The organism is Shinella sp. M27, from assembly GCF_049199905.1.
Lineage (GTDB): Bacteria > Pseudomonadota > Alphaproteobacteria > Rhizobiales > Rhizobiaceae > Shinella.
Map to the genome: position 1 here is coordinate 72,076 of NZ_JBLZPK010000024.1, position 57,671 is coordinate 129,746.

Sequence of the window (57,671 nt, forward strand, 5' to 3'; positions counted from 1 at the left end):
AAAAGCTCGCGACGCTTCCAGAAATGGGCGCGACCGAGACCGCAGCCGCAATCGATGCCGCCTATAAGGCGCAGGCTGTCTGGGCTGCCCGCCCGGCCAAGGACCGCAGCGTTCTCCTGCGCAAGTGGTTCGACCTGATCATCGCCAATGCCGATGAACTCGCCGCCATCCTGACCGCCGAAATGGGCAAGCCGCTGGCGGAAGCCAAGGGGGAAATCCTCTACGCCGCCTCCTATGTCGAGTGGTATGCGGAAGAAGCCAAGCGCATCAACGGCGAGACGATCCCTGCCCCGTCCGTCGACAAGCGCATGCTGGTCATCAAGCAGCCGGTCGGTGTCGTCGGCACGATCACGCCGTGGAATTTCCCGGCCGCGATGATCGCCCGCAAGATCGCGCCGGCGCTCGCCGTCGGCTGCACGGTCGTTTCCAAGCCCGCCGAGCAGACGCCGCTTTCGGCGATCGCGCTTGCCGTGCTTGCGGAAAAGGCCGGCATCCCCTCGGGTGTCTTCAACGTCATCCTCGGCACGGATGGCCCGGCGATCGGCAAGGAGCTTTGCTTCAACCCGAAGGTCCGGAAAATCTCGTTCACGGGCTCGACGGAAGTCGGCCGCATTCTGATGCGCCAGTGTTCCGACCAGATCAAGAAGGTCAGCCTGGAGCTTGGCGGCAACGCACCCTTCATCGTCTTCGACGACGCCAATCTCGACGCGGCCGTCGAAGGCGCCATGGCCTCGAAGTACCGCAATGCAGGCCAGACCTGCGTCTGCGCCAACCGCATCTATGTCCAGTCGAACGTTTATGACGCCTTTGCCGAAAAGCTGGCCAAGAAGGTCGCCGAACTGAATGTCGGCAACGGCTTCGACAAGGGCGTGACGATCGGTCCGCTGATCGAAGAAGCCGCCATCGACAAGGTCGAGGCCCATATCGCCGACGCCGTTTCCAAGGGCGCAACCGTCGTTGCCGGCGGCAAGCGCATTACGGGCAACGGCACCTTCTTCGAGCCGACGGTCCTCAAGGGCGTCGTGCGCGGCATGACAGTCGCAAAGGAGGAAACTTTCGGCCCGGTCGCACCGCTCTTCCGCTTCGACACGGTCGAGGATGTCATCGAGCAGGCGAACGACACCGAATTCGGCCTCGCCGCCTACTTCTTCGCCACGGATCTCAAGAAGGTCTGGAAGGTCGCGGAAGCCCTGGAATACGGCATGGTCGGCGTCAACACCGGCCTCATCTCCTCCGAAGCCGCCCCCTTCGGCGGCATCAAGCAGTCCGGCCTCGGCCGCGAAGGCTCCGCCCACGGCGCGGACGACTATCTGGAGCTGAAATACGTCTGCATGGGCGACGTCGCCTGACAACCGAACGACCAGATCGCCCCGCCTTGCGCGGGGCGATCCTTTTCAGCATATGGCCCTGTCACCAGAGTGAAGCGCTAAAAGCCCTTCACCGCATCCGGATGCGCGGCCTTGAACGCCGGAAGGGCGTTGCAGGTTTCCGCGATGCGCCGTACCTGCTTGAGGCTGGAGATGTCAACGCCCCAGCGGTTGGCGTTATAAACCTGCGGGACGAGGCAGAAATCGGCCATGGTCGGTGTGTCGCCGTGGCAGAAGATGCCGGTGGCGGGGTCGTCCAGCAGGACTTCGACGGCGGCGAGGCCTTCGCCGATGAATTTCTTCATCCAGGCGCTGCGGACCTCGTCCCCACCCCCGGTGATATCAAGGACATGGCCGATGACGCCGGTATTGCAGACGGCGTGGATTTCCATGGCGATGGCATAGGAGAGTGTGCGCACGCGCTGCCGTGCGAGCGGATCCATGGGGAGGAAACGCGCCTCAGGGCGCGTTTCCGTGAGATACTCGATGATCGAGAGCGATTGCGTCAACATGTGCCCATCGATCAGCAGCGCCGGAACGAGCCCCTGCGGATTGCGGGCGCGGTGCTCTTCAGAGCGCTGGGCGCCGGCGAGCAGGTCGACGGACTGCCTGACATAGGTTAGCCCCAGGCTCGCGAGCGCGATGCGCACGCGGTAGCTGGCGGACGAGCGCCAGTAATCGAAAAGCACGATGTCGTCGCTCACCCGATCAGTCCTTTTCGTATTTCTTGACCGTCTGCTCGATCGCTCCGAAGATCGAATGGCCCGTCTTGTCCTTCATCTCGATGCGCACGGTGTCGCCGAATTTCATGAAGGGCGTCTTGGGCGCGCCCGTCGTAATCGTCTCGATGGTGCGGATCTCGGCGATGCAGGAATAGCCGGCGCCGCCTTCGGAGACGGGTTTGCCGGGGCCGCCGTCGAGCTTATTGGAGACTGTACCGGAGCCGATGATCGTACCGGCGACGAGCGGCCGGGTCTTTGCCGCATGGGCGACAAGCTGGCCGAAATCGAAGGTCATGTCGACGCCGGCATCGGCTTTGCCTAAGGCCTTGCCGTTGAGCGAGACGAGGAGCGGCAGGTGGAGTTTGCCGTCCTTCCAGGCGTCGCCCAGTTCATCGGGCGAAACGGCGACCGGCGAGAAGGCCGATGACGGCTTTGACTGGAAGAAGCCAAAGCCTTTGGCGAGTTCTGCGGGGATGAGGCCACGCAGCGAGACGTCGTTGACCAGCATGACGAGCTTGATGGCGTCGCGTGCTTCCTCGACGCTCGCCCCCATCGGCACATCGCCGACAATGACAGCGATCTCCGCTTCCATGTCGATGCCCCAGGCTTCATCCGCCGCGAGGATCGGGTCACGCGGTCCCAAAAAACTGTCGGAGCCGCCCTGATACATCAGGGGATCGGTCCAGAAGCTTTCGGGCATGTCGGCATTGCGGGCCTTGCGCACCAGTTCGACATGGTTGACATAGGCCGAGCCGTCCGCCCAGGCATAGGCGCGCGGCAAGGGAGAGGCGGCGTCATGTTCATGGAAGCGTGCGGTCGGCTGCGCGCCGGTTTCGAGCCCTTCCGCCACGCGCTCAAGGCGTGGTGCGACATGGTCCCAGTCATCAAGGGCATTCTGCAGGGTGCGGGCGATATGCCCGACCTCCGAGCAGCGCGTCAGGTCACGCGAAACGACGACCAGCCGGCCGTCACGGGTGGAATTCTTCAGCGTCGCAAGTTTCATGCACGTCTCTCCCGATCTTGTTTGCAGCCGCCAGATGGTGTCATCTTCCGGTTGCCTGTCTCCACCCTCGTGCGCCGCTCCCACGGCGCATCGCATTCTTCAAGGAATTCCGCGTGAACCGCTCGGTCCAAACCTCCCTGCTGATCGTCGCCGTCTTCGTCGCGACGACGGCCACCATCCTTTATACGATGGGTCAGCCGCTCATCTGCAAGTGCGGATATGTCAAACTCTGGCATGGCGTCGTTATTTCTTCGGAAAACTCGCAGCATCTCAGCGATTGGTACACGCCGAGCCACATCATTCACGGCATCCTGTTCTTCGGCCTCTTCACGCTGATCCTGCGCAAGGCCAGCGTCAATGTCCGCCTTGTGCTGTCCCTGATCCTCGAATGCGCCTGGGAAATCCTCGAAAACACCGACATGATCATCAATCGTTACCGGGAATCGACGATCTCGCTCGATTATTTCGGCGACAGCGTGATCAATTCCAGCGCCGACATCCTCGCCATGGTCGTCGGCTTCTTCCTGGCGTCGCGCCTGCCGGTCTGGGCAAGTGTGGCGATCGTCATCGTCTTCGAGGCCACGACCACCTATCTCATCCGCGACGGCCTGACGCTCAATATCCTGATGCTTGTCTGGCCGCTGGAAGCGGTGAAGACCTGGCAGGGCGGCTGAGATCATTTGATGCCCGGCGTGCCGTCGAACTTGCGCTCCAGCCCATCCCAGCATTCGAGATAGTTGTCCTGCAGCGTCTCCAGCTCCGCGGCGAACCTGGTGAGCTGCTGCGGATAGCGGGTCTCGAACATGAAGGCCATGGTGTGGTCGAGCTTCACCGGCTTCAGCTCGGTGTTCGAGGCCTTTTCGAAGCCCGTCGCGTCAGGTCCGTGCGGCAGCATCATGTTGTGCAGGCTCATGCCGCCGGGCACGAAGCCTTCCTCCTTGGCGTCGTACTGGCCGTGGATCAACCCCATGAATTCGCTCATGATATTGCGGTGGTACCACGGCGGGCGGAACGTATGTTCGGCCACCATCCAGCGCGGCGGGAAAATGACGAAATCGATATTGGCCGTGCCTGCCTCCTCGGTCGGCGCCGTCAGGACGGTGAAGATCGACGGATCCGGATGGTCGAACAGGATCGCACCGACGGGGGAATAGGTGCGAAGATCGTATTTGAACGGCGTGTAGTTGCCATGCCAGGCGACGACGTCGAGCGGCGAATGGCCGATCTCGGTGACAAAGAATTTGCCGCACCATTTGACATGCACCCGGCACGGCGTTTCCTTGTCCTCGTAGGCGGCGACCGGCGTCTTGAAATCCCGCGGGTTGGCAAGGCAATTGGCGCCGATGGGGCCGCGATCCGGCAGGGTGAATTTCGCGCCGTAGTTCTCGCAGATATAGCCGCGCCAGGTATCGCCCTCGCCGAGGCGGGAGACCTTGAACATCATGCCGCGCGGAATGAGGACGATTTCCAGCGGCTCGACATCCATGATGCCCATTTCGGTAAAAATCCTGACGGCACCGAGCTGCGGCACGACCAGCAGCTCGCCATCGGCATTGAAGAAATAGTCGTCCACCATATCGGCGTTGAACGTATAGGCATGGGCGGCCATGCCGACCTGGGTCAACACGTCGCCCGCCGTCGTCATGGTGCGGATGCCTTCAAGGAAATTCTGGGTCTCCGACGGTGTCGGCAGCGGGTTCCAGCGCAGCTGGCCCAGTGGCAGGGAATGATCGTCGAGACAGGGCGCGCTCTTCCAGTGCGGATAGCTGGTGTTGGAGAAGCGGCGGGTGTGTCGCACGCTGGGGCGGATACGGTAGAGCCAGGAGCGCTCGTTGGTGCCGCGCGGCGCAGTGAAGGGCGAGCCGGAGAGCTGTTCGGCATAGAGGCCGTAATTGCATTTCTGCGGGCTGTTCTGCCCCTGCGGCAGGGCGCCCGGCAGGGATTCCGTCTCGAAGTCGTTGCCGAAGCCCGGCATGTATTTCAGTCTGTTGGTGCTCTCGGACATGGCTTGCCCTCCTCTTCAAGCAGGCTTAGATGGTTACAGATGTAACTGTCCATTTTGTAACCATCAAGGCGCCGTCAATGGACTTCAATCTCGAAACCTTTTTGCCCTATCGCCTCAACCAGGCGGCCGAGCGGGTGAGCCAGCGTTTCGCCGCACAATACCGCGCGCGCTACCGCATGACGCGGCCGGAATGGCGGGCACTGGCAGCCCTCGGCACCTATGGCCGCATGACGGCCACCGAGATCGGCGGCAATTCCAGCATGCATAAGACGAAGGTGTCGCGCGCCGTTCGGGCGCTGGAGGAAAAGCGCTGGCTGAAACGCAGCGAGGATGCCGACGACCGGCGCATGGAGCATCTGGAACTGACAATGGCCGGGAGGCGTATCTATGGCGAGATGATTACGCTTGCCCGCGATTACGAACGCGAGCTTTCGCAGCTTCTGGGCGCGACCGGCCTGAAGCAGCTGGAGGCCGTTCTGGCCGCAATCGAGGCGAAACTGCCACCCGTTGCCGGGCGCAAAGGACCGCAGGATTGAGCATGCATCACGGTTTTGAATCGATCCGGCCGGATTGATTCAAAACTCTCGTTGGACGCCGATTCCGCGCTTCGCCAGAATCGTCGGCATGTCGAACACACCTCCTTCCCTCCCCCCGATCCGGCATTTCCGCCGTATCGATGCCTCCAGCAACATGGCGCGCTTCTATATGCTCTCGCTCGAGCCGACGCTCTTCGGCGACGTGGCGGTGTTTCGGCATTGGGGCAGGATCGGTACGCTTGGCCGGCAGGCGGCGACATTCCATGCCAGCATGGCGGAGGCGGAGAGCATGCTGGAACGGCAGATCAAGCGCCGCCGCCGGCGAGGCTATCGCGAATCATGAGATGAAATCGGTGGGCATGCAGGTTCTTCCCGCATTTTGCCGAACGAATCGCTGGACGCCGATGGGCGGGAAATGGTCAATACGCTGGGCGGCAAATTATTGAAGCGCCAAAGCTTTCTTGTGTCCCGCATTCGGCTCGTTGGCCTTGCCCTCTCTTCCGAATCGGTTCTAGATGCGGTTTAAATCGCCAAATAGGCTTTGAAACGCATTTTGAGATTAGCGACATGAATATGGCTGCAACGTTCGGGCAGGCAATTTCCGAGGTCGATCAACTGATCATCGGTCAGGCGCACGAGCTGTCGGACAAGCTGAAGCAGCATCGGCTGGAGATGTTTCCGCCCGTTGCGCAGAAGACCCTGCGCCAGTTTCAGCTGAGCGAGGCCGCGCATTTCCTTGGCGTCACCAGCGGCTATCTGCGCAATCTTTCGCTGGAATCCAAAGGCCCCCTTCCCCAGGTGACCCCGTCCGGTCGCCGGTCTTATTCCGCCGACCAGCTTCAGGAGATGCGCCAATATCTGGAGCAGAACAGCCGCGGCCAGCGTTATGTCCCGCGCCGGCGCGGCAGCGAGCATCTGCAGGTCATCGCGGTCGTGAACTTCAAGGGCGGCTCCGGCAAGACGACGACGACGGCGCATCTGGCGCAGCATCTGGCGCTGACCGGCCATCGGGTTCTCGCCGTTGATCTCGATCCGCAGGCGAGCCTTTCGGCGATCCACGGTTTTCAGCCGGAATTCGATGTCAACGAGAACGAGACGCTGTATGCGGCCATCCGCTACGACGACCAGCGCCGGCCGTTAAAGGAAATCATCCGCAAGACGAATTTCCCCGGTCTCGATATCGTGCCGGGCAATCTCGAGCTCATGGAGTTCGAGCACGACACGCCGCGCGTCCTGGCGCAGGGCAATCGTGGTGACTACGGCCGCATCTTCTTTGCCCGCCTCGACGAGGCGCTGTCTTCCGTCGCCGACGACTATGATGTTGTCGTCATCGACTGCCCGCCGCAGCTCGGCTTCCTGACGATGAGCGCGATCTGCGGCGCGACGGCGGTCCTGATCACGGTGCATCCGCAGATGCTCGACGTCATGTCCATGTGCCAGTTCCTGCAGATGCTCGGCGAAGTGCTGAACACGCTGAAGAGCGCCGGCGGCAATATGAACCTCGACTGGCTGCGCTACCTTGTTACCCGCTATGACCCCGCCGATGGGCCGCAGACCCAGATGGTCGCCTTCATGCGTTCGATGTTCAAGCAGCATGTGCTGACCAGTCCGATGGTGCGTAGCGTCGCGATCGCCGATGCGGCGCTGACCAACCAGACGCTTTACGAGGTCGATCGCAGCCAGTTCACGCGCGCGACCTATGATCGCGCGTTCGAATCCATGGAAGCGGTCAACACGGAACTCGTCGAACTTATCCATAAGGCATGGGGGCGTTGATATGGCGCGCAAGAACGTTCTTTCCAATCTGATGGCCCCTGCCAATGACAAGTTGACGCCCGTAAACCCGGCGGCAGAGGAGCAGCGCCAGCACGTCACCTACAAGGGCATTGGTGCGCTTGGCGCCGTGACGCGCAGCATCGATGCGCTGGCAGCGAAAGCCGATGCGGCCAAGGAGATCGAGGCGAAGCTGAACGCTGGTGAGGTCGTCATCGAGCTTGAACCGGATCAGATCGAGGATTCCTTCGTTTCGGATCGTCTGGCCCATTCCGACCAGCAGTTTCAGGAACTGGTGGATGCCATGCGCGTGCGCGGCCAGGATTCGCCGATCCTCGTGCGTCCGCATCCGACCAAGGACGGGATCTACCAGATCGCCTTCGGCCACCGCCGTGCCAAAGCGGCGCGCCTGCTCGGCCGGCCTGTCCGGGCGGTCGTCAAGGCGCTGACCGACCGCGATCACGTTATCGCCCAGGGTCAAGAGAACAGTGCGCGCGCCGACCTGTCGTTCCTGGAGCGCGCGACCTTCGCAGGCGAATTGGAAAGCCGTGGTTTTGACCGTGAGACCATTATGTCGGCGTTGAGTATCGACAAGACGACAGTTTCAAAAATGTTGTCGGTTGTGAACAGGATTCCGAAGGCCGTGCGGACGGGCATCGGCCCGGCGCTCGCCATCGGCCGCGACCGCTGGCATGAGCTTGCGACCCGCTTTGACGAGCCGTCCAATGAGGACAGGGCCGTCGAGTTTCTCGGCCGCGAGCGGATCAAGATTCGCTCTCCGGAGGAACGCTTCAATCTGCTCAGCGGACATCTCGCGAAATCGGATGCTCCGGCGCATGCCGCCAAGCCTGTCCCTGCCGCGTGGGAGCGCAAGGACGGTTCCGTGCGCGCCAACATCAAGGCCCAGGGGCGGCAATACACGATTTCCCTGAAAGCCGCAGAAGCTGCAGCCTTCGGGGCCTATATCACGCAGAACCTGGATCGTCTCTACGAGGCGTATAGGGCTGAAAAGAAACAGAAATCGGGAGATTGATCCGCAAAAGAAAAAGGCCCCCTCAACGTTACCGTCGCGGAAGCCCTTCTCATCGTTTAGCAGCCTGAGAGTCGCACTTCCCCGAATCACAGTCAAGCGTTTTTGGCATCGGTTTTCGATGAAGGGGTCTCTTTTGCCTTTTTGAGGGTGAAGAGACATGGAAACGGACGGCATAGCGACGCCCTTCGGGCAGCGGGCGATGACGCTTGGCATGTTGGCAAGCCAGGCGATCGTCAAAACGATCCCGCCGGAAGCAAGTATTGACAAGTGGAAACTCTACCGCTGGCTCTGCGAAGCGCGGCCGAAGCTGCGTATTAGCGATCGTGCGCTGTCGGTGCTGAATGCGCTGATGAGCTTCTATCCGAAGACGGAGCTTGCGGCCGGCGACAGCATGGTCGTCTTCCCCTCCAACATGCAGCTCTCGCTGCGCACGCACGGCATGGCGGAAACCACGCTGCGCCGGCATCTCGCCGCGCTCGTCGATGCGGGGCTTCTGATGCGGCGGGATAGTCCTAACGGGAAACGGTACGTTCGCCGCGATAGGGAAGGGGAGATCGGCGAGGCGTTCGGCTTTTCCCTTGCCCCCCTCCTCGCGAGGGCAGGGGAGATCGAGCAGCTTGCCGCGGCCGTAACGGCCGAACGGCTGCTTTTGCAGCGGCTTCGAGAGCGCATCACGCTGGTTCGCCGCGATATCGTCAAGCTGATCGAAACGGCCCTGGAGGACGATCTGGCTGGTGACTGGATGCGGTTCGAAGCGGAATATCGCGTGCAAATCCTGGGTTTGCCGCGCATTGCAACGCCTGAAATCCTCGCCCCCATCCTTTCCGCACTCGAAGCTTTGCGCTCGGAGATACTCAAGTGCATGGAATATCAGGTTATTCTACATAATTCGGCTGGCTATCCCGACCAAACTGAGCGGCACAAACAGAATTCAAAACCCGACTCTAAATCTGATCTTGAACCTCGCTTCGAAACGAAGCAGGGCGGCCACGCCGAATTCCAGCCGGACACGCTGGCAGCGGCTGATAGGACTGTGGCAGCTAAACCCAGAAATCCTGCCACAGCGGACAATCCACTCAACCATGACAGAGTTAATTCGCCGCAGCGTCCATTGGGTGCCGGCCCGGAACCTCACAAACCCTATCCCCTCCCCCTCGTCCTGCAAGCTTGCCCCGAAATTGTTCCGTTTGGGCCGGGCGGCACGATTTCGGGGTGGCGTGATCTGATGACGGCGGCGGTGGTGGTGCGCTCGATGCTGGCGATCAGCCCATCGGCCTATGAAAACGCCTGCGCGGTACTCGGACCGGAAAACGCGGCGACGGTCATTGCCTGCATTCTGGAGCGGTCCGGACATATCAACTCGGCCGGCGGTTACCTGCGCGACCTTACCCGGCGCGCGGAACGCGGCGAATTCACACTCGGCCCGATGCTTATGGCGCTGGCCCGTGCGAATGGCGAGCCGGCCAAACGGGCGGGATGACGACAAATCGGGACAGTGAATTCGGCTTTGGAAACCGGACGTTAACCATGCGATCCGTAATCATGGGGGGCAAGACAAGGAAGCCCGAATCAATGCCCCCTTATGCCTCCGCGCAGATGCGCCGTCGTTCTGTTGCCACTGAAACAGGACCGGTTGTGCCCTTCCCCGCCGAACGCCGCACGGCGCAAATCCGTCGCTGCGCCGGCGAACTCGATGGTTTGCAAGGCGAGGATGCGCGACTCTATTGGCGGAAGGTCTGCCGCGAACTGGCGGAGGAAATGCAGAAGCTTGGATCGAGCGAGGATAATGCCCGCGCCGCGGTTTTTGCCTTTCAGGATGAGGTACAGCAGGAGCTTTTCCGCATGCACCATGCGGAAGAGGCCTGATATCGGGGATCAAATGAGACCGGTTGCGCTGCTCACGAGGCCGAGCGAAAAGACGACGAGGAATATCGCGGCAATCCGGTAGACCAGGCGCGGCGACAAAACCGGGGCCTGGCCGACAAAGCTGCCGAGCAACAGGAAGCAGGTTCCGGCGCCGGCAACAAGCAGGCTGAAAAGTCCGAGAGCCGGCGCGATGTCCATGAGCGGTCCATGCGGCATGATGACGAGCCCGATGATCGGGGCCTTCGGATTGAGCATGGTGGTCAGAAACACCTGAGCAACTGTCACCGCTTTCGCATGCCCCTCCCCTGCCGGTTTCGACGAGACGAGCCAAAGCCGGATGGCGAGGAAGAGAACCCAGCAAGCTGCAACGACACGCAGGGCTACCGATAATGTCGGGCGGCCATCAAGAAGTGCTGCCGCAACCGTCGCCAAAGGTATGACGACGGTGAGATAACCGCACAGCTCGCCCAACAGCAATGGAAGGCTCTTGCGAAAACCGCGCGACGCTGCCCCGACCGTCAGCAGAGTGTTGGTCGGACCCGGGGTCAGGAGCAAAGCGAGGATGGCGAAGAGAAAGAAGCTGTCCGGCATATCGGTCCCATGGAAGGTTCGCTCATTCCGCCCCTTCTCTACGTCTCCTCCTTGAGCGCAACCTTGATCTCCGTCAAGAGACTGTAAGCTATAGGCCGCCGCTCTTCCCCTCGACCTTTTGTCCCGCTAAGAACAGAGACCTATTTCCGCAGGGAGGAAAAAATGACGGACATGATTGCAGACGACATCCGCCGGCTTGAAGAGCAGGAGCGGCTTCTGCGTTTTGCCAAGTTCAGCCCGGACGATGCCTGGGCACTTGGAAACCGGGTCCGCGAAACAGCACTTGCCATTGGCGCCGGCGTCGCGATCGACATTTCGCTTCGCGACCGGGTTCTCTTCCATTGCGCCCTGCCCGGTACGTCTACGGACAATGTTGAATGGATCCGGCGCAAGCGCAACACGGTGCTGCGGCTTTGGCACTCCTCCTATCTCGTCGGACGGCGCTTGGCGCTTTCCGGCCGCGAGCAAGTGGAAGCGCACAATCTCCCGCACGCGGATTTTTCGGTGCACGGCGGCAGTTTTCCGCTTTTTGTCGCCGAGCTTGGATGCGTCGGCGCGGTCACGGTTTCTGGTGTGCCGCAACGGACCGATCACGCCATCGTGGTCGATGGCATCGCCACCTTCCTCGGCGTGGAACTTGGACATAGCCGGCTGCCGGATTGATCCCCTCCCCTCCCCCTAGGAAAGAAGCAATGGGCTGCGTAGGATAGGCGGCCCGGTTTTTCGGGTGATGGAGGAGAGGAGCCCCCATTTCGTGAAGGTGCGTTACGCCCTGGCGTTTGCGATCTTGCCGATCGTTATCGTCCTTGCGGTCCTGCAAGGCGGAACGTTGATGACGCGCAGCTATATGGATGAGGCATCGTCGCAAGCCAGTTCGGCTTTGCGTCTTGCGGTGGCGGCACTTGCCGGCCATCTCAGCCGATACGAACCTCTCCCCGCGCTGATCGCCGATCACGACGATATCGAGGCGCTCCTGCAGAAACCGGATGATCCCTCTCTTCGCCGTGCGGCCAGCAGCTATCTCAAGGAAATCAACGGGCTTCTGGAATCCTCCGACATTTATGTCATGACGCCTGATGGCAATACGATTGCCGCCAGCAACTACGAAATGCCCGCGACTTTCGTCGGGCAGAATTTTCACTATCGCCCCTATTTCCAGGATGCGATCAAGGGACAGCGAGCGCGGTTCTATGCGCTTGGAACGACCTCGCTGAAACGCGGCTACTACTTTTCCTCGCCCGTGGAGGTCGCCGGCAAAATCCTGGGGGTCATCGTTTTCAAGGTGGATATCGATTCCATCGAGACGTCGTGGCGCGGCGGAGAATACAAGATCTTCGTTGCGGATCCCGAGGGTATCATTTTCATGTCGGGGAGCCCGGAATGGCTCTATACCGGAATTCTACCACTGGATGCGGCGCGACTTGCGCGCACGCAGGCCTCGCGGCGTTATGCCGATGCCGAGTTGCGCCCCCTCCCCCAGAACGAGACGGTTTACCACGGTCAACATCTGATGAGCATCATGTCGAGTGGAGCAAGCCGTGAATATCTTCGCCTTTCCCAATACATGCCGGAGGCGGATTGGACGGTCAATGTTCTGTTTGATACGGCATCGGTGCGCGCGCAGGCCCGCACGACGCTGATCGCGATCTTGCTCTTCATCTGTCTTACCGGTTTGGGCGGCGCCGTTCTCTGGCAGCGCCGAAGTCGGGTGGTGGAGCGCTTGCGTTTGCAGGAGGAAACCCAAAACGAACTGGAGCGGCGCGTCGAAGAACGCACCGCCGATCTTGCCCGCGTGAATGAGCAGATCGAGCTGGAGGTTTCTGAGCGCCGATTAACCGAACAGGAATTGCGCAAGACGCAGGCCGATCTCATTCAGGCCGGGAAATTGGCCGGCCTCGGCCAGATGTCGGCAGCGCTATCGCATGAATTCAACCAGCCGCTCGCCGCCGCAAAAACCTATGCCGATAGCGCTGCCTTGCTGATGGAGCGCGGCCGTATGCCCGAAGCGCAGGACAATGTCCGTCGCATTTCAAGCCTTATCGATCGCATGGCTTCTATAAGTCGTCACTTACGCAACTTCGCGCGCAAGCCGAATGAAAAACTCGGCCCGGTTCTCCTTTCGAGTGTGATCGCCGACACGCTTGAAATCGTCGCGCCGCGGCTCAGGGCGGCGGACGCGGAGCTGGTGCCTCAGCTTGAGGAAGACGGTCTGGCTGTTCAGGCCGGGCCGGTGCGCTTGCAGCAGGTCTTGGTCAATATCATCGGCAATGCGGCGGATGCGGTCGAAGGCCTGGACAACAGGAAAATTCTGCTTTCGGCTGGCCGAGCGGGCGGGCGCATTGTCATTACGCTACGCGATCATGGACCGGGTGTACCCGCAGCGATCGCCGAGCGCATCTTCGATCCTTTCTTCACCACCAAGGGCGTCGGCAAGGGACTTGGCCTGGGCCTCTCCATTTCTTACAATATTATCAAAGACTTCGGTGGAGACCTATCGGTGACGAACCATGTCGATGGTGGGGCGGTGTTCCAGCTGGTGCTCGACCCGGCGAACGCTGCGCGTGAGGCGGCGGAATGACGGAACCGCGTGTTCTTCTGATCGATGACGAGGAGGAGATGCGCCGCTCCTCCGCGCAAGCCCTGGAACTCGTCGATCTCACGGTCGAGACATTTTCGAGCGCCGAACCGGTGCTGGAGCTTGTCGGCTATGCATTCGACGGTGTCGTGGTCAGCGACATACGCATGCCGGGCATGGATGGCATGACGCTGCTCCAGCGGATTCGCGAAGTCGATCCCGAAGTGCCGGTGATCCTGGTGACGGGGCATGCGGATGTGCAGCTCGCGGTCAGCGCCATGCGCGCCGGTGTCTACGATTTCATCGAAAAGCCGTTTGCGGCGCAGCATCTGGCGGCCGTCATTCGCCGCGCGATGGACCGGCGCAGCCTTGTGCTGGAGAACCGCCGCCTGCGTGCCGTCGCCGGAAAGCGCGATGACATCGAAGCGCGGCTACCCGGACGGACCCAGGTTATGGTGGACCTGCGCTACAGACTGCGAGCCATCGGCGCAACGGATGCGGATACACTCATCATCGGCGAGACGGGCGTCGGCAAGGAGGTCGTGGCCCGAGCCTTGCATGATGTCAGCAGCCGGGCAAACCGACCGTTCATCGCGATCAATTGCGCCGCCCTCCCCGAGAATCTCATCGAAAGCGAGCTGTTCGGCCACGAGCCTGGCGCCTTTCCCGGTGCGCTTCGGCCGCGCTACGGCAAGTTCGAACACGGCCGTGGAGGCACGATCCTGCTTGATGAGATAGGCTCTATGCCCTTTGATTTACAAGCGAAATTCCTTCGTGTCCTGCAGGAACGCGTCATCACGCGGCTCGGTTCTAACGAGCAGATCCCGCTCGATGTGCGCTTCATTGCGACAAGCAAAGTCGATCTCGAAGCCGAGGTTGCGACCGGCCGTTTCCGCGCGGATCTCTTCTATAGGCTGAATGTCGCGACGCTCCGTGTGCCTTCGCTTGCGCAACGTCAAGCCGATATCCCCCTTCTCTTCCTCCAATTGGTACGTGAGGCCGCGGCGCGATATAGCCGCAATGACATCGACGTGCCGCCGGAATTGATAACGGATATTGCCACGCGTAGCTGGCTCGGCAATGTCCGCGAGCTTCGCAACGCCGCCGACCGACTGGTACTTGGCCTGTCCCCCAACCCGGAAGACGGCACGCCTGAAATCGGGCCGCAACGTCTTGCGGATCGGGTGGCGTCCTATGAGCGCGGACTGATTGCCAGCGCACTTGCTGCCCATGGCGGTAGTCTGAAGCCGGTTTACGAGCAACTCGGGGTTTCCCGTAAAACGCTTTACGAGAAGATGCAGAAATACGGGCTCGACAAATATGCCCATTTCGATACCTCTTAAGACCACGCCTGATCCTGAATGGGTGGATTTCCACCCATCGAGTGGACTCTTTGTCCCCTAAGGTACCCACTCAAATCGGGTTTACTGCCGTAAACAGCGGGTCATTAGGTCAATCGGCTTGTCCCGTCGACGTCATCATTCACTCTGGCGACAACCAGAAACGGTGCGGGAGGAGCTGCACCGGCTGGTCGTTTCATCTCGGGAGGATTTGATGAAGACCTTGAAATCCCTGTTTGGCGTTTCCGCCGCTGTTGTCGCCACCCTGCTCGCAACGTCGGCTCTCGGCCAGACCTATCCGGAACGCACGATCACCATGGTCGTTCCCTTCTCTGCCGGCGGTCCCACCGATACGGTCACGCGTCTTGTCGCGGAGGCCATGTCGAAGGATCTTGGCCAGCAGATCGTGGTGGAGAATGTCGGTGGCGCGGGCGGTACGCTCGGTGCTGGCCGTGTTGCGAGCGCTGATCCCGACGGCTACACCCTACTGCTGCACCATATCGGCATGGCAACCAGTGCCACACTGTATCGCAAGCTCGCCTATGACACCCTCAACGCTTTCGAATATGTTGGCCTTGTCACCGAGGTGCCGATGACGATCGTCGCCCGCAAAGATCTGGAGCCTGGCGATCTCAAGGGCCTGATCGACTATATGAAGGCGAACAAGGACACCGTAACAGTGGCCAATGCCGGCATCGGTGCGGCGTCGCATCTCTGCGGCATGATGCTGATGAGCGCGCTCCAGACGCAGTTTACCACCGTCCCCTACAAGGGCACCGGCCCTGCCATGACCGACCTTTTGGGCGGCCAGGTCGATGTTATGTGCGACCAGACGACCAACACGACGAAGCAGATCCAGGGCGGGACGATCAAGGCCTATGCCGTGACGTCCCCCGCCCGGCTGGGCAACCTGCCCGATATACCCACGGCCGAAGAAGGTGGGCTCCCCGGTTTCCAGGTCGGCATCTGGCATGGCATCTATGCACCGAAGGGCACCTCGACCGAGGTGACGGAGCGGCTCTCGAAGTCGCTGCAGTTGGCGCTGAAGGACCCCAACGTTATCGCCCGCTTCGCCGAATTGGGCACTGCCCCCTCCTCTGACGCCGACGCGACACCGGCTGGGTTGAAGGCAAAGCTCGAGAGCGAAATCGCCCGGTGGAAGCCGGTGATCGAGGCCGCTGGCCAGTACGCCGACTGATCAAACCCACTGAATGATGGAAAGTGACGGCAGTCAACGCTGTCACTTTCCATCCGTTGTGCGCGCTTCCGGGAACGCCGGGAGAAGGGGATTCCATGAAAAACCTGCAGTTCGACACCACCAATGCGATATGCGGCCTGACCTTTATCGCTCTCGGATGCTTCTTTATTTATCAATGCCTTAACCTGGAACTCGGCACGGCATTCCGCATGGGGCCGGGCTATTTCCCGCTTTTCCTGGCAGCTATCCTCACGCTTTTGGGTGCAATCGTTCTCGTGCAGGCAACCCGTGTTCAAGGCGAGCCGATCGGGCCGATTGCATTGCGCGGCATGCTGTTCATTCTGCCGGCACCCGTCTTTTTCGGGCTGACGGTGCGCGGTCTCGGCTTTGTACCGTCGCTGTTCTTCGCAGCGCTCATCGCGGCCTTCGCCTCCAGCCGGATGAAGCCCGGCATGGCGGTGGTTTTGGCGGCGGCCATCACGCTCTTTTCCGTCGCGGTGTTCAGCTATGCCCTCGGTCTGCCGTTCGAGCGGTTTGGCCCTTGGACCCGGCTCTAGGAGGGCACACCATGGATCTTATCAGCAATCTCGCACTTGGCTTTTCCACGGCCGCGTCGCCCGCGAACCTCGCCTTCTGCCTCATCGGCGTGCTTCTCGGCACGTTGATCGGCGTGCTGCCCGGCATCGGCGCCACGGCGACGATCGCGATGCTCCTGCCGATCACCTTCCAGCTAGAGCCGGTATCCTCACTGATCATGCTCGCCGGCATTTACTACGGTGCGCAATATGGCGGCTCCACCACCGCCATCCTGATCAACATGCCCGGCGAATCCTCGTCTGCGGTGACGGCGATCGATGGATACCAGATGGCGCGCAAAGGCAGGGCAGGTGCGGCCCTCTCCATCGCGGCGCTCGGCTCGTTCTTTGCAGGCACGGTCTCCACCTTTCTCGTGGCGATCTTCGCGATCCCCTTGACGGCCATCGCGCTGAAATTCGGCGCGGCGGAGTATTTCTCGCTGATGGTTGTCGGCCTGGTTTCCTCCATTGCGCTGGCCCATGGCTCCATCGTCAAGGCGTTGGCCATGGTGGCGCTCGGCCTGCTTCTCGGCCTCGTGGGGACGGATATCTATACAGGCACGCCGCGGTTTACTTTGGGCATCCGCGAATATGCCGACGGTCTCAACTTCGTTGCCGTCGCGGTGGGCGTTTTCGGCATTGCGGAAATCCTGCGCAATCTGGAAGGCGAGAAGACCCGAACCCTGGTGATGGCGAAGGTTTCCGGCCTGTGGCCGACGAAGGACGACTTTAAACGTATGGCAGCGCCCGTGCTACGCGGCACGGTCATCGGCTCAGCCTTGGGCATCCTGCCGGGGGGAGGGGCCATCCTCGCCGCCTTTGCCTCCTATACGGTGGAAAAACGGGTGTCCGATCATCCGGAGGAGTTCGGCCATGGAGCCATCGCCGGCGTGGCTGGGCCGGAATCGGCCAACAATGCGGGAGCGCAGACCTCATTCATCCCGTTGTTGACGTTGGGCATTCCGGCCAATCCCGTCATGGCGCTGATGGTCGGGGCGATGATCATCCAGGGGATCGTGCCCGGGCCGAATGTCGCCACCGAGCAGCCGACGCTTTTCTGGGGCATCATCGCCTCCATGTGGATCGGCAATCTGATGCTTGTGGTGCTGAACCTGCCGCTGATCGGCCTCTGGGTGAAGCTCTTGACGGTGCCCTACTACGTGCTCTTCCCGATCATCATGGCGTTCTGCTCGATCGGCGTCTACAGCGTGAACTCGAATGTTTATGACCTCTATGCCGTCGCCTTGTTCGGCCTTGGTGGTTACCTGCTGGTCAAGCTGCGTTGCGAACCCGCGCCGCTGCTGCTCGGCTTCGTGCTCGGGCCGCTGCTGGAGGAGAACCTGCGGCGCGCCATGATCCTGTCGCGGGGCGATCCCTCGACCTTCGTGACACGACCCATCAGTGCAATCCTGCTGGCGATTGCGCTTGCGGTTCTTGTCGTCGTCTTCCTGCCGTCGGTCAAAAAGAAGCGTGAAGAGGTGTTCCAGGAGGAGGACTGAGCTCGGGCATCCGGATAGAAGTGAGAAGGGCGGCCATGGGTCGCCCTTCTTATTTTCGGTGATATTGCGCCGCACGCAATTTCAGGATAAAACTTGACAAAAAAATGAAGGAATAAGCATTCGGGATGACATTCCAGCCGCGCATGCAAAACAGGATCGAGGGCTTTTCGGTGGTCGGCGGCCTCAACCGGCGGCACTGGAATGGCATCGTCGCCGACGTCTGGGATGTCGAATGCGCGCCGCGCGCCGGCGGCTATTATGTCGGTCAGGACCCGCGCCTGTTCGTCCTGCTCGACAAGCGCGGTCCCGGCCCTTCCCGCACCCGCCTGGCACCGGGAGGCATTGAGACCGTTGGCGATTGGGCAAGTCGCCCGATTTCCTATATCCCCGCCAATTTCGAGCTCTGGGCGGATCTCGCCGACCACCGTTTCATGCGCCATCTCGACCTGCATTTCGACGTCGAGACCATCAGCCGGCGGCTCGCCGAGGATCTCGATTCCGAGCGCCTGCTGACGCCGCAGCTGTTCTTTGCCGACGCGAAAGTGCTGTCCCTGGCGCAATTGATCGCCGCGGAGATCACCAACCCGCAGCCTTTGCATGATCTCTATGGCGACGGTCTGTCCCTTGCGCTGATCATCGACGTCATGAAGTTTGCCAAGGCACCCGGCCGTAAACGCAGCAAACTTGCCGGCTGGCAACTGCGTCGCGCGACGGACTTCATTGAAGAAAACTGCTTGCGCAATATCCGGCTCGAAGAAATTGCCAGCCTGATTGGTCTCTCGCAGTCCCATTTCAGTCACGCCTTCAAGGCGTCGACCGGCGTCGCGCCGCATCAATGGCAGGTGAATGCGCGCCTCCGGCACGCCAAACAGTTGATTCTGAAGGGTGAACAGTCCCTGACGGAAATCGCTGCCGACGCCGGATTCGCTGATCAGGCGCATTTCACCCGTGTCTTCCGCAAGAATTTCGGAACGACGCCCGCTCATTGGCAGAAAGCGAATGTCGGCTGAAGCGGCCTGTGGGCGAATCTTCGCTGCCGGGAAAATTGCCCAAAAACGTTCAATTTTCGCGGAATGGGACAATCCCAATCGTTAAAACTGAGTTAATCACTCATCTTATCGTGGCCGGCCCGGAGAGGGGACGGCGTGAGTGGGGTGTCTGTAATGATCAAGAAAATCAACAATCCGCATGCTTTGAAAATGGCTCTGGCCTGCGGAACGGCTGCTATCGCCTTGCTGGCGTCGTCGCCCTCTTACGCGCAGGATGCGGCAGGCGTGACCCGTCTTGAAGAGGTTCGCGTCGAGCAGGGGGAGGCGGTGGGCGACACCAAGGGTACCGATCCGGTCAAGGGCATCGTCGCGAAATCGACCCGGAGCGGCACGAAATCGACGACAGCGCTCAACGAAGTTCCCCAATCTGTGACCGTTGTCGGCCGCGAACAGATCGACGACCAGAGCCCACAGAAGATCGATGAGGCTCTGCGCTACGTGGCAGGTGTCACCACGTCGACCTACGGCACGGACGCCGACACGGACTGGTTCTTCATTCGTGGCTTCCAGGCCGAGCAGACGGGAGTGTTCCTCGATGGTCTCTCGCTTTTCCAGACGGGCTTCGGCACCTTCCTCGTCGATCCGTTCTTCCTCGAGCGCATCGAGGTGATCAAAGGTCCGAGCTCCGTGCTTTATGGCAGCGGGAACCCGGGCGGCTTTGTCAACATGATCAGCAAGCGCCCGACCGATGAGCCGCTTCGTTATGTTGAAACCGGCATCAACAGTTTTGGTAACGGTTATCTCGGCCTCGACTTCAGCGACAAGCTCGGCAGCAGCGACATCTTGAGCTATCGGGTTACCGGAAAACTTTCCGGCGGCGGCTGGGAAACCGACCACGCGAAGGATTTCCGCGGCACGATCGCCCCTAGCCTGACCTGGAGCCCCGACGATTCCACCAGCCTGACGATCCTGAGCTCCTACCAGAACATCGACCTGACGCACACCAGCACAGGCTTCCTGCCCTATGTCGGGACAGTCGCCGACTCGCCGAACTTCGGACGGATCCCGCGGGATTTCTTCTATGGCGATGAGGACTTCGACACCTATGAACGCCAGCAGGCGATGATCGGCTACGAGTTCGAGCACACGTTCGACAACAGCTGGACGGTTCGCCAGAACGTTCGCTACGCGAATGTCTCACTGAAGGAGGATGCGCTTTACGCCAATGGCGCATCGTTCGCCGATCCGACCAAGATCGCCCGCTACCGTTTTGCACACGATACCGATGTCGGGCTGCTGACGGTCGACAACCAGCTTGAGGGCAAATTTGCAACCGGTGGACTCGAGCACACGCTGCTCGTCGGTCTGGACTACCGGCATTACGATATCGACCAGGTTCAGGCGACAGGGGGCTTTGTTCCCGGCGATCTGGACATTGATCCGCAAGATCCGGTTTACGGCAATGTCGATCTGCCGGACCTTTTCGATCCTTATGCGGATAACGAATTCAAGCGTGATCAGCTCGGCATTTATGCACAGGACCAGATCAAGTTCGGCGGCGGTTGGGTTGCAACGCTGAACGGGCGCTACGATTTCGTCTCCACGAAAATCGACGATCGGACAGCGGCGGCTCTCGGCTCTACCGACACCGACAACAGCAAGTTCACATGGCGGGCGGCGCTCGCCTATGAATTTGACAACGGTCTCACGCCTTACGTCAGCTATTCGACGTCCTTCAATCCGGCGACGTCGGTCGATCCGGTGAATGGCCTGCCGGATCCGGATGTGGGCAAACAATGGGAAGCGGGCGTAAAGTACCAGCCCGACTTCATGGATGCCCTTATTACTGCAGCCTATTTCGACATAACGCGGGAGAATGTCGTCAAGTCCGAATTCGTCGGCGGTATGAGCCGCTACTATGCGATCGGCGAAGTGGAAGCGCGTGGCTTTGAAGCCTCCGCGCAGGCGAATGTAACCGAGGGTCTCAAGGCCATTGCCGCCTTTACCTATATCGACATGGACGTCGTCAAGGACCTTCGGCCGGAACTGGTGGGTAACACGCCCGTTCAGGTTCCGGACCTGACCGCATCCTTCTGGCTCGACTATGCCTTCCAGAGCGATGCGCTCAGCGGCCTGAGCGTTGCGGCCGGTGTGCGCCATGTCGGCAAGTCCTGGGCAAACGATGCCAATACGTTGAAGGTGCCTGCCGCCACGCTCGTGGATGCGGCGATCCGCTATGAAAAGGACAATTGGTCTGTTGCGCTCAATGCCTCCAACCTGTTCGACAAGCGGTATGTCGCATCGTGCCAGAGTGAATCGAGTTGCGGCTACGGCGCAGGCCGCACGTTCATGCTCAAGGCAAGCACGTCGTTCTGATCGTGCGCACAGCCTGAACAACACGAAACCCGGCGAATCAATCGCCGGGTTTTTTAGTTTACTGCAGGCAACTTAGCGGGCGAGGTTGACGGTGACGCCCGCCGTCTTCAGCGCCGCCGCGACATCGCGGGGCGGGGCCTTGTCGGTGTAGAGGTCGGTAAGGGCGGAGAAGTCGCAGACGCGCACCAGACCCTGCCGGCCGAACTTCGTGTGGTCGGTCACGACGACGGCGCGGCGACCCTGCGCCACCACGGCGCGGGCGAATTCGGCCTCTTCCAGATCGTAGTCCATGATGCCGATCGTGGCATCGATCGCGCCCGTCGAGATGACGGCATGGCCGACGGTGAAATGGCTGATGAACTCGATAGCCGAAATACCGAAGGCCGCACCGTTGTCGCTGCGCAGCTCGCCGCCTGCCATATAGACGCGGTTGTCGTTGACGGTCGAAAGCGTGCGGGCGATATCCGAGGAATTGGTCACCACCGTCAGCCGCCTGTGGCCGAGCAGTTCGCGGGCGAGATAGCTTGTCGTCGTTCCCGTATCCAGCATGATCGAATCGCCATCGCGGATCGTCGCGGCGACCGCGATGGCGATCGCCTTCTTCGCATCGCTGTTTTCGCGCATACGCTTTTCGAACGGTGCCTCGCCGAGCAGGGAGGGCAAGGCGACCGCACCGTGCATTTTCACGACAGCGCCGTTGGTCGTCAGCGGCTTGATATCCCGCCGCACGGTTTCCAGGGACACGTCGAGCTTTTTGGCGAGGTCGGCGATCGTCACCGTGCCGTCCTGCTGGAGAAGGCGGAGGATATCGTTGTGGCGCTTGGAGTGGTTCATGTCTTCTGGCCCGCGGAGACGTTTATCCTTTCATAATCGCACCGGAGCGATCTGGCAAGAAAGCGGCAAAAGCAGTCACAAAAACAGAAAAAGCCACATTTCAGGATTGACACCCGGTTTCATCCTGCATGAGATTGCCAACCGAAGCGACCAATAAGGCCAAAGGGAACGGCGCTTCGGGACGGTTTGCGGCAGAAGTCCGTGACACCATTGGGGGGAGGGCGTTGATGGACGGTCACATCGAGCTCAGCCGCGCCGTGGAAGATCGCATTCGTGCGATGCCATGCTGGCAGGGCCGGATCACGATTGCGCCGCTGAAGGGCGGCATCAGCAACGAGAGCTATGTCGTCAGCGACGGCGCGGGGCGCCATGTCGTGCGTTTCGGCAAGGATTATCCCTTCCATCATGTCTTCCGCGATCGCGAGCTGATGACGGCACGGGCGGCCCATGCAGCAGGCTTCGGGCCGGAGGTGCGCTATGCGGAGCCCGGCATCATGGTCTCGGCCTATCTCGGCGCGAAAACCTTCGGGGCAGGGGATGTGGCGGGCGAGCGCCGGCGCGTCGCCGATCTCCTCCGCCGCTTTCACACACAGATGCCGGCCGAAATCAGCGGCGCGGCCTTCCTGTTCTGGCCCTTCCACGTGGTGCGCGACTATGCGCGCACGCTGAAGGCCGGAAATGGCCGCATGGTGCCGCATCTGCCCGCCTATATCGCACTGGCCGATGAGTTGGAGGTGGCGCAAGCGGCCTTGCCCATCGTCTTCGGTCACAACGATCTTTTGCCGGCTAATATTCTCGATGACGGCCAAAAACTCTGGCTGATCGACTTCGAATATGCCGGCTTCTCCACCGCCATGTTCGATCTCGCCGGCACTACCTCCAATGCCGGGCTTTCGCCCGACGAGGCGGAGGATTTCCTCGACGCCTATTTCGGCGGCGCGCCGGACCCGGCGATCCGCCGCTCGCACGCCGCCATGCAATGCGCCTCGCTGCTGCGCGAGGCGATGTGGAGCATGGTCTCCGAGCTGCACCTCACCGCGCCCGGCGCCGACTATGTCGGCTACACCGCTGATAATCTCGACCGCCTCGACAAGGCGCTCTACCACTACAGAACCTTATACGGGAAACCTAAGACATGACCCTGCCATCCCATGCCGAGATCGTTGTCATCGGCGGCGGCATCATCGGCTGCTCGACGGCCTATCACCTGGCGCGCGACCACAAGGCAGATGTTGTCCTCCTCGAGCAGAGCACGTTGACCTCGGGCTCAACCTGGCATGCCGCCGGCCTCGTCGGCCAGCTGCGCTCCTCGGCCTCGATCACTCGCGTGCTAAAATACTCCGTCGATCTCTACAAGGGCCTGGAGGCCGAGACCGGCCTTGCCACCGGCTGGAAGATGAGCGGTTGCCTGCGCCTTGCCACCAACCAGGACCGTTGGACCGAATTCCGCCGCCTCGCCACGACAGCCAAGAGCTTCGGCATGGACATGCACCTGCTGACGCCGCAGGAGGTGAAAGCGATGTGGCCGCTGATGGAGGTGGGTGATCTCGTCGGTGCCAGCTGGCTGCCGACGGACGGGCAGGCAAGCCCCTCCGACATCACCCAGTCGCTCGCCAAGGGCGCCCGCATGCATGGCGCCAGGATCGTCGAGAACGTGCGCGTCACGGGCTTCGACATGGAGGACGGGCGCATCAGGTGCGTGCGCACGACGCTCGGCGATATCGCTTGCGAAAAGGTCGTCAACTGCGCCGGCCAATGGGCGCGGCAGGTGGGGGCGATGGCGGGCATCAACGTGCCGCTGCAGCCGGTCAAGCACCAGTATATCATCACGGAAAAGGTGCCGGGCCTCTCGACGGATGCGCCGACGATCCGCGACCCGGATCGCCGGACCTATTTCAAGGAGGAGGTCGGCGGCCTCGTCATGGGCGGCTACGAGCCGAACCCGCAGTCCTGGACGACCGGCGACGTGCCGGACGAATGGGCCTTCCGCCTGTTCGACGACGATTTCGACCATTTCGAGCAGCACATGGTCGAGGCGATCGCCCGCGTGCCGGCACTGGAGAAGGTCGGCGTGAAGCAGATGATCAACGGTCCCGAGAGTTTTACGCCCGACGGCAATTTCATTCTCGGCGTTGCGCCGGAATGCAAGAACATGTTCGTGGGCGCGGGCTTCAATGCCTTCGGCATCGCCTCCGGCGGCGGGGCAGGGTGGGTGCTGGCACAGTGGGTCGTCGATGGCGAAGCGCCGCTCGATCTCTGGGTGGTGGACATCAGGCGTTTCGCCGGCATGCACCGGGATCGCCAATGGGTGCTCGACCGCACGCTGGAGGCCTATGGCAAGCACTACACGATCGGCTTCCCGCACGAGGAATATGAAAGCGGCCGCCCGCGCGTCGTCTCGCCGCTCTATGAGCGCCTGAAGGCGTATGGTGCGGTGTTCGGCTCGAAGCTCGGCTGGGAGCGGCCGAACTGGTTCGCGCCTGAGGGTGTGGAGCCCAAGGATATCTATTCCATGGGCCGGCAGAACTGGTTTGCCGCCGTCGGCGACGAGCACCGCCATGTGCGCGAGGCCGTCGGCATCTTCGACCAGTCCTCCTTCGCCAAATACGAGATGACGGGACCGGATGCGCTGAAGGCGCTCGACTGGATCTGCGCCAACGATGTCGGCAAGCCGGCGGGGCGGCTCACCTATACCCAGCTTCTCAACAGCCGCGGCGGCATCGAGGCGGACCTGACGGTGGCGCGTCTTGCGGAGGAAAAATTCTACATCGTCACGGGCACCGGTTTTCGCACCCACGATCTCGGCTGGATCGAGGACCATATCCCCGAAGGTCTCGACGTGACCCTGCGCGATGTCACGGAGGATTTCGGCACACTCTCGCTGATGGGGCCTAAGGCACGCGACGTGCTCGCCGCCGTCACCGATGCGGATGTCTCCAACGCCGCCTTCCCCTTCGGCCATGTGCGGGAAATAACGATTGCCGGCCACACCGTCCGGGCGCTGCGCGTCACCTATGTCGGCGAACTCGGCTGGGAGCTGCATGTGCCGATCACGGCCATCGGAACGGTCTTCGATGCGCTGATGGCAGTGGGCGCACCGCACGATATCCGCCCTGTGGGCTACCGCGCATTGGAATCGTTGCGCCTCGAAAAGGGGTATCGCGCCTGGGGTTCGGATATCACGCCGAACGACACGCCCTTCGATGCAGGCCTCGGCTGGGCGGTGAAGCTGCGCAAGAACACCGACTTCCTCGGCCGCCGTGCCCTTGAAGCCGCCCAGGGTGAACCGCGCAAGAAGGCTTTCGCGGGTTTCACGGTGGATGATCCCGACATCGTGCTGGTCGGTCGCGAGACGATCCTGCGCAACGGCGAGCCCGTCGGCTACCTCACCAGCGGTGGCTACGGCTACACGCTGGGCCGGAATGTCGGCTACGGCTATGTGCGCCGCGCGGATGGCGTCGACGACGCATTTCTAGGCGATGGCGACTACGAGCTCGTCGTCGCCATGGAACGCACGCCCGCGAAGATCCATCTCGAACCGCTCTACGACCCCGCGGCCACGCGGGTGAAGGCCTGACATGCGAGGGAGGGCGGAAGTGCCCTCCTTTGCTTCCAACAAGGCAGCAGGGCTTCTCTCGGGCGCACAGGGGCTTGCTGGACGTGATTCCAGGCTTCGACCGAAAGGGGGCTCGCTGAAGCGAGATTTGCGTCTGGCGGCCTATGGGCGGCATTTTCCAACGCGTCATATCTTCGGAGCGTTCTTGCCTTCTATCGTCGCCCGTGAAAGATATTTCAGCTGGCGACCTTGATTTCATCCCTACAATCTGAAATATATTTCATTGTGTGAATTATATTGACACGCAATGCATCCTGCGTTTAGGTGCTCATACCGGACTTCGAGGAGGAAGCCCGGTCTTCACTGAGATCAGCGGCGTCGAAACCGACGCCCACGGGCTTTTTGGGTGGGGCTTTGCGCCCCGAGGAGGACACTTGCGCACTTTTTTCACGACGACCGCCATGGCGGTCCTTGCGACCACGCTTTTTGCCGGCGCTGCCGCTGCTGAAACGGAAAATCCGTTCCGCTGCAAGCCGGGCGAGAAATACGTCATGAACGTCATGGTATCGGGCGTCGAATACTGGTTCCCGGTCTATGAAATGTTCAAGCAGGCCGGCCAGCAGCTGGGCTGCGAGACCGAATATACCGGCACGCCGGAATATGACGTCAACAAGCAGATCGCCACCTTCGACCAGGCGCTGGCGCAGAACCCAGCCGGCATTCTCGTGCATCCGATGAACTCCGATCCGTTCATCGAGCCGATCAACCGCGCCATCGACCAGGGCACGGCCGTCGTGACGTTTGCCGCCGACTCGCCGCTCTCCAAGCGCGTCTCGTTCATCACCTCGGACAATACCCGCGAAGGCTCCTATGCCGCCGATGCAATCGCGGAGAAGATGGGCGGCAAGGGCGAATATGCGGTCCTCGAAAACCCCGGCCAGGACAATCACGACAAGCGCATCGCTGCCTTCATCGCCCGCATGGAAGAGAAGTGGCCGGACATGAAGCTCGTCGGCCGCGCGGCCTCCAATCAGGATCCGACCAAGGCCTATCAGGGTCTGTCGAGCCTCATCCAGGCCAATCCGAATCTCGGCGCGGTCTTCATGCCGGAAGCCAACTCGGCGATCGGCGCGGCACAGGCCAACAAGGAAGCCGGCGGCAAGGTCCTCGTCATGTGCGCCGACGTCAACGCCAATATCCTCGACATGATCAAGGCCGGCGAAGTCTTCGGCTCGATCAACCCGAATCAGGGCATGCAGGGCTATATGGGCTTCATGCTGCTGTGGCTCGCCAAGCACCCGGAACTCATCGACCCGATGAACGACGCCAAGCGCTCGGGCTTCAACCCCATGAGCATTCCGGTCGTCGACAACGGCCTGTCGATCGTCACGGCCGAAAACGCCGACGATTTCTACTGGGACAAGTACCTGAAGCGCCGCGGCACCAAGGGTATCGAGGAGTAATCTCCCAAGCGAATACCATCCGCGCCTCGCGGCGCGGATGGTCTCGAAAGGAGAGGGAGGAAGACGATGGCGGAGCCGGTGCTCACCATTCATGGCGTGACAAAGCATTTCGGGGCGGTGAAGGCGTTGACGGATGTCGGCTTCACGCTCGAACGCGGCGAGGTCCATGCGCTCTGCGGCGAAAACGGCGCCGGTAAGTCAACGCTGATGAACATCATCGCCGGCGTGCTGCAGCCGACCGAGGGTGAAATCCGCGTCGATGGCCAGCCGGTGCGCATCAGCTCCCCCGCCGTCGCCCAGTCGCTTGGCATCGGCCTGGTGCATCAGGAAATCGCGCTCTGCCCGGATGCGACGGTCGCCGAAAACATGTTCATGGCGGCCACCAACCGCCGCCGCTCGCCCTTCATGAATTACCGCGCGCTGGAGCGCGATGCGCAGGCCGTGATGAACCGTCTCGCCGCCATCGATGTTCGCCGCAAGGTCGCGGACCTGCCGATTTCCAGCCAGCAGCTCGTCGAGATCGCCAAGGCGCTGACGCTCGACTGCCGCGTGCTGATCCTCGACGAACCGACCGCGGCGCTGACCGAAACCGAGGCGCAGCAGCTCTTTTCCATTATCCGCGACCTCAAGGCGAACGGCATCTCGATCATCTATATCAGCCATCGCATGGCCGAGATTTTTTCGCTCTGCGACCGCGTGACCGTGTTCCGCGATGGCCGTTACGTCTGCACAGACCGTATTGCCGACGTCACGCCCGACGACGTGGTGCGCCGCATGGTGGGCCGCGAGATCACGCAGCTTTATCCAGACAAGCTCGGTGCCGATGAAGCCTCCGGCGAGACCATTCTGGAAGTCGACGGCATCGGCGACGGCACGCGCTTCCACGATGTCAGTTTCGGCCTGCGCAAGGGGGAAATCCTCGGCATCGGTGGCCTGATCGGCTCGGGCCGCACGGAGATCGCCGAAGGCATCTGCGGCCTTCGCCCACGCACCACGGGTGCGGTGCGGCTGCATGGCGAGACGCAAAAAATCCATTCCTATTCAGACGCCGTGAAAGCGGGCGTCGTCTATCTCTCGGAAGACCGCAAGGGCTCCGGCGTGTTTCTCGACATGTCCATCGCCCAGAACATTTCCGTGCTAGACCTGAAGCCGCTGACCAATGCCGCCGGCCTCTTGAACGGCCGCGCCGAGGCGACGCTGGCGGAGGATTTTGCCAAACGGCTCGCCGTGCGCATGAGCGGTGTCGAAGCGCCGGTCAAATCGCTGTCGGGTGGCAACCAGCAGAAGGTGGCGATCGCCAAGCAGTTGGCCGTCAACCCGAAGGTCATCCTGATGGATGAACCGACGCGCGGCATCGATGTCGGTGCCAAGACCGAAATTCACCGCCTGCTGCGCGATCTCGCGCGCTCGGGCATCGGCATCGTCGTCATATCCTCGGAAATGCCGGAACTGCTCGGCCTTTGCGATCGTGTGCTGGTCGTCCGGGAGGGACGCATTGCAGGCGAATTGGGGGCCGATGCAATGTCGGAAGAAGCCGTGATCCGTCTGGCCTCCGGGCTCGGCGCGGCAAGGGCGGCCGATCATGCCGCGTGAGAAGAAACTGGGAGAGCGGGAAATGGCAATCGACACGATGGCGGGTACGGCGCCGAAAACATCGTCCTTCAAGCGTATCGGCTCGATGCGCGAGGCCGGGCTGATCGCGATCATTCTGGCGCTCGGCATCATCATGAGTTTCGCCTCGCCGCACTTCCTGACGCTCGGCAATTTCCGCGCCATGCTGATGAGCTTCTCCGTCGAAGGCATCGTCGTCGTCGGCATGACGATCCTGCTCATCGTCGGCGGCATCGATCTTGCCGTCGGCTCCGTCGTCTGCTTCGCGATGGTGCTGTCGGGATCGCTCTTCCTCGCCGGGCTCGATCCCTGGACGGCCTCGCTGATCGGCATCCTCGCCTCGAGCGCCATCGGCGGCATCATGGGCTTCTTCGTCACAGTCGTCGGTCTCAACCATTTCATCACGTCGCTGGCGGCCATGGTGATCGTGCGCGGCCTCTGCCTCATCATCACCAAGGGCACGCCGCTCTCGCTCTTCACGTTGCCGGCGGCTTTCAAGCAAGTCGGGCAAGGCACCTTCTACGGCATTCCCTATGTCATCCTGATCTTCGTCGCGGTCGTCGTCCTGTTCGATTTCCTGCTGCGCCGGGCAACCGCCTTCCGCAAGGTCTTCTACACCGGCAGCAACGAGAAGGCGGCGCTCTATTCGGGCATCAAGACCAACCAGGTGAAATTCTGGGTGACGGTGCTGTGCTCCACGCTCGCCGGTGTCGCAGGCGTCATTTACATGTCCCGCTTCGGGGCTGCCACGCCGACCTTCGGCGCCGGCATGGAGCTGAACATCATCGCAGCCGCGGTCATCGGCGGGGCCTCGCTCAGCGGCGGCTCGGGCACGGTCCTCGGCGCCATCCTCGGCATGGCGCTGCTCTCGCTCGTCACCTCGTCGCTCATCCTGCTCAATGTGTCGGTCTATTGGCAGGATATGATCAAGGGCTGCATTCTGCTCGCCGCCGTCTCCATCGATCATTTCATGCACAAGCGGAAGGCCAGCTGACATGCCGATCGCCAAACTGAAACCTAAGACATCAGCGCCGCGCGAAGAGATCGTCATCGCTCGCCAGATGCACCAGGCGCTTGTCCTGCACTTCCTGGAAGGCCTGACACAGGCGCAGATCGCCGACCAGCTCGGCCTGTCGCACGCCACCGTCAACCGCCTCATCAAGCGCGGTCGCCAGCTCGGTCTGGTCGAGATCAAGATCAAGTCGCCGATGGAGCCGCTGGTCGATCTGGAGGAGCGGCTGCTCGCGCTCGGCGGCATCAGCCGCGCCGTGGTGGTGCCGACCGTCTCGGACAATCCGCAGACCGCGCTTCTGGCGGTGGGGGAGGCGGCCGCACGCTTGCTTCTCGAAGAGATCGCCGATGGCGACACGATCTGCATCACTGGCGGCAAGGGTGTCAGCGCCGTCGTCGCCGGTTTGCAGGCCGCGCGCCGCTACGATGTCGAGGTCATTCCCGCGACCGGCTGCGTGCAGGGAAAACACTATACCGACGTCAACCACGTCTCGACGCTGATGGCCGACCGGCTGGGCGGCCGCTCCTGGCAGATCCACGCGCCGCTCTTTGCCGACGATGCCGCGCAGCGCGCGATGCTGATCAACATGCGCTCCGTCGCCGATGTTTTTCAGCGGGCCCGCGAGGCCAAGGTCGCGGTGGTGGGCATCGGCTCGATCCTCAGCCAGGATTCGACCTATTATGACCTGCATCCCTCCTCCAGCGAGGACCGCAACGCCATCGAACAGTCCGGCGCGAGCGCCGAACTGCTCGCCCATCTGCTCGATGGCGAGGGCCGGGTCTGCGACTACTCCCTCAACCGCGCGCTCGTCTCGCTGACGCTGACGGAATTCGAATCCATCCCGATGAAGATCGGCGTGGCCAGCGGTCTCAACAAGGCCGGCTCGATCCTCAGCGTGCTGCGCGGCAACCATCTCGACACGCTCGTCACCGACGAGGCGACGGGCGCGCGCATTCTCGAACTGGCATCCGAAGAAGGATTTTCTACATGAGCGGCGAACAATTGACCCGTCCGATCGGACGTTCCGGCGTCAAAGCCTCCGCCGTCGGCCTCGGCACCTGGGCCATTGGCGGCTGGATGTGGGGCGGCACGGACGAGGCGCAATCCATCGCCGCCATCCAGGCCTCGCTCGAGGCCGGCGTGACGCTGATCGACACCGCGCCCGCCTATGGCCTCGGCCGCTCGGAGGAGATCGTCGGCAAGGCCCTTGCAGGGCGGCGCGACAAGGCTGTCATTGCCACGAAATGCGGCCTTGTCTGGCATACGCAGAAGGGCAACCATTTCTTCGATCAGGAAGGCAAGCCTGTCCACCGCTATCTCGGCCGGGACGGGATCATCCACGAGGTCGAGGAAAGCCTGCGCCGGCTCGGCACTGACTATATCGATCTCTACATCACCCACTGGCAGGACCCGACGACGCCCATCGAGGAGACTGTCGCGGCGCTGGAGGAGCTGAAACAGGCCGGAAAGATCCGGGCGATCGGCGCCAGCAACGTCAACAGGTCGGAACTCGAGAGATACATCCAGACCGGATCGCTCGACGCGATCCAGGAGCGGTTCAGCATGATCGATCGCGAGATCGAGGCGGACCTGCTGCCGCTCACCCTTCAAAACGGCGTGGCGACGCTCAGCTATTCCTCGCTGGCGCTCGGCCTGCTCTCCGGCACAATCGGCCCGGACCGCATTTTCGCCGGCGACGACCAGCGCAAGGACAATCCGCGCTTTTCCGTCGCCAACCGGCAGAAGGCGAAGGATTTCTCCGACGCGATCCGCCCCGTGGCGGAACGGCATGGCGCCAGCATTGCGCAGGTGGTGATCGCCTGGACGCTGGCGCAGCCGGGCGTGACTTTCGCGCTCTGCGGCGCTCGAAACCCGGCGCAAGCGCTCGACAATGCACGGGCCGGAACGCTTCGGCTCGACAAGGACGATCTTGCGGCCATCGACGCCGGTATCGCGGCAAAATTGGCCAGTATGGACGGATAACGGACTGTCATCATGAACCGGACAGAGACATTGCACGGGCTCCGCCAGAGCCCGAAGGTGGACGTGTGCGTCCTCGGCGGCGGCATCAACGGGCTCAGCGTTTTCCGCGAGCTGGCGCTGCAGGGCGTCAACGTGCTGCTCGTCGAGAAGGCGGATTATTGCTCCGGCGCGAGTGCGGCGCTCTCGCGCATGGTTCATGGCGGGCTGCGCTATCTGGAAAACGGCGAGTTCAGCCTGGTCAAGGAATCGCTCGTCGAGCGCGACCGGCTGCTGCGCAACGCACCACACTATGTCGCGCCGCTGCCGACCACGGTGCCGATCTTCGACACCTTCTCCGGCCTCGCCAATGGCGTGGTGCGTTTCCTTGGCCTCACCCGTCGCCCGAGCCGGCGCGGCGCCATTGCCATCAAGGCGGGCCTCGGCATCTACGATTTCCTGACGCGCAAGCGCGCGCTGATGCCGAAACACGAGTTCCGCAGCCGCAGAGCAACGCTCTCGAAATGGCCGGCGCTCAATCCGTCGATTCGCAATTCCGCGACCTATTACGACGCCTGGGTCAGCCATCCCGAGCGCATCGGCATCGAGTTGTTGCGCGACGGCCTGTCTGCCGGCCCGAATGCTGGGGCGCTGAACTACGCGACCGTGGAGGCCAGCGGCAGCGGCTATCTTTTGCGCGATGGCCTCTCCGGCGAAGTGCTGCCAGTCCAGCCGCGGCTGATCATCAATGCCACCGGCGGCTGGATCGACATTGCCAACGGCACGCTGTTTGCGGACGAGGGACGGCCGGCGCCGCTGATGGGCGGCACCAAGGGCTCGCACCTCATCATCGACAATCCCGCGCTGCGAGACACGCTCGACGGCCACATGATCTATTACGAGAACGAGGACGGACGCATCTGCATCCTGTTCCCCTATCTCGGCAAGGTACTGGTCGGCTCGACGGACATCCGCGTCGACGATCCCGGCACGGTGCGCTGCGAGGCGGACGAGCGTGACTACATCCTGCAATCGCTCGCCTTCGTGCTGCCGGGCGCAAAGATCCGGCCGGAGGAGGTCGTCTTCCAGTTCGCCGGCGTGCGCCCGCTGCCGGCGAGCAAGGACAGCTTTACCGGCCGCATCCCGCGCGATCATTTCTGCACGATGCTGGACGGCCAGAATGGCGGGCCGCCGGTGCTGTGCATGATCGGCGGCAAGTGGACGACCTTCCGCTCCTTCGGCGAACTCGCCGCCGACATGGCGCTGGACCAGCTGGACATGAAGCGCCGTGTCGATACGGCGGAACGGGCGATCGGCGGCGGGCGCGTCTTCCCGAAAGACCCGGTGAGCTGGATTCGTGAGCTTGCCGCATCGACGGGCCTTTCCGCCGCACGTGTCACGGTGTTGTTCGAGCGCTATGGCACAGAGGCTGCGGACATCGCCCGTTTCATCGCGGCGAAACCAGACCACCCGCTGCCGCACGCGCTCTACAGCGCACGGGAGTTGCAATATCTCATCCGCGCCGAGGCGGCCGAGCATCTGGACGATGTGCTGCTGCGCCGCACGACGCTGGCGATCTCGGGCGATCTGTCACTTGCCATGGCCGAGGCCGTGCTTGACTTGCTGGCCGCCGAAAAAGGCTGGTCTGCGCAAAGGACAGCCGAAGAGCGCAGCCGTTTTCTCGATCTCATGGGTGAACGCCACGGCGTCACCGAACAAACCCTTTCCGCACGGAATGAACACAGGAGTGAAGTATGCGAGACAACCGCAAAGTCCGGATGAACCGGCTGTTCGGCAACGGACGCTGCCTTGACGTGGCGATCGATCATGGCGTCTGCAACGAGCCGTCCTTCCTCGACGGGCTGGAGAATGTTCCGGCTGTGGTGAAGGCGCTGGTCGAGGCCGGGCCGGATGCCATCCAGATGAACTACGGCCAGGCTGACCTGTTGCAGGACCTTCCCGGCAAGGACAAACCGGCGCTGGTCATGCGCATCGACATGGGCAATCCCTATAACCGTATCCGTCACCGCGCCATGTGGGCCGTGCTGCAGAACGAGGCCGAGCCGCTGATCGGCGCGCTCCAGATGGATGCGGCCTGCGTGGTCGTGAACCTCTTCATGCTGCCGGACGAGCCGGACCTCTTCCGCCAATGCGTGCAGAACATCGCGCGCGTGCGCGCCGATTGCGAGAAATACGGCATGCCTCTGATGATCGAGCCTCTCGTCATGCAGCCCGTCACCGAGCGCGGCGGCTACATGGTCGATGGCGACGCGGACAAGATCGTCACGCTGACGCGGCTTGCCCGCGAGATGGGCGCCGATATCGTCAAGGCCGACCCGACCACCAATGCCGAGGATTTCCATCGTGTCGTCGAGGCGGCGCGCTGCCCGGTTCTGGTGCGCGGCGGCGGTAAGGAAGACCTTTCCGCGGTCTTTGCGAAATCTGCCGCCTTGATGCAGCAGGGCGCAATGGGCATGGTCTATGGGCGCAACATCTACCAGCACGCCAATCCGAGCGCCGTGGTGCGCGGGCTGATGGCGATCATCCACAGGGACGCGAGCGGCGAGGAGGCCTACGCGCTCTATCGGCAGGGATGAGATGCCTGACGATTGCGGGACATCCACGAGGCGATGTCCCGCAATCGCGCGAGTGAACTGAACCTGGGAGGGGTTCTGCATGCAAAAATATCTTCTGGGGCTCGATGCGGGCAACACGGTCATCAAGGCTGTCATCTTCGACCTTGCGGGCCGCGAGATCGCCCACGCGGGGGAGGAGGGGCACAGCCGCATGCCGTGCCCCGGCCATGTCGAGCGTGACCTCGGTGAACTCTGGGCGAACGCCCGGCGCGTCATCCGCACCTGCCTCGACAAGGCGGGCATCGCCGCTGGTGATATCGCCGCGATCGGCTGCGCCGGCCATGGCAACGGGCTCTATGCGCTCGACCGGGATGGCGCGCCGCTGATCGGCATCCAGTCGATCGATACACGCGCCACCGGTCTGGTCGAGGAATGGCTGGCCGAAGGGGTCGGCGATCGCACCTATCCGATCGCCCGCCAACGCCCCTGGCCGGCCCAGACGCCGACGCTGCTCGCCTGGCTGAAACGCTTCAGGCCCGATGTCTTCAAGCGCATCGGCACGGTGTTCTATTCCAAGGATTTCGTGGTGAACCGCCTGACGGGCCAGCGTGTCAGCGAGGTTTCGGACATGTCCGGTGCCGGGCTGCTCGACCTGGCGGCCCGGCGTTATGACAGGACGCTAATGGAGGCCTATGGTCTCGGCGATTGCATGGACCTCCTGCCGCCGCTCATCGAAAGTGCCGACATTGCCGGGCATGTGACGGAGGCCGTTGCGGCAGAAACCGGGCTTGCCGCCGGCACGCCCGTCATCGGCGGCCTGTTCGATGTCGTCGCCTCGGCGCTCGGCTCGGGCGTTTCACGCACGGGCAGCGCCTCGATCATTGCCGGCACGTGGAGCATCAACCAGGTGATCATCGACGGCCCTGACCTGAAAGGCCCGGTCTTCATGTCCTCCACCTTTGATCGCAGCCGCTACATGGCGATGGAAAACAGCGCCACCTCGGCCGCCAATCTCGAATGGCTGGTGCGGGAGTTCTTCGAGGGCGACCACCATGCCGACGTCTCGCCCTTCGATGCCTGCTGTGCGCTTGCGGCAGCCGTGGAGCCTGCGGCGGACGATCCGCTCTACCATCCCTATCTCTACGGCGCCCAGCAGGATGGCCATGCAAGGGCGGGCTTCTACGGCATGGCCGGCTGGCACACCAAGGGCCACCTGATCCGCGCCCTGCTGGAGGGTGTCGCCTTCGGCCATCGCCAGCATGTCGAGACGATCCGCAAGGCGGGCGCGACCTTCGAGGAGGCGGTGCTGTCGGGCGGTGGTTCGCGCAGCAAGCTCTGGCCGCAGATCTTTGCGGATGTACTCGGCGTGCCGGTCTCGGTTGCGGCGTCGCGGGAGACGGGTGCGCTGGGTGCGGCGATTGCGGCCGGCACGGGCGTCGGCCTCTTCGCCGATTTCACTGAAGGGGCCGAGGCCATGGTGCGGACGGAGCGGCACTACAGGCCGAATGCCGGCCTTGCCGCACACTATGCACGGCGCTACGCGCTCTACACGGACATTGCCGAAGCGATGACGCCGCTGTGGCGGCGGCTGGCGGCTTCGGAAAACATGGCAACGGGAGTTGCGGCGTGAACCATCCTGTCAATGAAACGCCTGCTGACGAGGGCACTTACGATTTTATCGTTGTGGGTGCCGGTTCGGCGGGTTGCGTGCTGGCCAACCGCCTTTCGGCTGATCCGAAGAACCGCGTGCTTCTGCTGGAGGCGGGCGGGTCGGACCGCTATCACTGGGTTCATGTGCCGATCGGCTATCTCTTCTGCATGGGCAATCCGCGCACCGACTGGATGATGAAGACGGCATCGGAGGCTGGCCTCAACGGCCGGGCGCTCAACTATCCGCGCGGCAAGGTTTTGGGCGGCTGCTCGTCGATCAACGGCATGATCTATATGCGCGGCCAGGCGGCCGATTATGACGGCTGGCGGCAGGCGGGCAATGCCGGCTGGGGCTGGGACGACGTGCTGCCCTATTTCGTGAAATCGGAAGACAATTATCGCGGCCGGTCGGAAATGCATGGCGCCGGCGGCGAATGGCGCGTCGAGCGCCAGCGCCTCTCCTGGCCGATCCTCGATGCCTTTCGCGATGCGGCGGAAGAACTCGGCATCCGAAAGACCGACGATTTCAACGACGGCGACAACGAGGGCTCCGGCTATTTCGAGGTCAACCAGCGCGGCGGCGTGCGGTGGAACACGACAAAGGCGTTTCTCCGCCCGGCGATGAAGCGCCCGAACCTGCGCGTCCTGACTGGTGCCGAGACGGAACGGCTGGAATTCGACGGCAAGACGGTGACGGGCGTGCGTTTCCGCCTCAACGGCCGGCTCTGTATTGCCCGCGCTTCGCGTGAGGTTGCGCTGTCGGCCGGGGCGATCAACTCGCCGAAAATTCTGGAACTCTCGGGTGTCGGGCGGTCGGACCTGCTGTCCGATCTCGGCATTTCCGTGCAGCACGAGTTGAAGGGCGTCGGCGAGAATCTGCAGGACCACTTGCAGATCCGCACGGTGTTCAAGATCGAGGGCGCGCGCACGCTGAATCAGCTCTATCACAACCTCTTCAGCCGCGCCGGCATGGGGCTGCAATATGCGTTTCGCCGCTCCGGCCCGCTCTCCATGGCGCCGAGCCAGCTCGGCATCTTCGCCAAGAGCGACCCGGCCGTCGCCACGGCCGATCTCGAATACCATGTCCAGCCGCTCAGCACCGACCGGCTCGGCGAGCCGCTGCACCGCTATCCGGCGGTGACGGTTTCGGTCTGCAATCTGAGGCCCGAAAGCCGCGGCACGGTGCATGTGACGGCGCCCAATGTGGCGCTGCCGCCCGAAATCCGGCCCAACTATCTCTCGACGCCGGGCGACAGGCTGCTGGCGGCCAAATCCATCCGCCATGCCCGCAGCCTCATGCAGGCCAGGGCGATCGCGCAATTCCGCCCGCAGGAAATGCTGCCCGGCCGCGAGTACCAGAGCGAGGAGGAGCTGATCCGCCGCGCCGGCGATATCGCCACGACGATCTTCCACCCCGTCGGCACCTGCAAGATGGGCAGCGACCCGATGGCGGTGGTGGATGCGAAGCTGCGTGTGCACGGGCTCGACCGGCTGCGGGTCGTCGATGCCTCGATCATGCCGACCATCGTTTCCGGCAACACCAATTCGCCCGTGATCATGATCGCGGAGAAGGCGGCCGAAGCGATGCTGGCGCGGGCTTAGTCCCTGATCCGGTCGAGGAAGCGCAAGACGGCGGCGTTGAACAATGTCGGCCGTTGCAGCGGTGCGAAATGGCTGACGCCGGGCAGGGTGGTCAGTGTGGCCTGCGGGATGGTTGCCGAGAGATAGGCGGCGTGTTCTGGCCGGATGAACTCGTCGTGTTCGCCGAGCACGATGGCGACGGGAACCGTGATCCCGGCAAGGTCCGCTGCGGTGTAGTTCGGCTCGGTCTGCATCATCCGGGAAACGTCCGCGACAAAGCTGTCGAAGGCATCGGGCGTCGCGGACACGGCCTGATAGTCCAGCCGGTGCCGGTGGAAACAGCGGTCGAGCAAGGGTGTCGGCTGGAAATCGAGCGTGCCGCTCGGGTCCATGTTGCAGGCAAAGAAAAAGACGCCGCTGACGCGCTCCGGATGCCGGTCGGCGAGGATCAGCGCCGTGCAGGCGCCGTCGCTCCAGCCGACGAGGCTGGCCTTGTCGATTTTAAGATGATCCATTACCGCCAGCACGTCGCCGGCCATGCGGACATAGCTAAACGGCTCCGCATCGCGGGTGCTGCGCCCGTGGCCGCGGCTGTCGATGACGACCACCGTCCTGCCCGCCGCGACAAGTGCGGGCACCTGGTTACCCCAGTTCCCGGCATGGCCGAGGCCGCCGTGCAGCAGAATGACAGCCGGCCCGGCGCCGAAGGCGGCATGCCAGATCCGCGCGCCGTCGTTTTCGACATGGCCTTCCACCCGAGGCACCGGCAGCAGCGGCGCACCGTCCCGTTCGAAAGAGATGAGGTCGTCGTCGGTCTTCGGCATCGGTTTCTCCTCCCGCTTTCGCCAAGGACGCACGGTCCGGCCGTCTTGCGACATCGTCCGATGAAAAATCTGCGGTGAGCCAGTCGCGAAATCCTGCCCGGAGCAGCGCGGCATTTGCATAGCTGCATTGCACAATAAATGTTTTCCAAGCGGTCAAAAAGTGGGCATAGTGCACGCAGTTGATGCACATGGCGGTTTTCCTCCCAGTGCCGCCGCGTCAGCTGTTCCCCTCTGGAGGTTTTTAACCTTCACACTTCAATGGGCCGCGATTTCGCTGGCCCATTTTTTTTGCCTGCATTTGGGATTGTCCGAAAATGACGCGTCCTGAATGGAGCGATAAACTGCAATCTAATGGTTGCATTAGCATTTTCATTACGCTCTTATGCTCCAATCCCTGCTGCCGACGTGATGGTGCGATGTCCGGATTTCCGGGCGATATCACGGGCAAGGATGCGCATATGAGACGGGTGGGCAAGACGAGGGCGAACGGGACAAGGCAAAGGCAGACGACCTGCGCCACGGCAGCCGGCGATCCGCAGAACCGGGGTTGTGTATGACACAAGCCCCCAGAACCACGCTGCGCCTCATCGCCGTCGCCTGGCCTTTCGTCCTCATCGTCCTTCTCCAGACGGCGCTTGCCACATTCAGCCTACAGGTCACGTCGTCGCTGCGGGCCTTCGTCAGCGGCGAAAGTCTCTGGTCGAAAGGCCAGCATGACGCGCTCTACTATCTCAACCGCTATGCCGAATCCGGCAACCGCTCCTTCGTCGCGCGCTATCACCAGGCGATGGCGATACCGATGGGCGACCGCGCGGCGCGGCTGGCGCTCGAGGCGGATCAGCCCGATGTCGGTGCAGCCTTCGAGGGCTTCCTGGCCGGCGGCAACCATCCCGACGACATTCCGAACATCATCTGGCTGTTCCGCTATTTCCGCTGGCTGCCGGTCATGGAAGCCTGCATTCGCGACTGGCGCACCGCCGAAGGCGTGTTGATGCAGCTGCTGCCGATCGGCGAGGGGATCGATACGTCCCGCCACATCAACGAGGCCGACCGGCGCGATATCATCCGCCAGCTCGACGAGATCAATGCGCTGGTGACGCCCCTGACGAAGCGCTTCTCCGACCGGCTGGGGGAGGGCACGCGGCAGGTACAGACCGTGCTTTTCGTCAGCAACGCCGTCATGGCGCTCGTCTTCATTCTTTTGACCGTATGGCGGCTCAACAGTTTTCTTGCGCATCGCCGCGATATCGAGGAGCAGCTCTCTCACAATGCCAACCATGACGACCTCACAGGCCTGCCGAACCGGCGGCTCTTCGAGGAGCGGCTTGCACGCGCGCTGGAGGAACCCGGCAGCCGTCATGCGCTGATGTTCATCGATCTCGACCAGTTCAAGGCCGTCAACGACAACGGGGGACATGCGGCCGGCGACGCGCTGCTGCGCCGCATCTCACACGATCTCGACAAGGCGATCCGCGGCACGGACCTGCTGGCCCGTCTGGGTGGCGACGAGTTCGGCATCGTTCTGCCGAACTGCGCGCCGGAAGATGCGCTGCGCATTGGTCTCAGGCTGCGCGAGATTGCCGAGGCGATCGATTTTGTCTGGAACGGTCATCGCTATTCGATCAGCGCCAGCATCGGCGTCGTCCATCTCGGCGGCCGCAGTTATACGCTGCAGGAGGCGCTGAGGGCGGCCGATATCGCCTGCTACATGGCCAAGGAAAAGGGCCGCAACCGCGTGCATGTCTTCGAGACGACGGACGCGGCGCAGACCCAGTTCACCGCCAATCTCAACTGGGTGCAGCGCCTGCACCGCGCGCTGGAGGAAGACAGTTTCCGGCTGTTCTCCCAGGAAATCGCGACGATCGACGGCAGCGGCGCGCCGGCCGAACATTGCGAAATCCTGCTGCGGCTGGAAGAGGAGGGCAAGCTTCTTGCCCCCGGCGCCTTCATTCCGGCGGCCGAGCGTTTCGGCCTGATGCCGGCCCTCGACCGCTGGGTGGTGCGCCACGCGCTCGATATCATCGGTCGGCGGATGGGGGCCGCGTCCGGCACCTATTCGATCAATCTCAGCGGCCTGACGCTGAAGGACGACACGTTCCTGCCTTTCCTGCGCGAGATGTTGCGCCGCAGCCGCGTGCCGGCCAATGTGCTCTGCTTCGAGATCACCGAGACCAGCGCCATCGAGAATCTGGACGAGGCCATCGCCTTCATGAACGCCATGCGTGCCATGGGCTGCCGCTTCGCGCTCGACGATTTCGGCGTCGGCATGTCGTCGCTCACCTACCTGAAGCGCCTGCCGGTGGATTATGTGAAGATCGACGGCAGCTTCGTGCGCGATATGCTGACGGACAAGGCAGACTGGATGACGGTCGAGATGATCAACCAGATCTCGCACCTCGCCGGCCGCAAAACGATCGCCGAGTTCGTGGAGAATGCCGATATTCTTACCGCGCTGCGCACCATCGGCGTCGACTACGCCCAAGGCTATTTCCTCGGCCGGCCGGAGCCCTTTCTGCCGGACGCTTCGGGCACGGTTATCCCCTTGCGTCGCGCCGACGTCGCCTAGATCGTTTTGGCGTTTCTTCGAAGCGCAGAAACGATCCAGCTTCTTGTTTTACGCAATTCCGGACGCAAAACCGCTTCGCACTTTTGCTGGAATTGCTCTAAGCCTGCTCGGCGCGCTCAAGCGCCTTCAGCATCGTGCGTTCGGCGAGGTTGAGATAGGTCTCCATCTGGGCGGCCGCCTCCGCCGGCTTGCCTTGCTCCAGAAGGGTGACGATCGCGTCGTTCATGTCGACGAAGGGCGAATGCAGGTGCTCGGGATCGTTGAGGAGCCCGAAGCACAGGCGCAGTTCCGCCGAGATGCGCTCGTAGAATTCGGTGAGCCGCGCGCTGTCCGAAAGGTCGATGATGGCGGCGTGGAAGATCATGTTGGCACTACCGACGCCGACCCAGTCGCCCGCATCGCGCTTTTTCTGCCCGTTAGCGACGGCTTCGCGCATCACGCGGATTGCCGGATGCTGCTGCCAGGCCTGGCGCAGCGCGCCGCATTCAAGCATGCGCCGCACCCGGTAGATGTCGATGACCGAGGCCATGGAGGGCACGGTGACGAAGACGCCGCGGTTGGCCTCGTGGCGCAAGAGCCCGTCCTTGGTGAGCAGGCGGAAGGCTTCGCGCAGCGAATTGCGCGAGACGTCGAAGCGTTCGCTGAAGGCGGCTTCCGACAGACGCTGGCCGGGCGAAAGCTCGCCTGAAATCAGGAGCGTGCGAATGTGCCGCGCCAACCGGTCCGCCAGCGGCAGGCCTTCTCCGTCTTCCGTCATGCTCTTCTCCCCGCCCGGGCAGATGATGCCCGGTGACCCTCTTTCCCCTCTGCCCTTAGCATGAATGCGGGGGCGGTGGCGCCGAAAATTGTGGCGAATCCCGTGCTATGTGATTGGTAAAGCGGCGATAATAAGGAACGATATAGAAATATTGTTGAACAATATTGACATTTTTGTGTAGCAGTCCATCATTTGGGCATGAAACATCCGCGAGGGGCGGGTGCGTGAGAGCGGAGAAATCTCATGGAACGGAATGCAGCAGCACCTGCGGGCCAGAGCGTGGTCGCGCAGGGCCTCGAAACCGTCAAATCCTATCGCTCGGCGCTTGTCGCCGCGATCTTCCTGATGGCGACCAGCGCCATCGGTCCCGGTTTCATCACCCAGACGGCGACATTCACGACGAAACTCGGTGCCGCCTTCGCTTTCGGTATCCTCGCTTCCATCATCATCGATTTCGTGGTGCAGCTCAACATCTGGCGCATCGTGACGCTGACGCGCATGCGCGCCTCCGATGTCGCCAACGCGGCGATCCCCGGTTCGGGCTACCTGCTCGCCATTCTCGTCATCGTCGGTGGCCTGTTCTTCAATATCGGCAATATCGGCGGTACCGGTCTCGGCCTCAATGCCGTCTTCGGGCTGGATCCGAAGATCGGCGGGGCGATCAGCGCCGTCTTTTCGATCGGCATCTTTCTGTCCAAGCGCGCGGGTCTTGCCGTCGACCGCTTCATCATCTTCGCCGGTATCCTGATGATCGTTCTGACGCTCTATGTCGCCTTCGTCTCCGGCCCGCCGGTCGGTGACGCGCTGTTCCAGACTTTCCTGCCCGATACGATCGATTTCGCCACGATCACCACCATCGTCGGCGGCACGGTCGGCGGCTATATCACCTATTCCGGCGCGCACCGCCTGCTTGACCGCGGCATGGTCGGCCAGGAGCACCTGCCGGCCGTTACCCGCGCCGCGCTGACCGGCATCGCCGTCACCGGCCTGATGCGCTATGTGCTCTTCCTCGCCATTCTGGGCGTCGTTGCCAGCGGCGTGGTCATCGATACGGCAAGTCAGGCGGCAAACCCCGCCGCACAGGCCTTCCAGGCAGCCTCCGGCGATTTCGGCCTGCGCCTCTTCGGCATCATCTTCTGGGCCGCCGCCATCACCAGCGTCATCGGTGCGGCCTATACGTCCGTCTCCTTCATCACGGTCTTCAAGCAGGATATCAGCGAGCGAGCCCGCAATCTCGCGACCGTGGTCTTCATTGCCATCTCGCTCATCTCCTACCTGCTGATGACCACGCCGCCCGCTGCCATGCTGGTCTTCGTCGGCGGCCTCAACGGTCTCATCCTGCCGATCGGCCTCAGCATCTTCCTCTTCGCCGCATGGAAGCGCGAGGACCTGATGGGCGGCTATCGTTATCCGCGCTGGCTGCTGGTGCTCGGCGCCCTGGTCTGCGCGCTCACATGGTATATGGGCTACAAGTCGGCCGGCACGATCTTCGGACTGCTGGGTCTCTAAAAGAAGAGGGAGGAAACAATGACAGCGATCGACCTCAACAGCGATCTCGGCGAAAGCTATGGCGCCTGGCGCATGGGTGACGACGCGGCGATGCTTGCCGTCGTCTCCTCCGCCAACATTGCCTGCGGTTTCCATGCCGGTGATCCGGCCGGCATTTTCCGCACGGTGAAGGCGGCGGCTGCAAACGGCGTCGTCATCGGCGCCCATGTTTCCTATCCCGACCGCGTCGGCTTCGGCCGCCGCGATCTCGACGCCACGCCCGAGGAGCTGATCGCCGACGTCATCTACCAGATCGGCGCGATCAAGGGCGTCGCGGCCGCCGCCGGTACGGTGGTGCGCTACGTCAAGCCGCACGGCGCGCTCTACAACCGCATCGCCTATGATGCGAAACAGGGGCAGGCGGTCATCGATGGCATCAAGGCGGTGGATTCCTCGCTGATCCTGATGGGCCTTGCCAATGCGCCCATCCTCGATCTCGCCCGCAAGTCCGGTCTTGCCGTGGTCGCGGAGGCCTTTGCCGACCGCGCCTACACGCCGAAGGGCGAACTCGTTTCCCGTCGTGAAGCCGGCTCCGTGCTGCATGACGAGAAGACGATCGCCGACCGCATGGTGCAGCTCGCCCGCGAGGGCACGCTCGAAGCCATCGACGGCAGCACGATCCGCATCGAGGCGCAATCGATCTGCGTGCATGGCGACAGCCCCGGTGCCGTTGCCATCGCCCAGGAAATCCGCCGCCGCTTCGAGGCGGAAGGCATCGCCATCCGCTCCTTCGCCGACAAGGCGTGAGGTGCGGCCATGACGCTTCCGACCGACTATCTCGACCACGTTGATGCTTCAGCCGCTCACCGGGCGAGGACTACTTATAGAAGTGGGTTCGTCGCGCCCACCTCGGGCATCGCGCCGGGCTTCACCCAGGCCAACATGATCGTGCTGCCGCGCGACTGGGCCTTCGATTTCCTGCTCTATGCGCAGCGCAATCCGAAACCCTGCCCGGTGCTCGACGTCTCCGATCCGGGCTCGCCGACGACGCTTCTGGCGCCCGGTGCGGACCTGCGCACCGACCTGCCGCTCTACCGCATCTGGCGCGACGGCAAGCTTGCCGAGGAAACGCCTGACGCCACCGCCGCCTGGGCGGAGCGTGACGACCTCGTCGCCTTCCTGATCGGCTGCTCCTTCACCTTCGAGACACCGATGGTCGAGGCGGGCATCGAGATCCGCCACATGACGGACAAGAGCAATGTGCCGATGTACCTGACCAGCACGGCCTGCCGTCCGGCGGGCCGGTTGAAGGGCAACATGGTGGTCTCCATGCGGCCGATCCCGGCCTCGCGCGTTGCCGATGCCGCCACGATTTCCGGCCGCTTTCCCGCAGTGCATGGCGCGCCTGTGCATGTCGGTTCGCCCGAAGACATCGGCATCGCCGATCTCGCGAAGCCCGATTTCGGCGATGCGGTGCGCATCGAGCCCGGCGAAGTGCCGGTGTTCTGGGCCTGCGGCGTCACCCCGCAGGCGGCCGTGATGGCTTCGGGCGTGCCCTTCGCCATCACCCATGCGCCGGGCTACATGTTCATCACCGATATTCCCGATTCCGCCTATCACGCGTGAGGGTTCGATGCGTTTTCTACCCGTCAGCCTGACCACCATCCTCGTCGAGCTTGTCGATCTCGACGAGACGCTTGCCCTTTTCGCCTCCTTGCAGGCTGATCCGATCGACGGCATCGAAGAAATGGTGCCGGCCGCCCGCACGCTGATGATCCGCTTCCGCCCGGAAAAAGTCTCATCTTCGGATATCGCGGCAGGCATCGCCACCCGCGATCTTTCGGCGAAGATCGCGCCCTCTGAGCATCTAGTGGAAATCCCCGTGCGCTATGACGGCGAGGACCTTGGCGACGTCGCTGATCTGACCGGCCTCAGCGTCGAAGAGGTCATCCGCCGCCACACCGAAAGCGAATTCACCGTCGCCTTCTGCGGCTTCGCGCCGGGCTTCGGCTATCTCGTCGGCGGCGATGCCGCGCTGCATGTGCCGCGCCGCAAAAGCCCGCGCACTCGCATTCCGGCCGGTTCCGTGGCGCTGGCCGGCGCCTTCAGCGGCGTCTATCCGCAGGCGAGCCCCGGCGGTTGGCAGATTATCGGCACCACGCCCGTCAAGATGTGGGATATCGACCGCGATCCCGGCGCGCTGTTCCAGCCCGGCTACCGCGTGCGCTTTTTCGACATGGCGAAGGCGGGCAAGCCCGTCAGCATCCCCGAGCCGGCCGCCCGCGCGAAGTGCGCTGTCGCAGCCGACGATCCACAGTTCAAGGTGCTCGCCGCGCCGATGCCTGCGGTCTTTCAGGATCTCGGCCGCTTCGGCCAGACCGGGCAGGGCGTCTCCGCCTCCGGTGCGCTTGATCGTGGCGCCTTCAATGCGGCAAACCGCATCGTCGGCAATCCGGCCAACACGCCGGCCCTTGAACTGACCCTCGGCGGCTTCTCCTTCGAGAGCAACGGGCGCGCAGTGATCGGACTTGCCGGTGCACCCTGTCCGGTGACGGTGCGCGATACTTCCGGCCGCAATCGGGATTTTCAGACCTGGCACCCGATTGCGCTGGAAGCCGGCGACGTCGTCACCATCGGCCATCCGAAGACCGGCATGCGGTCCTATCTCGCCGTGCGCGGCGGTTTCGACATTGCCCCGGTTCTTGGCAGCGCGGCGACCGATACGCTTGCCGTCGTCGGCCCGGAGCCGGTCACATCGGGAACGGTGCTGGCGCTGAAGGGTCGCAACGAGGGGCTTGCCAGCGTCTCCACCGATGAAATCCCGGCCTTCGACGCGCCGTCCGCAAGCGACGTGGTGACGCTCGACGTGGTGCTTGGCCCGCGCACGGATTGGTTCACGCAGAAGGGGCTGGAAACGCTGACGAGCCAGCTCTGGCAGGTCACGCCGCAATCGAGCCGCGTCGGCATCCGCCTTGCCGGAGAGGTACCGCTGGAGCGCAGGGATAGCGCCGAATTGCCGAGCGAAGGCACGGCGACGGGTGCGATCCAGGTGCCGCACAGCGGCCAGCCGGTGCTCTTCCTCGCCGACCATCCGTTGACCGGCGGTTATCCCGTCATCGGCGCGGTCGCCGAATATCATCTCGATCTGGCCGGCCAGATCCCCATCAACGCAAAGATCCGTTTCCGCCCGATCGGCCCCTTCGCCGATATCGCCGCAAGCCGCTAGGAGAGCGCCATGAAGAAAGTGCTGATTGCCAATCGTGGTGAAATCGCCGTGCGCATCCTGCGCGCCTGCCGGGATTACGGGCTGCAATCCGTCGCCGTCTATGTCGATCCGGATGCCGATGCGCTCTTCGTGCGCCTGGCTGACGAAGCCTACGGACTTGACGGCGTGCGCCCAGCGGAAACCTATCTCGATATCGACAAGCTGATCGCTGTCGCCAAACGCTCCGGTGCGGATGCCGTGCATCCCGGCTACGGCTTTCTGTCGGAAAACGCCCGGTTCGCCAAGGCGGTGCAGGAGGCCGGCCTGACCTGGATCGGCCCCGATCCCGACGTCATCGTGGCGCTTGGCGACAAGGTCGAGGCGCGGCGCATCGCGCAGAGCGTCGGGGCACCGTTGGTGGCCGGCAGCGACGGTCCGGTGTCTTCGGCGGCGGAAGTGATCGCCTTTGCGGAACAACATGGCCTGCCGGTTGCCATCAAGGCCGCGCATGGCGGCGGCGGACGCGGCATCAAGGTCGCCTGGAAAATGGAGGAGGTCGCCGATCTCTACGAGTCCGCCGTGCGCGAGGCGACCGTTGCCTTCGGCCGCGGCGAATGTTTCCTTGAGCGTTTCCTCGATCGTCCGCGCCATATCGAGGCGCAGGTCATCGCCGACAAGCACGGTAATGTGCTGGTTCTCGGCACCCGCGATTGCTCGGCGCAGCGCCGCAACCAGAAGCTCATCGAGGAGGCGCCGGCACCCTTCCTCTCGCCCGAACAGCGCGAGCGGATCCACGCCGCCGCCAAGGCGATCTGTTCGGCGGCCGGCTATTCCGGTGCCGGCACGGTGGAGTTCCTGCTCGGCGTCGACGGCACGATCTCCTTCCTCGAGGTCAACACGCGCCTGCAGGTGGAGCATCCCGTCACCGAGGAGACGACGGGCATCGACCTCGTCATCGAGCAGTTCCGCGTCGCCGAGGGCCAGCGTCTGACGCTCCTCGAAACGCCCGCGCCGCGCGGCCACTCCATCGAGTTCCGCATCAATGCCGAAGACCCCGGCCGCGGCTTCCTGCCGACGCCGGGTGCGATCACCGCCTTCGAGCCGCCCTCCGGCCCCGGTGTGCGCCTGGACAGCGGCGTCGTCACCGGCTCCACCATTCCCGGCGTCTTCGATTCGCTGATGGCCAAGCTCGTCGTGACCGGCGCCACCCGCGAGGAGGCGCTGCGCCGTGCCCGCCGGGCGCTGAAGGAATTCCGTATCGAGGGTGTCGCGACCGTCCTGCCGTTCCACCGCGCTGCCATCGACACCGAGGATTTCATCGGGACCGATGGCTTCAAGGTGCACACCCGCTGGATCGAGACCGACTTCGCCGCCATGCCGGAGGCTATGGCTCGGCCGGAGCCCGCTTCCGACCCGACGCTGATCCGCACCCATCTCGAAATCGACGGCAAGCGCGTGTCGCTGGCGTTGCCGAGTCTGCTTCTTGCCGGTCTCGGCGCAGTTGGGCATGGCGGCGTCACCGTCGGCAGCGGCAAGCCGGCCGCCGAGGATGGCATCGTGGCTCCGGTCTCGGGCACGTTGCAGGCCTTCAAGATCGCCGATGGCGCGATGGTTGCCGAGGGTGAGCTGGTCGCCGTCATGGAGGCGATGAAGATGGAGACGCAGATGCTCGCCCCCAAGGCCGGCCGTCTGCGCCTCAGCGTCAAGGAAGGCGATTATCTTCAGGCCGGCGATACGCTGATGGTCTTCGAGGACTGATCGCCCATCCCAAATGGGACATTGACCCGAATGGGCTGTGCTTGCCTTAATCCCCCTAGATTTTTCATCTGGGGGACACATGGTACGCACGCTTCAAAGCACGCCGAAGACCGATGGTTTTCGCGCGCCGGGAGAATTCGAGCCGAAGGCCGGCTGCTGGCTGATCTGGCCGGAACGGCCCGATACCTGGCGGCTCGGCGCCAAGCCGGCGCAGAAACTGTTTGCGCGGGTCGCGGCGGCGATTGCCGAGAGTGAGCCGGTCACCATCGCCGTCTCGTCGCGCCAGTGGCTCAACGCTCGCGCCATGCTGCCGGAGAACGTGCGCCTCGTCGAAATGTCGACGGACGATTCCTGGCTGCGCGACAGCGGCCCGAACTTCGTCATCAACGACCACGGCGCGGTGCGCGGCGTCGACTGGACCTTCAACGCCTATGGCGGCAATGACGGCGGCCTCTATGCGCCGTGGAACCTCGACGACCTCGCCGCCCGCAAGGTGCTGGAAACCGAGAATATGGACCGCTACCGCTCGAAGCTGATCGCCGAGGGCGGCGGCCTGCAATGCGACGGGCAGGGCACGCTGATCACCACGGAACAGTGCCTGCTGAACCGCAACCGCAACGGTCACCTCGGCAAGGCCGAGGTGGAAAAGCAGCTTTCGGACTATCTCGGCCTCGAACACGTCATCTGGCTGCCGCGTGGCTTCTGCTTCGACGAGACGGACGGCCATGTCGACGACGTCTGCTGCTTCGTGCGGCCCGGTGTCGTGGCGATGAGCTGGACGGAAGACCGCGACGATCCGCAATACGAGATCGTGCGCGAGGTGGAGGACGTGCTGCGCTCGGCCCGCGATGCGCGCGGCCGGTCGCTGGAGGTGCACCGCATCCTGCATCCGCGCCCGATCGAGATGACGGCCGAGGAGGCCGAAAGCGTCGATCAGGTCGACAGCACCTGGGCACGTCCCGCCGGCAACCGCATCGCGGCCACCTATATCAACTATTATCCCGGCAATTCCGCCGTTGTCGTGCCGCAGTTCGACGACGAGAAGCTCGACCTTGCCGCCAAGGCCAAGCTCGCCGAACTCTTCCCCGAGCACCGCATCACCGGCATCGAGAATTCCCGTGAAATCCTGCTCGGCGGCGGCAATGTCGCCTGCATCACCCTGCCGGTCTATGCCGGCCAGACGAAAGCCTGAGGAGAAGACCATGCGCAAGACTGCTCTCGTCTCGGCCCTCGCTCTGCTCGCCGCCATGGGCGGCGCGCGGGCGCAGGAGGAAAAGGTCGTCAACGTCTATAACTGGTCGGATTACATCGCGCCGGATACCGCTGAGAAATTCGAGAAGGAAACCGGCATCCGCGTCGTTTACGACGTCTATGACGGCAACGAGGTGCTGGAAACCAAGATGCTGACCGGCGGCTCGGGCTACGATGTCGTCTACCCCTCGGCCTATCCGTTCTTGAAGAACCAGGTGAAGGCCGGCGCCTTCCAGCCGCTCGACAAGGCGAAGCTCGGCAATATCGGCAAGCTCGATCCGCAGGCGCTGTCGCTGATTTCGGGCGCCGACCCCGACAATCTCCATGCCGCGCCCTACATGTCCGTCACCGACGGCATCGGCTACAATATCGCGGCGGTGAAAGAGCGCATGCCCGACGCGCCGGTCGACAGTTTCGCCATGGTCTTCGATCCCGCGATCGTCGAGAAATTCGCCGATTGCGGCGTCGCCATGCTCGATGCGCCCGCCGAAATCATCCCGATGGCGATGAACTATCTCGGCATCGATCCGCATTCGACGAACCCGGACGATATCGCCAAGGCGGAAGAGCTGCTCATGAAGGTTCGCCCGCACATCCGCTACTTCCATTCCTCGCGTTATATCAACGACCTCGCCAATGGCGATATCTGCGTCGTGCTCGGCTGGTCGGGCGATATCCTGCAGGCGAAGGCCCGCGCCGCCGAAAGCGAGAAGAAGCTGGAGATCGCCTATGCCATCCCGAAGGAGGGCACCCTGATCAACTTCGACACCATGGCCGTGCCGAAGGACGCACCGCATCCGGAAAACGCGCTCGCCTGGATCGATTTCAACATGCGGCCGGAGATTGCGGCGGCCAATTCCAGCTATGTCTCCTATGCCAATCCGATCCCGGAATCGCTGCCGCTGATGGATCAGGCCGTGGCGAAGGATCCCGGCGTCTTCCCGCCCGATGACGTCAAGGCAAAGCTCTTCGTGGTGGAAACGAGCGACGCGAAGCTGCTTCGCTTGCAGAACCGTCTGTGGACGCGAGTGGTCTCAGGGCAGTGAGGGCAGCGCGCGGCCGCCGTCGCGTGCGGCGGCCATCAGCTCGACCTGCGAGTGGATGCCGAGCTTGCGATAGACCGTCTTGATGTGGTTGCGCACCGTGCCGGGCGAGATGGAGAGGTCACGCGAAATGGTTTTCGCGCAGCCGCCGTCGATGAGGAGGAGCGCAATCTGGCGCTCCCGTGCGCTGAGCTCGCCAAGCGACAGCGAGCTTTCGCCCGGCGGCCGCCATTTCCGCCACAGACGCTCCAGCACCAGGCGGGTCGCCTCGGCGGTGGCTTCAGCCATCGCCACATCCTCGGCGCCGAAGGGCCGGGCGCCGCGGCGGCGCAGATAGGTGACGAAGCCCGCGGCATTGCGATCGAAATTGAAGACGCCGGTGATCTCGTCGAAACTGCCCGAGGGCTCGTAGAAATCCCGGTAATAGGCGCTTGTGTGGAAGTCGCCCTTGTCGAGCGCCGAAAGCGGTAGCAGAAAATCCTGCCGCGAGCCGGCGAACCGGCGGAAGAACGGGTCCTGCTGGTATTTGCGCGTGTCGTAATTGTGGTTCCAGTTGTCCGGATCGCGCTCGTAGATGGTGATCGAGGCGCTGTCGCGCAGATAGAGGCCGATATAGACCTGATCGGAGGCGATGATACCGCGCGCGCCGGCCGTGAAATGCGCCGAAATATCTTCGGGCAAGGTGGCGCTGACAGCAGAGGCGATGCCGCTGCTCCAGCGCTGGAGCTGTTCGAAGGTGAGGTTCGGGCGCATGGCGACAGGATAGACGGGGCGGCCGGGAATTCAAGCGGGCCTATCCGAAGGGTCGGGGTGGCCGTCAGTTCACTCCATCCATGACGAGCGGTGCGCAATGCAGGTAGCGGGCAACTTTTCGTTTCGCGGCAATATCCGTCCAGACCAGCTCGACCTGGCTTGAGCTGAGGCCCGTCGCTACCGCGACCGTGTCGGCCGGCAGTCCATGGTTCAACCCGTAGAGGCATATATCCATCTTGTCGTAGGGCAGGGCGAAGTAGAACTCCTCCTGCGTCTGCGGCAGGGAATAGGTGTCCGTCGTCGGCGGTCGCGCGAGGATTTCCGAGGGAACGCCGAGATAGGCGGCGAGCTGATAGACCTGCGACTTGTAGAGATGGGCGATCGGCTTGATATCGGCTGCGCCGTCGCCGTTCTTCACGAAGAAGCCCTGGTCGTATTCCAGCCGGTTCGGCGTGCCGAGCACGGCGAAATTCAGCCGGTCGGCATGGTAATATTCGAGTTGCTTGCGGCTGCGCTGCTTCATGTTCGTCGCCGCGACGATGCCGAGATAGGCGCTGGCCGGCAGGCGCACCTTGCGCATCTCGCCCTCCGGCGTGCGCACGACGAGCGAGGAAATATTGTAGCCGCCCGTCGTCATCGTGCTGTCGAAGACGATCTTGGAGGCCCAGCCGTCGCCGTAGTCAGGCACGGCCTCGCGGATGGCGGCGTCGCGTCGTTCATAGCAGCCCATGGCGGCAAGCGCCGGGCCGATGTCTTCGAGCGTGCTGTCGATGCCGAAGGTTTCGGCAACGGCGCGCCCGAGCCGCAGGCTTTCCGGATCGGAATCGTTTTCCGGCATATAGAGGGCAAAGACGTTCTTCGCGCCGAGCGCCTTGGCGGCGAGAGCTGCGCACAGGCTGGAATCGATACCGCCCGAAAGGCCGAGCACCAGCCCGCGTTTGCGCAGATCGGTCCGCAGCTTCTCGCGCAGCCATTGCGAGATGCGCTCCACCTCGACGGCGGGATCGAGCACGAGCGGGGCGAAGGCGGGCGTATGGGACATCATTTCGATCCTGTCGGGTTGGCGGGCAGGGCGGCGAGGCGGCGGCTGGCCTTGCCGCTGTCGGTTTTGGGCAGCGCGTCGCGGAATTCGACCGACTTCGGCACCATGTGGTCTTCGAGATGGCGGGCGCAGAAACGCAGCACCTCGCGCTCGGTGAGGGATGGATCGGAGGCGACGATGACGGCCTTGACGGCTTCGCCGAGCACATCATGCGGCACGCCGACGACGAGCGCCTCGGCAATGCCGGGCATGCGGCACAGCACCTCCTCCACCGCCTGCGGCGCGACCTTCTCGCCGCGCGACTTGATGATGTCGTCCATGCGGGACACGAAGGTGAGGTAGCCATCGGCATCGGCGGTGAAGAGATCGCCGGTATGGAGGCGAAGCGTTCCGGTATCGGGGGCAGGACGCAGGGCACGATTTGTGGTGGCCTCGTTGCGCCAATAGCCGCGCATGACATGCGGTCCTTCGATCACGAGTTCGCCGATCGTGCCGGGCGCAACCACCTCGCCCGTTTCATCCACCACCACGGCTTTTGTGCCGGGTATGGCGATGCCGACCGAGCCGCGCTTCGCATCGATCTTGTCAGGCGGAAGCCAGGTGGCGCGGGTGCATTCGGTCTGGCCGTACATGCAGAAGAGCCTGATATGCGGCAGGAAGGTGCGCAGCCAGTCGAGATGGGCGAGCGGCAGGGGGGCGGCGGCGCTGGTGAGGTAGCGCAGGCTTGCAAAAAGCGAGGGGTCGAGGTCGCGCGCCTGCATCATCATCGCCGCCATGGCCGGCACGAGCGGGAAACCGGTGACGCGCTCGGCGCGGATCGTCTCGAAGACGGCCTGCGGGAAGGCGAAGGACTTTTCGATGACCAGCGTCGCGCCTGAGAGCATCGCGGTCACCAACTGGTTGAGTCCGTAACCGAAGGACATCGGCAGCACGACGAGGATGATGTCGAAGGCGCTGTTTTCGAGATAGCGGGTGATTGCGCGAGCGGCGGCGTCTAGCGTGTCGTGGCCGTGCATCACGCCCTTCGGCTCGCCCGTCGAGCCCGAGGTATAGATCAGCGCGGCAAGGTCGGTGTCGGGAAAAGGTTCGGCCGGGACGAAGGGCGCGGCCTCCAGCGCGGAATCGAAGCTACCCGCCTCACCGACGACGAGGCGCGGTAGGGCGGCAAGTGCTTGGCAGTCCTCGACGAGCCGTTCCAGGCGGCTTTCGACGATGACGAGCGCCGGCGCGCAATTGCCGGCGATGGCGGCGAGCCGCTCGGCTTTCGTGGAAGGATTGACCGGGCAGATCGCAGCTCCTGCCATCCACGTCGCGAGGACGGCGACGGCCGTGCGCCAGCCGTTGTCGAGCAGGATGAGCACACGCTCGCCGCGCCCGGCGCCGTGGTTGTGAAGCGTCGTCGCGAGGCGCCGGGAGAGATCGAGCAGGTGGTCGTAGCTGAGGCGCACCTCGCCGGAGACGATCGCCGTCTTGGCGCCGTCTTGTGCAGCACTCGCCTCAAGGTAATGCTCGATCCGCATCGCGCCTCAGGCGGCTTGCTTGCGGGCGATGAAGCCGGCAATGCGGTCGATCGTATCGAGGTTGGCGGGCACGATATCGGCATCCGCGACGGAGATGGCGAAGTGCTCCTCCAGGAAGCCGACCAGTTCGAGGATGCCGGTGGAATCGATCAGGTCGTTGTCGATCAGCGAGAGGTCGGCGGCGAGCGGCTGGCTGTCGTCGCCGAACAGGAAATTTTCCACGATGAAGGCGCGGATGGCGGTTCTGGTTGCGTCGGACATATCCGGGATTGCCCTCCCTAGGCTTGGTGTGTCGATGGCGCGGTCGCGCCGAGAAGCTGCGTCGAAAGAATGCCGATGAAGGCGGCGTTGTCGCGGAAGCTGTTCGCCTGCCCCTTGAGGACCTTGTCCTTCAGCTTGGCGACCGCCGGACCATTGAACAGGCCGCTCTCTGCAAGCCGGGCCGGCGAAAGCACGTCGTCGAGATAGGCCGGCGTGCCGGGTGCGGCGAAACTCTCGCTGTCGGGCGCGCGGTAGGGCTGCTTGGGGCGGTCGATGATCGCTTCGGGCACGAGGCCGCGGGCAGCTTCCTTGAGGATGTGTTTTTCGCGCAGCCCGCGCAGCTTCGCCTCCGGCGGCAGGCTGGCGGCGAAGGCGACGACGCGGGGATCGAGGAAGGGAAAGCGCCCTTCCACCGCATTGGCCATCATCACCCGGTCACCCTGGCTGGACAGTATATAGCCCGGCAGCAGAAACGCCGTTTCGAGATATTGCGCCTGATGCAGCGCATGCCAGCGGCCGAAATCCGCCGGCAGTCGGGCAGCGAGGTCGGCAGCGGCATCGTAGTCGCCGAGCGTGGTCTTCAAGTCTGGCGAGAAGAAAAGCTTGGCGGCCGCCGTCGAGCGGAAGCGGGGGCGGTGGGAATAGAGCGGGTCATCATGCGCTTCCGCGCCAAAGGCGAAGAAGCGGGCGAGATAATCCGGCGACTGCTGCTGCAAGCCCGGCAGGTAGGGATAGAGCCGCTGGAAGAGGCGGGGGCGGCGGGCTGACGCCGGCTGACGGCCACAGAAGCGGCGCACGCGCGCTTCGCGGAAAAGATCGTAGCCGGCAAAGATCTCGTCCGCGCCTTCGCCCGTCAGCACCACCTTCATGCCGCGCTCGCGCACACGGGCGGCAAGCTTGTGGAGCGGCACGGGCGCGGTGCGCAGGATCGGGCATTCGATATGGCGCATCGCGGCGGGCAAGCCGGCTGCGATGGCCGCCGTCGTGCATTCCACGCTGTCGGCCTCGGCGTCGAGCGTCGCGGCCATCTGGCGCTGCCAGCCGCTTTCGTCATGCTCCTCGCTGCGGAAGGTCAGCGAGAAGGTGCGCAGGCCGTGGGTGACGGTGCGCGCGGCGAGCGCCGAGATCAGCGAGGAATCGAGGCCGCCGGAGAGATAGGCGCCGACAGGCACGTCGGCGCGCAGCCGGATGCGGGTGGCATCGGAGAGCAGAGCTCGCAATTCCTCCACTTGTTCGTCCATCGGACGGGCCGGCGGTGCGTCGGCGCGGTCCGGATAGCTGAGTTGCCACCAGGGGCGGATGGTGCGTGCGCCGTCCCGGACGAGCATCAGATGGCCGGGCGGCAGTTCGTGGATGCGGCGATAGGCGGTGCGCGGGGGGAGGGGGCACCACAGCGTGAAAATCTGGTCCAGCGCAAAGGGATCGATTTCCGCCGTGATGCCGGGAAGCGCAAGCAGCGCCCCGATCTCCGAGGCGAAGAACAGCGCGCCCGCATGCTCGGTGTAGAAGAGCGGCCGCACACCCATGCGGTCGCGCGCCAGAAGCAGCGTGCGGCTGCGCGCATCGTGCAGCGCGAAGGCGAAATCGCCGTTGAAATCCTCGAGGCAATCGGCGCCCTTCGCCTCGTAGGCCTTCAGCAGCACCTCGGTGTCGGAGGTCCTCTGGAAGCGGTGGCCGCGCGCTTTCAGGTCCTCGCGTAGCTCGACATAGTTGAAGATCTCGCCGTTGAAGGAGACGGCAAGTGCCGCATCGTCCGACACCATCGGCTGGGCGCCGTCGGCAAGGCCGACGATGGAAAGGCGGGTATGGGCAAGGCCGGTGTCGCCGCGCACAAGCGCGCCCTCGCCGTCCGGCCCGCGGTGGCGAAGCGCCGCGACCATGCGGGAAAGGTAGTCCGCGCTCTGTTCGGCCGAAAAGTTTCCTCCGTGATATCCCGCGATCCCGCACATGCCGGGCTACTCGAAACGGTCGCCGATGAGGCGCGTCCAGCCCTCGCCGGCAAGGCCATTGAGGAAGGGCTGGCCGTTCGTCAGGGCGGCGAGGATGGCCGGTTCGCGGGCATGCACGACGGTCGAGGAGGCGTGCAGGAAAGCGCATTTCTTGCCGATCATCGCCTGAAGCAGTTGCGGCTGCGTGCGGCCCCGGATCGCGACGAGACCGCGCTCATAGGCATTGCGGATAAGGCAGTCGATGACGATGGGCTCCTGTGCCGGTGCCGCCATGACCTGCACGGCGCGCCCGATGCTGCCGGGATTTCCATAATAGAGATAGAGACCGATTGGCTTGCCGGTCCGCGTGCGAACGATGTGCTGGATGCGCTCGCCATGCAGTGCCTTGCGTTCGGCATGACCCAGCATGCCTTCCAGTGTCGTCTGATCCCAGACGGGGCGCAGCGGAAACTGCGTGACCAGATCGCGGCACAGGGCGGCGAATTCGGCGTTGTCGGCCGCGGTCGCCTCGAAGGCATCGGCCTTGCCGGCGAGCGGGGCATAGTGAGACCATGTCTGCCGGTCGCCATGTCGGCAGAGAATGGCGTCGCCGAGCTTTGCGAAGGGCGACAGCAGGCGTGCCGCCGAAATTTTCGCGGCCGCCGCTTCCAGTGCGAAAGACGCGGGCTTGAGGATGCGCAGCCATTCCAGACTGTAGGAGGCCAGCACACCTGCCCGCATCGACCGCCACATGTCGGTGGACACGTCGTTGGAGGTCTCGCTGAAGGACAGATCCTGCGGGCCGGAGAGCGCGTCGCGCAGCAGGCGGGCGCCGGCGAAGGGATCGCTGTCGCGATCGTCGCTGGCGAAGGTGCCGCAATTGGCGGCGAGCAGGCGGCGGCCCTCGAATTCCATTTCGACGGGCAGCACGCCGAGGAAGCCCGAGACAGTGCCGTCGGCGCGCACATGCACGCGTGAGAAAAGACCGGTGTCGTGGCTGGCCTCGCCGAGGAAGAGCGTTTGCAGATAGGTCTTCAGGTCGTCGTTCGCCGGCTCACCGCTCTTGCGCAGCAGCCGCTGAAAGAGGCTCGCCACCGCTTCGACATCCCCTGCCTCAAATGAACGCACGCTCGACATCGCGACCCACTCAGAACCTGTCCCATTCCGGCTCGCGGCAAAGAATTGCCGTTCGCTTTCCTTACGTGAGTAGCGTGAAGAAAGGGTCAAGACGGGACAAACGGCGCCGCTTCGGGGCGGCGCCGTGCCGTTTTACATGGCGTGGCCGCCGATATAGCCAAGCGAGGCGGCCGCCATCCAGGCCGCCATGGCGATCATCATCAGGTTTTCCGTGAGCGAGATGAAGCCGAGCGGGACGTTGCTTGCGCCGCCGACGCAGGCGCATTTCAGTTCGCGCTTGTCGATATAGACGGCCTTGAACACCGAGGCGGCGCCGATCGTGCCGATGAGGAGGGCGATCGGGACGGACAGCCAGTTGAGCGCGCCCGCCACCATCAGCACGCCAGCGAGGCCCTCCGCATAGGGGTAGATGTAGCTGTAGGGCACCCAGCGCTTGGCGAGCAGGTCG

General features: G+C 63.2%; 49 protein-coding genes (1 of these 49 running past the window's edge). 35 read left to right on the forward strand and 14 right to left on the reverse strand.

The window, feature by feature from the left end; genetic code table 11:
* Positions 1–1,349, forward strand: a 1,349-nt coding sequence (locus ACOZK4_RS09280; RefSeq protein WP_421591641.1) for an NAD-dependent succinate-semialdehyde dehydrogenase, incomplete at its 5' end; no start/stop codon positions are given.
* A 77-nt stretch (positions 1,350–1,426) separates the two neighbouring features.
* On the opposite strand, the gene maiA is transcribed toward ACOZK4_RS09280, so the two are convergent.
* Both maiA and ACOZK4_RS09290 read right to left on the reverse strand, forming a co-directional pair.
* Positions 1,427–2,071: a maleylacetoacetate isomerase gene (gene maiA, locus ACOZK4_RS09285; RefSeq protein WP_421591642.1), complete on the reverse strand. Its 645-nt coding sequence runs from the start codon at positions 2,069–2,071 to the stop codon at positions 1,427–1,429.
* A 4-nt stretch (positions 2,072–2,075) separates the two neighbouring features.
* Positions 2,076–3,092, reverse strand: a complete 1,017-nt coding sequence (locus tag ACOZK4_RS09290; RefSeq protein ID WP_421591643.1) for a fumarylacetoacetate hydrolase family protein — start codon at positions 3,090–3,092, stop codon at positions 2,076–2,078.
* Positions 3,093–3,181: 89 nt separating this feature from the next.
* On the opposite strand from ACOZK4_RS09290, the gene ACOZK4_RS09295 reads away from it, so the two are divergent.
* On the forward strand, positions 3,182–3,766 hold the full coding sequence (locus ACOZK4_RS09295) for a DUF2585 domain-containing protein (protein WP_409530331.1): 585 nt from the start codon (positions 3,182–3,184) through the stop codon (positions 3,764–3,766).
* A 2-nt stretch (positions 3,767–3,768) separates the two neighbouring features.
* Here ACOZK4_RS09295 and hmgA read toward each other — a convergent pair whose 3' ends face one another.
* The gene (gene hmgA / locus ACOZK4_RS09300; protein ID WP_421591644.1) at positions 3,769–5,097 is read right to left on the reverse strand and encodes a homogentisate 1,2-dioxygenase; all 1,329 of its coding nucleotides are present in this window, start codon (positions 5,095–5,097) and stop codon (positions 3,769–3,771) included.
* A gap of 77 nt (positions 5,098–5,174) precedes the next feature.
* On the opposite strand from hmgA, the gene ACOZK4_RS09305 reads away from it, so the two are divergent.
* From ACOZK4_RS09305 to ACOZK4_RS09330, 6 genes are all read left to right on the forward strand, one after another.
* Complete coding sequence (locus ACOZK4_RS09305; protein WP_421591645.1) at positions 5,175–5,633, forward strand: MarR family winged helix-turn-helix transcriptional regulator; 459 nt, start codon at positions 5,175–5,177, stop codon at positions 5,631–5,633.
* Between the two features lie 88 nt (positions 5,634–5,721).
* On the forward strand, positions 5,722–5,976 hold the full coding sequence (locus ACOZK4_RS09310; RefSeq protein WP_421591646.1) for a WGR domain-containing protein: 255 nt from the start codon (positions 5,722–5,724) through the stop codon (positions 5,974–5,976).
* A gap of 230 nt (positions 5,977–6,206) precedes the next feature.
* Positions 6,207–7,409 (forward strand): plasmid partitioning protein RepA, encoded by a 1,203-nt coding sequence (gene repA, locus ACOZK4_RS09315; protein ID WP_421591647.1) that lies wholly within the window; start codon positions 6,207–6,209, stop codon positions 7,407–7,409.
* Position 7,410: 1 nt separating this feature from the next.
* A complete protein-coding gene (gene repB, locus ACOZK4_RS09320; RefSeq protein ID WP_421591648.1) occupies positions 7,411–8,439 on the forward strand; it encodes a plasmid partitioning protein RepB in 1,029 nt (342 codons plus the stop codon).
* Positions 8,440–8,596: 157 nt separating this feature from the next.
* Entirely contained in the window at positions 8,597–9,919 is a 1,323-nt protein-coding gene (gene repC / locus ACOZK4_RS09325; RefSeq protein ID WP_421591649.1) for a plasmid replication protein RepC, read from the forward strand.
* A gap of 62 nt (positions 9,920–9,981) precedes the next feature.
* The gene (locus ACOZK4_RS09330; RefSeq protein WP_421591650.1) at positions 9,982–10,305 is read left to right on the forward strand and encodes a DUF6074 family protein; all 324 of its coding nucleotides are present in this window, start codon (positions 9,982–9,984) and stop codon (positions 10,303–10,305) included.
* Between the two features lie 9 nt (positions 10,306–10,314).
* Here ACOZK4_RS09330 and ACOZK4_RS09335 read toward each other — a convergent pair whose 3' ends face one another.
* The gene (locus ACOZK4_RS09335) at positions 10,315–10,896 is read right to left on the reverse strand and encodes a LysE family translocator (RefSeq protein ID WP_421591651.1); all 582 of its coding nucleotides are present in this window, start codon (positions 10,894–10,896) and stop codon (positions 10,315–10,317) included.
* Between the two features lie 162 nt (positions 10,897–11,058).
* Between ACOZK4_RS09335 and ACOZK4_RS09340 the strand changes: the two genes are divergently transcribed.
* The 8 genes from ACOZK4_RS09340 (at position 11,059) to ACOZK4_RS09375 (ending at position 21,448) form a co-directional block, all read left to right on the forward strand.
* Positions 11,059–11,559 (forward strand): heme-degrading domain-containing protein, encoded by a 501-nt coding sequence (locus tag ACOZK4_RS09340; RefSeq protein ID WP_421591652.1) that lies wholly within the window; start codon positions 11,059–11,061, stop codon positions 11,557–11,559.
* Positions 11,560–11,650: 91 nt separating this feature from the next.
* On the forward strand, positions 11,651–13,474 hold the full coding sequence (locus tag ACOZK4_RS09345) for a sensor histidine kinase (protein WP_421591653.1): 1,824 nt from the start codon (positions 11,651–11,653) through the stop codon (positions 13,472–13,474).
* On the forward strand, positions 13,471–14,814 hold the full coding sequence (locus ACOZK4_RS09350; RefSeq protein ID WP_421591654.1) for a sigma-54-dependent transcriptional regulator: 1,344 nt from the start codon (positions 13,471–13,473) through the stop codon (positions 14,812–14,814). Before ACOZK4_RS09345 ends, ACOZK4_RS09350 begins: the two co-directional genes overlap by 4 nt.
* A gap of 211 nt (positions 14,815–15,025) precedes the next feature.
* Entirely contained in the window at positions 15,026–16,009 is a 984-nt protein-coding gene (locus tag ACOZK4_RS09355) for a tripartite tricarboxylate transporter substrate-binding protein (protein ID WP_421591655.1), read from the forward strand.
* A 95-nt stretch (positions 16,010–16,104) separates the two neighbouring features.
* Complete coding sequence (locus ACOZK4_RS09360; RefSeq protein WP_421591656.1) at positions 16,105–16,566, forward strand: tripartite tricarboxylate transporter TctB family protein; 462 nt, start codon at positions 16,105–16,107, stop codon at positions 16,564–16,566.
* A gap of 11 nt (positions 16,567–16,577) precedes the next feature.
* Positions 16,578–18,083: a tripartite tricarboxylate transporter permease gene (locus tag ACOZK4_RS09365; protein WP_421591657.1), complete on the forward strand. Its 1,506-nt coding sequence runs from the start codon at positions 16,578–16,580 to the stop codon at positions 18,081–18,083.
* A gap of 125 nt (positions 18,084–18,208) precedes the next feature.
* Complete coding sequence (locus ACOZK4_RS09370; protein ID WP_421591658.1) at positions 18,209–19,093, forward strand: helix-turn-helix domain-containing protein; 885 nt, start codon at positions 18,209–18,211, stop codon at positions 19,091–19,093.
* A 153-nt stretch (positions 19,094–19,246) separates the two neighbouring features.
* A complete protein-coding gene (locus ACOZK4_RS09375) occupies positions 19,247–21,448 on the forward strand; it encodes a TonB-dependent siderophore receptor (protein WP_421591659.1) in 2,202 nt (733 codons plus the stop codon).
* Between the two features lie 72 nt (positions 21,449–21,520).
* On the opposite strand, the gene ACOZK4_RS09380 is transcribed toward ACOZK4_RS09375, so the two are convergent.
* Positions 21,521–22,282, reverse strand: a complete 762-nt coding sequence (locus tag ACOZK4_RS09380) for a DeoR/GlpR family DNA-binding transcription regulator (protein WP_313523255.1) — start codon at positions 22,280–22,282, stop codon at positions 21,521–21,523.
* 227 nt (positions 22,283–22,509) lie between these two features.
* Here ACOZK4_RS09380 and ACOZK4_RS09385 point away from each other — a divergent pair, with 227 nt between their 5' ends.
* From ACOZK4_RS09385 to ACOZK4_RS09435, 11 genes are all read left to right on the forward strand, one after another.
* Positions 22,510–23,421, forward strand: coding sequence for a phosphotransferase (locus ACOZK4_RS09385; protein ID WP_421591660.1), 912 nt, complete (start codon positions 22,510–22,512; stop codon positions 23,419–23,421).
* Positions 23,418–25,859 (forward strand): GcvT family protein, encoded by a 2,442-nt coding sequence (locus tag ACOZK4_RS09390; RefSeq protein ID WP_421591661.1) that lies wholly within the window; start codon positions 23,418–23,420, stop codon positions 25,857–25,859. Before ACOZK4_RS09385 ends, ACOZK4_RS09390 begins: the two co-directional genes overlap by 4 nt.
* Before the next feature lie 413 nt (positions 25,860–26,272).
* Positions 26,273–27,301 carry a substrate-binding domain-containing protein gene (locus ACOZK4_RS09395; RefSeq protein WP_421591662.1) on the forward strand — a complete coding sequence of 343 codons (1,029 nt, stop codon included), beginning with the start codon at positions 26,273–26,275 and terminating at the stop codon, positions 27,299–27,301.
* Positions 27,302–27,367: 66 nt separating this feature from the next.
* Positions 27,368–28,894, forward strand: a complete 1,527-nt coding sequence (locus ACOZK4_RS09400) for a sugar ABC transporter ATP-binding protein (RefSeq protein WP_421591663.1) — start codon at positions 27,368–27,370, stop codon at positions 28,892–28,894.
* A gap of 22 nt (positions 28,895–28,916) precedes the next feature.
* The gene (locus ACOZK4_RS09405; protein WP_421591664.1) at positions 28,917–29,906 is read left to right on the forward strand and encodes an ABC transporter permease; all 990 of its coding nucleotides are present in this window, start codon (positions 28,917–28,919) and stop codon (positions 29,904–29,906) included.
* Between the two features lies 1 nt (position 29,907).
* Positions 29,908–30,915 carry a sugar-binding transcriptional regulator gene (locus tag ACOZK4_RS09410; protein ID WP_421591665.1) on the forward strand — a complete coding sequence of 336 codons (1,008 nt, stop codon included), beginning with the start codon at positions 29,908–29,910 and terminating at the stop codon, positions 30,913–30,915.
* Positions 30,912–31,907, forward strand: coding sequence for an aldo/keto reductase (locus tag ACOZK4_RS09415; protein ID WP_421591666.1), 996 nt, complete (start codon positions 30,912–30,914; stop codon positions 31,905–31,907). The genes ACOZK4_RS09410 and ACOZK4_RS09415 overlap by 4 nt, the downstream gene beginning before the upstream one ends.
* Positions 31,908–31,919: 12 nt before the next feature.
* Positions 31,920–33,665, forward strand: a complete 1,746-nt coding sequence (locus ACOZK4_RS09420; RefSeq protein WP_421591667.1) for a glycerol-3-phosphate dehydrogenase/oxidase — start codon at positions 31,920–31,922, stop codon at positions 33,663–33,665.
* Positions 33,638–34,480, forward strand: coding sequence for a class I fructose-bisphosphate aldolase (locus tag ACOZK4_RS09425; protein WP_421591668.1), 843 nt, complete (start codon positions 33,638–33,640; stop codon positions 34,478–34,480). Before ACOZK4_RS09420 ends, ACOZK4_RS09425 begins: the two co-directional genes overlap by 28 nt.
* A 79-nt stretch (positions 34,481–34,559) precedes the next feature.
* The gene (locus ACOZK4_RS09430; RefSeq protein WP_421591669.1) at positions 34,560–36,089 is read left to right on the forward strand and encodes an FGGY-family carbohydrate kinase; all 1,530 of its coding nucleotides are present in this window, start codon (positions 34,560–34,562) and stop codon (positions 36,087–36,089) included.
* A complete protein-coding gene (locus tag ACOZK4_RS09435; RefSeq protein ID WP_421591670.1) occupies positions 36,086–37,711 on the forward strand; it encodes a GMC family oxidoreductase in 1,626 nt (541 codons plus the stop codon). Before ACOZK4_RS09430 ends, ACOZK4_RS09435 begins: the two co-directional genes overlap by 4 nt.
* On the opposite strand, the gene ACOZK4_RS09440 is transcribed toward ACOZK4_RS09435, so the two are convergent.
* On the reverse strand, positions 37,708–38,514 hold the full coding sequence (locus ACOZK4_RS09440; protein ID WP_421591671.1) for an alpha/beta fold hydrolase: 807 nt from the start codon (positions 38,512–38,514) through the stop codon (positions 37,708–37,710). The genes ACOZK4_RS09435 and ACOZK4_RS09440 overlap by 4 nt on opposite strands.
* A 553-nt stretch (positions 38,515–39,067) precedes the next feature.
* Here ACOZK4_RS09440 and ACOZK4_RS09445 point away from each other — a divergent pair.
* The gene (locus ACOZK4_RS09445) at positions 39,068–41,080 is read left to right on the forward strand and encodes a putative bifunctional diguanylate cyclase/phosphodiesterase (protein WP_421591672.1); all 2,013 of its coding nucleotides are present in this window, start codon (positions 39,068–39,070) and stop codon (positions 41,078–41,080) included.
* Positions 41,081–41,177: 97 nt separating this feature from the next.
* Here ACOZK4_RS09445 and ACOZK4_RS09450 read toward each other — a convergent pair whose 3' ends face one another.
* The gene (locus tag ACOZK4_RS09450; RefSeq protein WP_421591673.1) at positions 41,178–41,837 is read right to left on the reverse strand and encodes a GntR family transcriptional regulator; all 660 of its coding nucleotides are present in this window, start codon (positions 41,835–41,837) and stop codon (positions 41,178–41,180) included.
* Between the two features lie 243 nt (positions 41,838–42,080).
* Here ACOZK4_RS09450 and ACOZK4_RS09455 point away from each other — a divergent pair, with 243 nt between their 5' ends.
* From ACOZK4_RS09455 to ACOZK4_RS09485, 7 genes are all read left to right on the forward strand, one after another.
* Entirely contained in the window at positions 42,081–43,346 is a 1,266-nt protein-coding gene (locus ACOZK4_RS09455; protein ID WP_421591674.1) for an NRAMP family divalent metal transporter, read from the forward strand.
* An 18-nt stretch (positions 43,347–43,364) separates the two neighbouring features.
* On the forward strand, positions 43,365–44,132 hold the full coding sequence (locus ACOZK4_RS09460) for a LamB/YcsF family protein (RefSeq protein WP_421591675.1): 768 nt from the start codon (positions 43,365–43,367) through the stop codon (positions 44,130–44,132).
* Between the two features lie 9 nt (positions 44,133–44,141).
* Positions 44,142–44,951, forward strand: a complete 810-nt coding sequence (locus ACOZK4_RS09465; RefSeq protein WP_421591676.1) for a putative hydro-lyase — start codon at positions 44,142–44,144, stop codon at positions 44,949–44,951.
* A gap of 7 nt (positions 44,952–44,958) precedes the next feature.
* Entirely contained in the window at positions 44,959–46,551 is a 1,593-nt protein-coding gene (locus ACOZK4_RS09470; RefSeq protein WP_421591677.1) for a 5-oxoprolinase/urea amidolyase family protein, read from the forward strand.
* Between the two features lie 9 nt (positions 46,552–46,560).
* A complete protein-coding gene (locus tag ACOZK4_RS09475; RefSeq protein WP_421591678.1) occupies positions 46,561–48,288 on the forward strand; it encodes an acetyl/propionyl/methylcrotonyl-CoA carboxylase subunit alpha in 1,728 nt (575 codons plus the stop codon).
* Between the two features lie 79 nt (positions 48,289–48,367).
* The gene (gene aguA / locus ACOZK4_RS09480; protein WP_421591679.1) at positions 48,368–49,480 is read left to right on the forward strand and encodes an agmatine deiminase; all 1,113 of its coding nucleotides are present in this window, start codon (positions 48,368–48,370) and stop codon (positions 49,478–49,480) included.
* A gap of 10 nt (positions 49,481–49,490) precedes the next feature.
* Positions 49,491–50,585, forward strand: a complete 1,095-nt coding sequence (locus ACOZK4_RS09485; RefSeq protein ID WP_421591680.1) for a polyamine ABC transporter substrate-binding protein — start codon at positions 49,491–49,493, stop codon at positions 50,583–50,585.
* Here ACOZK4_RS09485 and ACOZK4_RS09490 read toward each other — a convergent pair.
* From ACOZK4_RS09490 to ACOZK4_RS09520, 7 genes are all read right to left on the reverse strand, one after another.
* Positions 50,574–51,335 (reverse strand): response regulator transcription factor, encoded by a 762-nt coding sequence (locus tag ACOZK4_RS09490; RefSeq protein ID WP_421591681.1) that lies wholly within the window; start codon positions 51,333–51,335, stop codon positions 50,574–50,576. The genes ACOZK4_RS09485 and ACOZK4_RS09490 overlap by 12 nt on opposite strands.
* Before the next feature lie 64 nt (positions 51,336–51,399).
* The gene (nadE, locus tag ACOZK4_RS09495) at positions 51,400–52,377 is read right to left on the reverse strand and encodes an NAD(+) synthase (RefSeq protein ID WP_421591682.1); all 978 of its coding nucleotides are present in this window, start codon (positions 52,375–52,377) and stop codon (positions 51,400–51,402) included.
* Complete coding sequence (locus ACOZK4_RS09500) at positions 52,377–53,897, reverse strand: class I adenylate-forming enzyme family protein (protein ID WP_421591683.1); 1,521 nt, start codon at positions 53,895–53,897, stop codon at positions 52,377–52,379. The genes nadE and ACOZK4_RS09500 overlap by 1 nt, the downstream gene beginning before the upstream one ends.
* A gap of 6 nt (positions 53,898–53,903) precedes the next feature.
* The gene (locus tag ACOZK4_RS09505; RefSeq protein WP_421591684.1) at positions 53,904–54,158 is read right to left on the reverse strand and encodes an acyl carrier protein; all 255 of its coding nucleotides are present in this window, start codon (positions 54,156–54,158) and stop codon (positions 53,904–53,906) included.
* A gap of 17 nt (positions 54,159–54,175) precedes the next feature.
* Complete coding sequence (asnB, locus tag ACOZK4_RS09510; RefSeq protein ID WP_421591685.1) at positions 54,176–56,107, reverse strand: asparagine synthase (glutamine-hydrolyzing); 1,932 nt, start codon at positions 56,105–56,107, stop codon at positions 54,176–54,178.
* Between the two features lie 6 nt (positions 56,108–56,113).
* Entirely contained in the window at positions 56,114–57,223 is a 1,110-nt protein-coding gene (locus ACOZK4_RS09515; RefSeq protein ID WP_421591686.1) for a hypothetical protein, read from the reverse strand.
* Positions 57,224–57,355: 132 nt separating this feature from the next.
* On the reverse strand, positions 57,356–57,671 hold the end of the coding sequence (locus ACOZK4_RS09520) for a MauE/DoxX family redox-associated membrane protein (RefSeq protein WP_421591687.1). It continues 464 nt past the right edge of the window; only the last 316 of its 780 coding nucleotides appear in the window; the start codon falls outside the window, past its right edge; the stop codon is at positions 57,356–57,358.

What these genes read in the sequence shown, in the direction of transcription:
- ACOZK4_RS09475 (WP_421591678.1), top strand. Translation starts at nt 46,561, where the DNA reads ATGAAGAAAGTGCTGATTGCCAATCGTGGTGAAATCGCCGTGCGCATC.
- hmgA (WP_421591644.1), bottom strand. Translation starts at nt 5,097, where the DNA reads ATGTCCGAGAGCACCAACAGACTGAAATACATGCCGGGCTTCGGCAAC.
- ACOZK4_RS09355 (WP_421591655.1), top strand. Translation starts at nt 15,026, where the DNA reads ATGAAGACCTTGAAATCCCTGTTTGGCGTTTCCGCCGCTGTTGTCGCC.
- ACOZK4_RS09465 (WP_421591676.1), top strand. Translation starts at nt 44,142, where the DNA reads ATGACGCTTCCGACCGACTATCTCGACCACGTTGATGCTTCAGCCGCT.
- ACOZK4_RS09485 (WP_421591680.1), top strand. Translation starts at nt 49,491, where the DNA reads ATGCGCAAGACTGCTCTCGTCTCGGCCCTCGCTCTGCTCGCCGCCATG.
- ACOZK4_RS09515 (WP_421591686.1), bottom strand. Translation starts at nt 57,223, where the DNA reads ATGTCGAGCGTGCGTTCATTTGAGGCAGGGGATGTCGAAGCGGTGGCG.
- ACOZK4_RS09500 (WP_421591683.1), bottom strand. Translation starts at nt 53,897, where the DNA reads ATGCGGATCGAGCATTACCTTGAGGCGAGTGCTGCACAAGACGGCGCC.
- ACOZK4_RS09335 (WP_421591651.1), bottom strand. Translation starts at nt 10,896, where the DNA reads ATGCCGGACAGCTTCTTTCTCTTCGCCATCCTCGCTTTGCTCCTGACC.
- ACOZK4_RS09370 (WP_421591658.1), top strand. Translation starts at nt 18,209, where the DNA reads ATGACATTCCAGCCGCGCATGCAAAACAGGATCGAGGGCTTTTCGGTG.
- ACOZK4_RS09360 (WP_421591656.1), top strand. Translation starts at nt 16,105, where the DNA reads ATGAAAAACCTGCAGTTCGACACCACCAATGCGATATGCGGCCTGACC.
- ACOZK4_RS09460 (WP_421591675.1), top strand. Translation starts at nt 43,365, where the DNA reads ATGACAGCGATCGACCTCAACAGCGATCTCGGCGAAAGCTATGGCGCC.
- ACOZK4_RS09400 (WP_421591663.1), top strand. Translation starts at nt 27,368, where the DNA reads ATGGCGGAGCCGGTGCTCACCATTCATGGCGTGACAAAGCATTTCGGG.
- repC (WP_421591649.1), top strand. Translation starts at nt 8,597, where the DNA reads ATGGAAACGGACGGCATAGCGACGCCCTTCGGGCAGCGGGCGATGACG.
- ACOZK4_RS09490 (WP_421591681.1), bottom strand. Translation starts at nt 51,335, where the DNA reads ATGCGCCCGAACCTCACCTTCGAACAGCTCCAGCGCTGGAGCAGCGGC.
- aguA (WP_421591679.1), top strand. Translation starts at nt 48,368, where the DNA reads ATGGTACGCACGCTTCAAAGCACGCCGAAGACCGATGGTTTTCGCGCG.
- ACOZK4_RS09340 (WP_421591652.1), top strand. Translation starts at nt 11,059, where the DNA reads ATGACGGACATGATTGCAGACGACATCCGCCGGCTTGAAGAGCAGGAG.
- ACOZK4_RS09405 (WP_421591664.1), top strand. Translation starts at nt 28,917, where the DNA reads ATGGCAATCGACACGATGGCGGGTACGGCGCCGAAAACATCGTCCTTC.
- repB (WP_421591648.1), top strand. Translation starts at nt 7,411, where the DNA reads ATGGCGCGCAAGAACGTTCTTTCCAATCTGATGGCCCCTGCCAATGAC.
- ACOZK4_RS09420 (WP_421591667.1), top strand. Translation starts at nt 31,920, where the DNA reads ATGAACCGGACAGAGACATTGCACGGGCTCCGCCAGAGCCCGAAGGTG.
- nadE (WP_421591682.1), bottom strand. Translation starts at nt 52,377, where the DNA reads ATGTCCCATACGCCCGCCTTCGCCCCGCTCGTGCTCGATCCCGCCGTC.
- ACOZK4_RS09450 (WP_421591673.1), bottom strand. Translation starts at nt 41,837, where the DNA reads ATGACGGAAGACGGAGAAGGCCTGCCGCTGGCGGACCGGTTGGCGCGG.
- asnB (WP_421591685.1), bottom strand. Translation starts at nt 56,107, where the DNA reads ATGTGCGGGATCGCGGGATATCACGGAGGAAACTTTTCGGCCGAACAG.
- ACOZK4_RS09310 (WP_421591646.1), top strand. Translation starts at nt 5,722, where the DNA reads ATGTCGAACACACCTCCTTCCCTCCCCCCGATCCGGCATTTCCGCCGT.
- ACOZK4_RS09430 (WP_421591669.1), top strand. Translation starts at nt 34,560, where the DNA reads ATGCAAAAATATCTTCTGGGGCTCGATGCGGGCAACACGGTCATCAAG.
- repA (WP_421591647.1), top strand. Translation starts at nt 6,207, where the DNA reads ATGGCTGCAACGTTCGGGCAGGCAATTTCCGAGGTCGATCAACTGATC.
- ACOZK4_RS09390 (WP_421591661.1), top strand. Translation starts at nt 23,418, where the DNA reads ATGACCCTGCCATCCCATGCCGAGATCGTTGTCATCGGCGGCGGCATC.
- ACOZK4_RS09425 (WP_421591668.1), top strand. Translation starts at nt 33,638, where the DNA reads ATGCGAGACAACCGCAAAGTCCGGATGAACCGGCTGTTCGGCAACGGA.
- ACOZK4_RS09440 (WP_421591671.1), bottom strand. Translation starts at nt 38,514, where the DNA reads ATGCCGAAGACCGACGACGACCTCATCTCTTTCGAACGGGACGGTGCG.
- ACOZK4_RS09290 (WP_421591643.1), bottom strand. Translation starts at nt 3,092, where the DNA reads ATGAAACTTGCGACGCTGAAGAATTCCACCCGTGACGGCCGGCTGGTC.
- ACOZK4_RS09445 (WP_421591672.1), top strand. Translation starts at nt 39,068, where the DNA reads ATGACACAAGCCCCCAGAACCACGCTGCGCCTCATCGCCGTCGCCTGG.
- ACOZK4_RS09350 (WP_421591654.1), top strand. Translation starts at nt 13,471, where the DNA reads ATGACGGAACCGCGTGTTCTTCTGATCGATGACGAGGAGGAGATGCGC.
- ACOZK4_RS09330 (WP_421591650.1), top strand. Translation starts at nt 9,982, where the DNA reads ATGGGGGGCAAGACAAGGAAGCCCGAATCAATGCCCCCTTATGCCTCC.
- ACOZK4_RS09470 (WP_421591677.1), top strand. Translation starts at nt 44,959, where the DNA reads ATGCGTTTTCTACCCGTCAGCCTGACCACCATCCTCGTCGAGCTTGTC.
- ACOZK4_RS09375 (WP_421591659.1), top strand. Translation starts at nt 19,247, where the DNA reads ATGATCAAGAAAATCAACAATCCGCATGCTTTGAAAATGGCTCTGGCC.
- ACOZK4_RS09305 (WP_421591645.1), top strand. Translation starts at nt 5,175, where the DNA reads ATGGACTTCAATCTCGAAACCTTTTTGCCCTATCGCCTCAACCAGGCG.
- ACOZK4_RS09380 (WP_313523255.1), bottom strand. Translation starts at nt 22,282, where the DNA reads ATGAACCACTCCAAGCGCCACAACGATATCCTCCGCCTTCTCCAGCAG.
- ACOZK4_RS09505 (WP_421591684.1), bottom strand. Translation starts at nt 54,158, where the DNA reads ATGTCCGACGCAACCAGAACCGCCATCCGCGCCTTCATCGTGGAAAAT.
- ACOZK4_RS09365 (WP_421591657.1), top strand. Translation starts at nt 16,578, where the DNA reads ATGGATCTTATCAGCAATCTCGCACTTGGCTTTTCCACGGCCGCGTCG.
- ACOZK4_RS09415 (WP_421591666.1), top strand. Translation starts at nt 30,912, where the DNA reads ATGAGCGGCGAACAATTGACCCGTCCGATCGGACGTTCCGGCGTCAAA.
- ACOZK4_RS09410 (WP_421591665.1), top strand. Translation starts at nt 29,908, where the DNA reads ATGCCGATCGCCAAACTGAAACCTAAGACATCAGCGCCGCGCGAAGAG.
- ACOZK4_RS09385 (WP_421591660.1), top strand. Translation starts at nt 22,510, where the DNA reads ATGGACGGTCACATCGAGCTCAGCCGCGCCGTGGAAGATCGCATTCGT.
- ACOZK4_RS09455 (WP_421591674.1), top strand. Translation starts at nt 42,081, where the DNA reads ATGGAACGGAATGCAGCAGCACCTGCGGGCCAGAGCGTGGTCGCGCAG.